Genomic DNA, 56,332 nt, shown 5'->3' with positions numbered 1-56,332 from the left:
CCGCATGGAGCGCATGTTCTATGCCGATCGGGTCGCTTCGGCGCTGCGCGTCGCCGGTCTCGCCGGCGCCCAGCAATTGGCCGATGCCTGGGCGGCAGTCACCAAAGGCGACAAGAACGCGGCCAAGCTGCTGAAGGCGGTGCCGGCAGCGCAGCGGGCGGCCGGCTATCTCTTTGCCGAAGCCGAATATCTGCGCAAGCAACAGAAATTTTCAGATGCCGCCGCGCTGGTGCTGAAGGCGCCGGGCGACCGCGACGCTCTGGTCGATCCGGACGCCTGGTGGGTCGAACGCCGGGTGCTGTCGCGCGAGCTGGTCGACCAGGGCGACATGAAGACCGCCTACAGAATAGTCGCCGCGCATGCCGCCGAAAGTCCCGCCAATGGTGCCGAGGCGGAATTCCATGCGGGCTGGTACGCGCTGCGCGGCCTCAACGACCCGAGCACCGCCGCCAAGCATTTTGCGCAAATCGCGGAGCTCGCCCAAGGGCCGATGTCGCTGTCGCGCGCCTATTACTGGCTCGGCCGTGCCGCCGAAGTCGGCGGGCCCGGCAGTGCCAAGGATTATTTCAGCCGCGCCGCCAGCTACGGCACGACCTTTTACGGCCAGCTCGCCGGCGAGCGCGTCGGCCGGCAGATCCTCAACATCGTCTACCCGCAGCCAAGTGCCGCCGACCGCCGGAATTTTGCCACCCGCGAGGCGGTCAGCGCCATCAAGCGGCTGCAGGAAGCCGGCTATGACCGCTATGCCGAGACGCTCTACCGCGACCTTGCCGGGCAGCTGAACAGCCCCGGCGAAGTTGCGCTGCTTGCGGCGCTGGCGGAAAGACAAGGCAACCATTTCATGGCGCTGAAGGTCGGCAAGATCGCCGGCGCACGTGGCATCGATGTCGGCGCGCTGTTGCATCCGCTCGGCGTCATTCCCGACACCGCCAACATTTCCGGCTCGGGCAAGGCGCTGGCCTATGCGATTGCCCGCCAGGAAAGCGAGTTCAACATCGGCGCCGTCTCCAGCGCCGGCGCGCGCGGGCTGCTGCAACTGATGCCGGGCACGGCCAAGCAATTGGCGAAGAAGGCCGGCATGACTTTCTCGCAGGCGCGGCTGACCACTGATGCCGGCTACAATGCGACGCTGGGCGCCGCCTTTCTCGGCGAGCAGCTCGGCCGCTTCGACGGCTCCTACGTGCTGACCTTCGCCGGCTATAATGCCGGCCCCACCCGCGCCGCCCAGTGGGTGGCGAAATACGGCGACCCGCGCGGCAAGGACGTCGATGCAGTCGTCGACTGGATCGAGCGGATTCCCTATACGGAAACAAGAAGTTACGTTCAGCGCGTGATGGAGAATTACGAGGTCTACAAGATGCGTATCTCCGGCAAGTACGATATTGTCGGAGATCTGGTGAACGGCCGGGGTTAGCCTTTCCTTCTCTCCTTGTGGGAGAAGGTGGCGGAGCGAAGCTCGGTCGGATGAGGGGTGCTCCAGCTTGGTTCCGACAGCGCTCCGTCCAACACCCCCAACCGTCTCGGCGCTAACGCGCCGATCCACCTTTTCCCACAAGGAGAGAAGGAAGAGCCCCCGATTTGACCGCCCCTGCCCTCGCCTGTAGCAGTCGCAAACGATCTGGCAGCAGCACGGAATCGAGTGTACATGCCAAACGACGAAGGCTTCTCCGATTTCTTCTACGCCGCGCCGGACGGGCTGTCCCTGCACGCCCGCATCTACGGCGAAGCGAATTCCGGCCACTGGCCAGTCGTTTGCCTGCCCGGCCTGACCCGCAATTGCCGTGACTTTCACGAATTGGCGCTTTATCTGTCGACGCAGGCGAAGCGCAGGGTTGTCGCCTTCGATTATCGCGGGCGCGGGCAGTCCGCCTACGATGCCGATATCGCCCATTACAATAACGGCAGCGAGGCGGGCGATATCCTTGCCGGGCTGGCGGCGCTGAACATCGAGAAGGCAGCCTTCATTGGGACGTCGCGCGGCGGACTGATCATCCATGTGCTCGGGGCGATGCGGCCGGCCGTGCTGAAGGCCATCGTCTTCAACGACATCGGCCCGGTGATCGAGGCGCAAGGTCTCGCCCATATCCGCTCCTATCTCGACCTCGCGCCCAGGCCGAAGACGTACGCAGAGGTGGTCCGCGGCCTGCGCAGCACCCATGGCGCGGATTTTGCGGCGCTGACCGATGCGGATTGGGAGCGGATGGCATCAGCCCTCTACCGCGAGACCGAGGAGGGATTTCTGCCCGATTTCGATCCGAAACTGGTCGAGACGCTCGCGGGGCTCGATCCCAGCCGGCCGCTGCCCGATCTTTGGCCACAGTTCGACGCGCTGGCGGCCATCCCGATGCTCGTCATACGCGGCGCCAATTCGAAGCTGCTGTCCGCCGAAACGCTCGAGCAGATGCGGACGCGCCATACCGATATCGAGACGATCACCGCCGACGGCCAGGGCCATGCACCGTTTTTGGAGTCCGGGATCCTGCCGGGCAGGATCGCTGGTTTTTTCGATCGGGCGGAGCGGCGGGGTGGCAGGAAGTAAAGCTCGACCGAGCGAAGTAATTCACGCGCAGGTTTTGCGTCGGTCAAAGCATTCCGACGGCCGTTGACAGTTCCGTTGGAATTAGCGGTGAAATACTTTTTATCGATGTCGGCGCTGCCCCTCATCCGCCTGCCGGCACCTTCTCCCCGTATAGCGACGGGGAGAAGGGAGGTGTCTGCAACGCTGGGGATTAGCGACTCTTTCGCAAGGACGCCTTTCTCCCCGTCGCTATACGGGGAGAAATGCCCGGCAGGGCAATGAGGGGCAGCGCAACCCTGAGCGGGCTGATGTCTCACGTCAGATCCGTCAGGACTTGGCGTTTCTCTTTGCGGGCTTTGGGGCCTTGCTTCCGGCCGGCTCGCTTTTTGGCTCTCGCCTCGCCGGAGGTGGAGAAGACAAAGCGCTTGCACCGCCTCTGTCCGCGCCACTGCACCGCGGCGTTTCCAGCACGGTGACGCAGCCATCGAGATCGTTGGTGGCCAGATGGGCGTAGCGCATGGTCATCGACAGCGTCTGGTGACCGAGCCACATCTGCACACGCCTGATGTCGATGCCGCCCTGGACGAGACGCGAGGCGCAAGTATGGCGCAATATATGCGGCACGACCTGATCGTCGGCGCCAAGCCCGACTTCGGCCTTGGCATCGTTCCAGATGGCGCGAAACTGCGCCTGGCTGAGCTTGGTGAACGGGCCTTTGGGCCGGCGGCCCTCGGTGGCCGGCAGCTTGATCACCTCTTTTACCCGCTCGGTCATCGGAATGGTGCGGCTGCGGCCGGATTTGGTGATCCAGAAACTGACGCGGTGCTCCTGGATATCGTTCCAGATCAAACCCAGCGCTTCGCCGAGGCGGCAACCGGTGTCGACGAGAAAGACGGAAAGCCGATAAGCGTCCTCGCTGCGGCTCTTGATGGCAGCGAACAGCCGGGCCTCCTCGTCCCTTTCGAGGAAACGAATCCGTCCCGCCCGCTCCTTCTGGCGGCGGAACTCGGGCAGGCTGTGGATATCTCCCATCTTGTGAGCCTTGCGCAGCAGTTTGCTGAGGGCAGCCATCTTCCGATTGATGGTTGCGTTGCTGTTGCCGCGCTGGCGCAAGGTGCCGATAAGATTGTCGAGGGTGCTTTGGTCAAAGGCGCTGAAACGCTCCCCAAGGAGGATCTCGTCTATTTCGCCGATGAAGGAGCTGACATTGTATTTATGCCGCCCGTCATCCCAAAGTATGTCCCGGTATGCTGAAAAAAGTTCTCCGATCCTGTGCGACTTTACTTCTCGTATCTTGTTGTAACTGTATTTTATTTTTCCAGTTTGAGAAGAAAACATCGAAAAATGATCAGAGGTTCCTCCCTCTTGAATCGCATCGTTCGTCATTATTCGCCACACCCCCGAGTGGATAGGCCTAGACCTACCTGCTTGGCGGTGCCCTTTCAAGAGTTTTAAGCGTTGTGGCCGATTTCATCCACCAGTGGCGGATCCCAACGACATCGTTCCACAACCCTGTTCAGCTACCGAACCCCCTTTTCCTTCTGTTTGCGACCAGTCGCGAAAACAAAAACAGCCCGGGCGTTAAGGCGCCCGGGCTGGATTTCACTTGCCTTAAGTCCAGCCCTTAGAACGAGCGCTGGAAGCGGAGGAAGCCGCCAACGGCGTTTTTCTTGTCGCCCGGGATGCCGGTCCAGTTGTATTCATAACCGGGCAGCGAGTCGCTATCGATGTGGTGGCTGTTATGAGCCCAGTCCACTTCGGCCGTGATCGTCATGCCGGGAACGATATCGTAGGCGATATTGGCCGCGACGCCAGCTTCCTTGGCTTCGTCATACGACGCCTGCAGGTTGAACGAGGTCTTCTCGTTGATGGTGTAGGTGCCACCACCCCAGACTGCCCAGTTACCGCCCCACTGCTTGTAGAAGTTGCGCGGGAGATTGTCGTCAGAGCCGTAGCCGGCCATCAGGAACAGCGACAGGTTCTGCATCGGCGTCACGTCGAGGCGAACCTTTCCGGCCCATTCTTCCAGGCTGCTGTCATAGGCAACAACACCGCTGATGGAACCCCAGCCCTGCGTGTACTTCACGCCGCCAACGAGATACGGAACATAGCTGTCGACCGAGTCGTGACCGAGAGTGATGGCAGTATTGGCGCTGTTAAGGATAAAGCCTTCACCGGTTTCCAACGACGCCACGGCCGAGAAGCCGTTGCCGGCATCGAAGTAGTACTGGACGACATTGGTGTCGAAGCCGCCGTAGGGAACGATCGTATCCTGGATGACGTTGCCGGCGTAGCCGGTGAACGTGTTGAAGGCTGTTTCGTCCTTACCGACGCGAAGACCACCGAGCTGGATCCAGGCGAAATTCAGCGAAACGCCTCTGCTACCAAACCTGGAAAAGTGCTCGTCGAACCCAGGCACGTCTTGATAACCGGTTCCCCAGTTGAAGCGGGTCTCGGTGTAGGTCTTCAAGGTGCCCATCTCGGTTTCCTGGCCGGTGTAGGTCCTCAACGTGAAGCGAGCCTGCTTGTAATAGCCGTCGTTGACGTTGTCTTCACCATCCAAGGCATCCGACAGGTCCTGGTACCTGGCGCCGTCGAACGAGCCAGCCTGGCCCACGGAGATGTCATAGCGGACATAGCCGCCGATGCGCAGGCAGATTTCGGTGCCGGGGATGTAGTAGTAGCCAGCGCCGTAGACGTCGCAGATCTTGACGTATTCAGCGGGTTCCGGCTCGGCGACGACGACGGCGTCGGCGGCGCGCGCACCGGAAACTGCGATCAGTGCCGCAGCGGAGCCGAGAAGAAGGCTCTTGATGTTCATTTTCTGACCTCCAGTCAGAATCGGGACGGTGGCCGGCGAAAAGCAGCTCGTTGGGTCCGTTTTTATTTATATTTCAAATAGATAGTCCTAAGGCCGTCAGTGAGGCCCTGTCGGCCAAAAACGTTTACTCGCAAAGGCCTTGGCCCGAACCGGTCTTGAAATATCGCTCGAGTTGCCGCGCGTTGGCCTCGGTTTCAACCCCGATGTAGGCCTTCAAGATTACAGGCAGATAAGCCTTAGTCGAAGTCACATAGCCTGATCGGTGCGAATCAAAACGGCGTCGAAGATCGTTGGTCGATCCGACATCGCCGTTACGGAGTTGCAGAAATTAGACGTACCACATGGTCCCCCTACGCTACTTCGTAGCTTCGGGCGACACCCTACGCCCAAAATGCGGTTTCGGGTGGCCTGCCACCCAAAGCCCGCAGGGCGTAGGGTGGCGGAGAGGATGGGATTCGAACCCACGAGAAGCTTTTGACCTCTACTCCCTTAGCAGGGGAGCGCCTTCGACCACTCGGCCACCTCTCCGTTGCGCCGGTGGATAAAGAAAAGCGCCGGCACAATCAACAAGCTGACGCTATTATCCTTGAAAAATCGACCCTTCGCCAAAGCGCCGCGCGGCGATATGGCGATTCTGCGGCAATTCCCCGGTTCGCGACTCGGGCCATGGTCACATTTCGGGCCGACCATCGCCGGAATCCGCCGTTTGCAACGGCTTGCGAAGGGCTGTTGGTTAACGGGAGCTTTCGGAGTGAGGCCAAATCGTGTCATTTGTGCAACAACGCTGGGGTATAGCGCCAACACAAACCTTTTGCCGGTACGATCGTGGTTGAACGCCGCCGTCTCATGGGTAATGTCGGGTTTGAAGGAGCGGCGCGGTGCGCATCTTTTTCGGTAGTGGGGATGGGGCAGGGAACGCTGTCCTTCAGCAAAGAATACCCAGACCCGTTTTTTAACTTTTGACTGGAGGTCAGAAAATGAACATCAAGAGCCTTCTTCTCGGCTCCGCTGCGGCACTGATCGCAGTTTCCGGTGCGCGCGCCGCCGACGCCGTCGTTGTCGCCGAGCCGGAACCCGCTGAATACGTCAAGATTTGCGACGTCTACGGCGCTGGCTACTTCTACATCCCCGGCACCGAAACCTGCCTGCGCATCGGCGGTTATGTCCGCTATGACATCGGCATCGGTGACGTCGGCTCATTCGACGGTGCAAAGACCACCGATCAGCAGGACGGCGACTCGCAGGATACCTACTACAAGCACGCCCGCTTCACGCTGAAGACCTGGACCGGCCAGGAAACCGAGCTCGGCACCCTGAAGACCTACACCGAGACCCGCTTCAACTGGGGTAACCACAACGATTACCTTGATGACAACTTTAACGGCGGTACGAGCGTTTCGCTGAACTTTGCCTGGGTCCAGCTTGGTGGTCTGCGCGTCGGCAAGGACGAATCGGCCTTTGATACCTTCATCGGCTACGCCGGCAACGTCATTCAGGATACGCTGGTCCCCTACGGCGGCTTCGACACCAACGTCGTCCAGTATTACTTCGATGCCGGAAACGGCTTCTCGGCCGTGGCATCGTTGGAAACCGGTTCGGGCAGTGCCGCTGCGGATCCTGGCATTTTCCAAGACAGCAACAGCGGCAATGATTCCATCGACAGCTATGTCCCGTATGTCGTCGGCGGTATCAAATACACGCAGGGCTGGGGCTCGATCACCGGTGTCGCCGCCTATGACAGCACCTGGGAGGAGTGGGCCGGCAAGGTTCGCGTCGACGTTACGCCGATACAGAACCTGACACTGTTCCTCATGGCCGGTTACGGTTCGGACGACAACATCGACCGCAACTTCTACAAGCAATGGGGCGGCAACTGGGCAGTCTGGGGTGGTGGCACTTACACCATAAACGAGAAGACCTCGTTCAACCTCCAGGCGTCGGCTGACGATGACAAAAACTACGGCGTCGCCGCGAACATTGCCTACGATATCGTTCCCGGTCTCACGATCACTGCCGAAGTCGATTGGGCCCGCGACGGCCAGTTTGACAAAGCCTACGATCGCAACTGGACCAATGCCGACGACAAGGACAGCGTCGGCGGCATGCTCCGCTTCCAGCGCTCATTCTAACAGTCCGAGCTAGATTGAGATTGAACCCGGCGGGCAACCGCCGGGTTTTTCGTATCGGCGCGACGCAGCTGTCAACTCTCGATGCATAATGCAGGCTGCTGCTGAGCAGCCGATCGCAGGGCTGGTCGAATGCAATGCTCGCTCCGCACGCTTGTTCGTGCAAAAGAAAAACTTGGGCCGATCTGAAGAGCTGGCCTACCGGATCAATGTATCTCGACAGCAAGTCACGATCGACCTCGGCCGATCGGGCGCATCCTACTTGTTCAAATTTCAGCCAGATCGCCCAAGGCGTCAATCAGCGGCTGAATTGCGCTCTCATACTTTTTCCAGCGTTTGACGGATGAACTATAGATCGGCTGCCGGACCTGCCAGCGGCTGGGGGTATTGACCGATCCGCTCCTCTCGAAAAAGCGCAGGCAGGAATCGTCCCAAAGCAAGCCGAGATGATCGATGAGACGGCGCGATTGCGTCTCCTGATCCGCAACCAGCGTCTCATAGCGGCTTTCGAAAATACGTCCGGGAAAGACCTTGTCCCAGTGCCGCATCAAGCGATCATATTCGCGGTAGTACAACCCGAGTGTCTCAAGGTCGGCGTTGTAGCCGTGGTCCTTGGTGAAATGCAAGACGAAGCAGGAGACGCAATTGTCGATGGCATCGCGCCGGCAATGAATGATGCGTGCGTTGGGAAAGAGAATTCCAATGACGCCGATAAACTCGAAGTTGTGCGGCATCTTGTCGACGATGCGGGGCGCGGCAGGCGCGTGCTGGCGCAGATAAGACAGGTATTCTTCGGCCAGCGCCCTCGACTGATCCCTCGTCATCGACATAATCGAATTGCGCAGGTCTTCATCCGACAGTGTTCTAAAGCCCATCGAGTTCGCGATTCGCCGCAGCTTCGTAAGCTCCCCGGCGCCATGGACATCCGGATGGCTCGCGCAGATCTGCTCCGTCAGCGTCGTCCCCGACCGGGGCATGCCCAGCACAAACACAGGCACTTCAGACGGACTGCCGTGGCCAGCCTTGGCTTCCAATAGTGATGGGCTGAATATCTCGATCATGGAATCGACGCTTCGGCGGTAGTACTCCAGGTCGAAATCGTGACCAGCGGCCTTTTTCGCCCTCTTGAAGTGGTCTATCGCCTCTTCATAGCGCTGAAGATCGTTCAGCACTTTGCCTGCCGCGTGGTGGAGCTGCGATGCAGCAACGGGTTCGAGCCTGGGATTGGAGAGTTCGCGCAGGATAGAGTCGAGCTCGGCAGGTTTTTCGGTGAACTTTTGCGTGTCGACCAGGTAATTGTAGGCTGCCCCAACATCGACGCGACGTTCTATTGCCTGATCGAGATAGGCTCTGGCTTCGTCCATGCGGCCGAGGCTGGTGAGCGCACCAGCCAGACCAATCCGGACCATGGGATGGTCGCCGTTGATCTTTAGCGCCTTCTCGTAAAGGGGCAAAGCCATCTCGGCCTTGTCGAAGTTGACGTAGGCACGCGCCAGTCCGCAAAGCGCTTCCACCAGATCGGGTTTCAATTCGCAGGCGCGCTGCAGGTGCCTGATCGCAAGCAAGCTGTCGCCAAGCTTCAGACCGGCCTCTCCCAGGCTAAGGTGGAAATATGGATTCTGAGGCGTCTGGCTTACTGCCCGCGCAAAATATTTGAGAGCCAACTCGTCGTCGATACCGAGCCCCAACGTGCCGAGGATGTAGAGCGAAAGCGGGTGGTTGGGCGTGCGGGCGAGAACGCGATGGCATAATTCCTCCGCCTCCGGGAGCCGCTTGGCTTGCTGAAGTTCGAGCGCCTGTCGCAGCAGCATGTCGTCAGCTTGCGCGCGCGAGGGCGATTTCACTTTCGACGGCTGCACTTTCGGCGCCGAGCGGGACTTTATGTGTTTGGACCAAGCGGGCGGCAGTCGGTTGCTCATCATGTCTCGCTAGCAAAATGGTCCGGGAGAATCCAGCCTGGCCTGAAGGGCTGGCCTATCCTGTCGGGCGCCCTCCTTGTTCAAAGTTCGGCTAGGTCGCCCAAGGCGTCGATCAGCGGCTGGATCTTGCCCTCATAGTTTTTCCAGCGCTTGACAGATGACCTGTAGATCGGCTGCCGGACTTGCCAGCGACTGGCCGTGTTGACCGATCCCTCCTTGTCGAAGAAGCGCAGGCAGGCATCGTCCCAGGGCAATCCAAGATAATCGATAAGACGGCGCGATTGTGCCTCCTGATCCGCAACCAGCGTCTCGTAGCGATTTTCGAAGATGCGTCCTGGAAAAACCTTGTCCCAATGCCGCATCAGGCGATCGTATTCACGGTAGTACAGCCCGAGCGTCTGCAGGTCGGCGATGTAGCTGTGTCCCTTGGAGAAATTCAGGAAAAAACATGAGAGGCAATTGTCGATGGCGTCGCGGCGACAGTGAATAATCCGCGCGTTGGGAAAGAGAAGGCCTATGAGACCGATCAGTTCGAAATTCTGGGGCATTTTGTCGACGACGCGAAGTGCGGTCGGCGCACGCTCACGAAGGTAGGACAGGTGCTCCTCGGCCAGGATTTTGGACAGGTCAGGGGTGATCGGCACTATCGATTGGCCCAAAGCCCGTGCCGAAAGCCTGGTGAGGCCGGTAGCATTTGCGGCTCGCCTTAGCTTGCTCAGTTCTCCTGCGCCGTGAACATCCGGGTGGCTCGCGCAAATCTGCTCGGTCAGGGTGGTCCCCGACCGGGGCATTCCCAACACAAACACGGGCACTTCCGATGGGCTTCCATGACCCGCCTTGGCAGCCACCATGTCCGGGTTGAAGAGTTCGATCGTAGAGTCGACCCAGCGGCGATAGGCTTCCAGGTCAAACTTATAGCCTGCGGCCCGCTTGCCTTTCTTGAAATGATCTATCGCGTCTTTGTAGCGCCCAAGGTCGTTCAGCACCTTGCCGGCTGCGTGATGAAGTCTCATCGCACTTTCGGGGTCAAGTTTTGGGTAGCCCAGTTCGCGCAGAATGGACTTAAGTTCGGCCGGCTCTTCGGTGAATTTGCGCGCATGCACAAGCTCGTTATAGGCAGCGGGCATCGCGATGCGACGTTCGATCGCTTCTTTCAGATAGACTTCGGCTTCGTCCACGCGACCGAGACCGGTGAGTGCGCTGGCCAGTCCTGTCCGAACGCGAGGATGATCACGGTTGATCTTGAGCGCTTTCTCGTAAACCGGGACAGCCATGTCAGCCTTGTCGAATTCGACGTAAGCGCGTCCCAATGCGCAAAGCGCCTCCAGCAAATCGGGCTTCAACTTCAATGCTTGCTGAATATGCCTGATTGCGGGCGAATATTCGCTGACTTTTAGATAAACTTCACCCAGACTAAGGTGATAAAAGGGGTTTTGAGGCTCCTCGCCGACGGCTCGGGCCAAATATCGCAGCGCCATTTCATCGTCGAGCCCGACGAATAGCGTGCCCATGATGTACGAAGCCAAGGGATGGTTGGGCGTGCGCTCCAGCACGCGACGGCACAGTTCCTCAGCCTCGGCCAACCGCTTGGCCTGCTGCAAGCCATACGCCTGTCGCAGCAGCGCATCGTCGGCCTGCGCGCGCGACGGCGGTTTCGCTTTCGGCGGTTGCACGTTCGGCGCCGGGCGGGACTTTATGTGCTTGGACCAAGCGGGCGGCAGTCGGTTGCTCATGATGTCTCGCTAGCAAAATGATCCGGGAGAATCCAGCCTGACGTTCCCGCCTGCCGCGGAACTTGCGCAGGCCAAGCCGGCAGGCTAGCAAGAAGGCCCCTTTTCGAATGAGCCTTTGCCATGCGCCCTCCCCTTACGCCGCTCATCGCCGCGCTTCCCTCCACGGTGCCGTTTGTCGGCCCTGAGGCGCAGGAGCGCGACCGCGGCCGCGCCTTTCGCGCCCGTATCGGCGCCAACGAGAGCAGCTTTGGCCCTTCGCCGCGCGTCGTTGCCCGTATGGCCGAGATTGCCGGCGACATGTGGATGTACTGCGACCCTGACAATCACGATTTGAAGGTAGCCGTAGCTAGGCATCTCGGTGTCGGCGCCGAAAACGTCGTCGTCGGCGAAGGGATAGACGGGCTGCTCAGCCTGGTTGCGCGCATGTATGTGGCGCCGGGCGATGCGGTGGTGACCTCGCTAGGCGCCTATCCGACCTTCAACTTTCATGTTGCCGGCGTCGGCGGCCGGCTGGTCGCAGTGCCCTACGAGAACGATCGGGAAAACCTCGACGGCCTGCTGGCGGCAGTGGCCAGGGAAAAGGCGCCACTGGTGTACCTGTCCAATCCGGACAATCCGATGGGCAGCTGGTGGGAAGCCGCCGAGCTCAGCCGCTTCATCGAAGCCTTGCCGGAGACCACAATGCTGGTGCTCGACGAAGCCTATGGCGAATTAGGGCCAGCCTCAGCGCTGCCGCCGATCGATGTCGCGCGGCCGAACGTCATCCGCATGCGCACCTTCTCCAAGGCCTATGGGCTGGCCGGCGTACGCTGCGGCTATGCGGTGGCCGAGGCCCAGGTGATTCGGGACTTTGAGAAGATCCGCAACCACTATGGCGTCAGCCGCATGGCGCAGATCGCCGGTGTCGAGGCGCTTGCCGATCAGGCCTGGCTGGATAGCGTGGTGGCGCGGGTCGCCGCCGGCCGCGGGCGTATCGCCGCAATAGCCGAAGCGAACGGGCTGAAGCCGCTGGCTTCGGCGACCAATTTCGTCACCATCGACTGCGGCCGCGACGGCGCCTTCGCACTGAAAGTGCTGCAGGCGCTGTTGTCACGCGACGTCTTCATCCGCAAGCCGATGGTGCCGGTTCTCGACCGCTGCATCCGGGTCACTGTCGGCCTCGACCACGAGCTCGACATCTTTGCCGAGGAACTGCCTGGCGCACTGGCGGCAGCGCGGGGGAACTGAAGAGCGCAACGCCGGGATTCCAGTGCTGCCCGCTATTTCTCCCCGAGCAGGCGCATGACGCGCTTCAAGGTGTCCGATAATTCGGCAGCCGCGTCATCGGCGAGGCCGGCCGTCAGCCGGGCGAGGTCGCGATCCGCCGCAGCCTGAAGCCTGGCGAGCTCAGCACTTCCGCGAGCGGTCAGCGACAGGATACGTCTGCGCCGATCGGCTGGGTCAGAGCGTGTCTCGGTCAGGCCAGCGGCGGCGAACCTCCTCAGGACGCGTGTGACATAGGCCGGATCGAGCCGGAGTTCGGCAGCGATTTCGGAGGCCGCCGGCCGGAGATCGAGGTGGAACGCCCGTGCAAGAAACCCTGCCTCACCGCCGCTATTGGCGATAGCGCGGGATCGGCCGCCCAATTCGAACAGCAGCCGCGCCTCGCCCAGCGTATAGGCGCTGTGCGTGAAGGTCAGGTTGAGCAGCCCGATCAGGCGCGTGTAGAAGCGATTGAAGCCACGTATCTCCGCGACAAGGGCATTCCGATCGGCCGGCATGTCGACCTCCTTCTGACGGACCGCTCCGTCAGGGCCATGATCGCCTATTATTTGACTTAGTCAATCATTAATGGAGACGCCGCCTATCTCGCACGTGAAGCTGGCCGATAGCGACCGGAGAGAGACCTTCGATGCACGTTGCGCGGTTGAATTTGCACGGCGATGCGCCAGGTTCGACTCAGAGGATGGAGAGCGCGATGACCGATCGTACGGTGCAGGTACGCATATACGGCAAGGTGCAAGGCGTCAGCTACCGGGTCTGGGCGCGGCGCGAGGCGTCGGCGCTTGGCCTTGCCGGGTGGGTGCGCAACGAAGTTGACGGCTCGGTGACAGCCTTGATCGCAGGGACCGGTGCGGCGGTCTCGACAATGATCGAACGGCTTTGGCAAGGGCCGCCGGGGGCAGCGGTTTCGAAGGTCGACGTCGAGGAGATCGAGGTTCGCGATATGTCCGCGGGTTTCAGGATTGTTGCCTAGCAAGGCATGATCCTGCTCATTCGCTTCCATCGCACAAAATTCTCCAGGGCGCAGATAGAGCAAATCTGAAGCCACCCTGCCCGGACATGCCTCGGTCCTTGAATTAATTGAACGTTTGTTTTATTGTCCGCGAAAAGGCGGCTTGTCATGGCGCGTACGACCGGTTCCGACGGAGAGAAGACCGAAGCTGCGGTCCGCGAGGCGGCGGTCAGCCTGATTGCGCGTCTCGGCTACGAGGCGATGTCGATGCGCCAGCTGGCGGCCGAGGTCGGCGTCCAGGCAGCGGCGCTGTACCGCTACTTCCCGACCAAGCAGGATCTTCTGTTCGTGCTGATGCATGAGCATATGGAAGGCTTGATCGAGGCGTGGCGCGCAACACGCCCTGTCGGTGCCGATCCGGCAGCGCGGCTTGCCGCTTATGTGGAAAACCACATCGCTTTCCATATCGAACGCCGCCACTCCACCCATGTCTCGAACATGGAGCTGCGCAGCCTGTCGCATGAAAAACTCACGCAGATCCTGCGCATGCGCACGGCCTACGAGAAGGAGCTGCGCGCCATCCTGCGCGACGGCGTCGAAGCGGGGTTATTCAGCATCGAAGACACCGGGCTCACCGCCATGGCGCTGATCCAGATGATGACCGGCGTCATCGTCTGGTTCCGGCCGGGCGAACGGCTGTCGATCGCCGAAGTCACCGCTACATATCTAGCAATGACAATGCGCCTTGTTGGAGCAAAGAGCGATGGCGCGAGGACGAGCCACGGCGCCGTGCGTCCATTCGAGCGCGCAACGGACGCTGCAGCACTTTGATTTCGCGCATGATCCCGATTTTCGCGGTCGTGCGCCGGGAGGAACGGCATGTACACGCATACGCTCAACTTCGGGCTTGACGAAGACATCGAGGCGCTGCGCGACCTGGTGCGGCGCTTCGCCCAGGAAAAGATCGCACCGATCGCCGCCGAGATCGACCGCTCGAACGAATTCCCGGCACATCTGTGGGCGGAGCTCGGCGGGCTCGGCCTGCTCGGCATCACCGCCGATCCCGATTTCGGCGGCAGCGGCATGGGCTACCTCGCCCATGTCGTGGCGATGGAGGAGATTTCGCGCGCCTCGGCCTCGGTCGGCCTCTCCTACGGCGCCCATTCCAACCTCTGCGTCAACCAGATCAACCGCTGGGCAACGCAGGCGCAGAAGGAAAAGTATCTGCCTTCGCTCTGCAGCGGCGAAAAAGTCGGCGCACTGGCGATGTCGGAATCGGGTGCCGGCTCCGATGTGGTGTCGCTGCGCCTGCGCGCCGAAAAGCGCAACGATCGCTATGTGCTGAACGGCACCAAAATGTGGATCACCAACGGGCCGGACGCCGAGACGCTGGTCGTCTACGCCAAGACCGATCCGGAACTCAATTCGCGCGGCATCACCGCTTTCATCGTCGAAAAGGCTTTTGCCGGTTTTTCCGTGGCGCAAAAGCTCGACAAGCTTGGCATGCGCGGCTCGAACACCGGCGAGCTGGTGTTCGAGGATGTCGAAGTGCCGTTCGACAATGTGCTGCACGAGGAAGGGCGCGGCGTCGAGGTGCTGATGTCGGGCCTCGACTACGAACGCGCCGTGCTGGCCGGCGGCCCGATCGGGCTGATGGCTGCGTGCCTCGACGTGGCGATCCCTTACGTGCACGAACGCAGGCAGTTCGGCCAGCCGATCGGCGAGTTCCAGCTGGTGCAAGGCAAGCTAGCCGACATGTATGCGACGATGAACGCGGCGCGCGCCTACGTCTATGCCGTGGCCGCCGCTTGCGATCGCGGTGAGACGGCCCGCAAGGATGCTGCCGGCTGTATTCTCTTCGCCGCCGAAAAGGCAACGCTGATGGCGCTCGACGCCATCCAGCTTTTGGGCGGCAACGGCTACATCAACGACTACCCGACCGGCCGGCTTTTGCGCGACGCCAAGCTCTACGAGATCGGCGCCGGCACCAGCGAAATCCGTCGCTGGCTGATCGGGCGGGAAATCATGGTGGAGGGCGCCTGATGGCGTCTTTTTGAGATTTTGCCAGAAGCCGCACGATGTGGCACACTTCGGAATATGTGCCACAACACGGGCGAGACGGACCATGGCTGGCAAAACGGGAAAGTCCGGATTTGACGAAGATCCGCAGGCACGGTTCGATGCCGGCGCTCGCCAACCACAGCTTCGTGCTCCGGCGAAACGCGAGCGTGTCAAGCTTGGCGAGGGCGGGCGCTTCGTCATTCCTGCCGCGATGCGCGAGGAGATGGGCGTGAAGCCTGGCGAGGACATGATCCTTCATGTCGAAAACGGCGAGCTGCGGGTAAGATCGTGGCTGCAGAATCTGCGACGCGTCCAGGCCGAATTGTCAGCGTTGAAACAGCCCGGTGAAAGCGTCGTCGACGAATTTCTGAAAGAGCGACGGGAAGAGCAGCGTCGAAGCGACAAGCGTCTCGACCGGCTTCACGCCGAAGGGACAACGGGAAAGCGGACGAAATGAAGCCCTACGTCATGGACAGTTCGGCGGCGCTCGCAATCCTGCTCAACGAGCAAGGCACCGACAATGCTTTGGGGTTCGCGCCGGACGCACAATGCAGTTCAGTCAATGCGGCCGAAATCATCGCCAAGCTGATCGACAAGGGACGCAGCATGGAACAGGCCGCGGACGACCTCGCCAGTCTCGGCATGCCGATCGCCGTTTTCGACGACGCGATGGGCATCGCCGCCGGGCAGCTTCGCCAATTGACGCGGCATCGCGGCTTGTCGCTGGGCGATCGGGCTTGCCTGGCGCTGGCAATTCGCGAGAATGCCATTGCCGTCACCGCTGATCGCGATTGGGGCGACCTCGATGTCGGCTGCAAGATCGAGCTGATCCGGTAGCGCCATGGCCCCCCTCACCTCTCAGATGTCGTCCGCCTCCGATTTCTTCCGCACCAATGCCGAGCGCATGCGGGCGCTGGTCGCCGATATTGCTGAAAAAGCCGCCGCCATCGAGCGCGGTGGCTCGGAAGAGGCGCATGAGCGGCACGTCTCCCGCGGCAAGCTCCTGCCGCGGCAACGCCTAGCCCAATTGCTCGATACAGGCTCGCCCTTCCTCGAAATCGGCCAGTTCGCGGCATGGTCGATGTATGGCGAGGACATCCCTTCGGCCGGCCTCATCGCCGGCATCGGCCGCGTCGAAGGCACCGAAGTGATGGTCGTCGTCAATGACGCCACGGTGAAGGGCGGCACCTATTATCCACTGACGGTGAAGAAGCATCTGCGTGCACAGGAGATCGCATTGCAGAACAATCTGCCTTGCGTCTATCTGGTCGACAGCGGCGGCGCCAATCTGCCCAACCAGGACGAGGTGTTTCCCGACCGCGATCATTTCGGCCGCATCTTCTACAACCAGGCCAACATGTCGGCCGCCGGCATTCCGCAGATCGCCTGCGTCATGGGTTCGTGCACGGCCGGCGGCGCCTATGTGCCTGCGATGTCGGACGAGACAATCATGGTGCGCAACCAGGCGACCATCTTTCTCGGCGGGCCGCCGCTGGTGAAGGCGGCCACCGGCGAGGACGTCACCGCCGAGGACCTCGGTGGCGCCGACGTGCACACAAGGCTTTCCGGCGTTGCCGACCACTATGCGCTCGACGACGAGCATGCGCTGGCCATATGCCGGCGTATCGTCAAAAACCTGAATCGGAACAAGACTGTAAGCCTTGCCTTACAGAAATCGATTCCGCCGCTTCACGATCCACATGAACTCTACGGCATCGTGCCGACGGATCTGCGCCAGCCCTACGACGTGCGCGAGGTAATCGCCCGCACCGTCGACGGTTCCGAGTTCGATGAGTTCAAGCAGAATTATGGCACCACGCTGGTCACCGGTTTCGCCCATCTCAGCGGCATGCCGGTCGGCATCGTCGCCAACAATGGCGTGCTGTTTTCGGAAAGCGCGCTGAAGGGCGCGCACTTCATCGAGCTGTGCTGCCAGCGCAAGATCCCGCTGATTTTCCTGCAGAACATCACCGGCTTCATGGTCGGGCGAAAATACGAGGCCGGCGGCATCGCCAAGGACGGCGCCAAGCTGGTCATGGCGGTCGCAACGGCCAAGGTGCCGAAGGTGACCGTGATCATCGGCGGCTCGTTCGGTGCCGGCAATTACGGCATGTGCGGACGCGCCTATTCGCCACGCTTCCTGTGGATGTGGCCGAATGCCCGCATTTCGGTGATGGGCGGCGAGCAGGCGGCAACGGTGCTTGCCGTGGTCAAGCGCGAAGGCATCGAGCGCAAGGGCGGGGAATGGAGCGCCGAGGAGGAAGCGAAATTCAAGAAGCCGATCCTGATGAAGTACGAGCACGAGGGACACCCGCTCTATTCGTCGGCAAGGCTCTGGGACGACGGCATCATCGACCCGGCCAAGACCCGCGAGGTGCTGGCGCTCAGCCTTTCGGCCGCGCTCAACGCCGAGATCGAGGAGACAAAATTCGGCGTGTTCAGGATGTGAGATGAGCGAAATCGGCCAGAGGATTCGCATTCAAACCGGCGACATCACGAAGCTGGCGGTCGATGCCATCGTCAACGCCGCCAACACCTCTCTTCTCGGAGGCGGCGGCGTCGACGGCGCTATCCACCGCGCGGCCGGCCCCGAGCTTGTGGCAGAATGCCGGACCTTGCATGGCTGCAAGGTCGGAGACGCAAAAATCACCAAGGGCTACAGGCTGCCCGCGCGCTACGTCATTCATACGGTCGGGCCGGTCTGGCAAGGTGGCAGCAAAGGAGAAGCCGAACTGCTCGCCTCCTGCTATCGCCGGTCGCTCGAAATCGCCGCCGCAAAGGACTGCCGGACGGTGGCGTTTCCTGCGATCTCGACCGGGGCCTACCGCTATCCGAAGGATCAGGCGACGCAAATTGCTGTCGGGACCGTGAGCGCCTTCATCGGCCAGAACATCGTTCCGGAAACCGTCATTTTCTGCTGCTTCGACGAGCCGACGACCGAACTGTATCAGCGGGTAGTTGCTGCACTCGGCAGGGTGTGACCCTGCGCGGGCGACAACCCACCACATCTCCAGACTATTTTTTGCTTCTCGATCTGGCCAGACGAAAGAATAACGGCTATTGATCATCGCAAATACCAATGGGGATTGGGCGAAGATGAGGCGGCGGGTTTTTCAGAGAACAACTGGGCATATACTTGCGGCGTTGCTTATATTAGCGACGCCTGGCATCAGTGCGGCGGAGTCGCTGGCGGGAAGCAAGGGCGAGACACGTTTCTATCCCTATTTGCCGCAGAGCCCGAAGGATCCGTGTACCAGGGCCTACAAGGCCTATGTAGCGGCCGGCGGCCATTCAGCCTATGCAACCACTCCGTATTCCCGGGTGCGTTTTCTGTACATCATCTGCGGCTCGCGCTTGAATGCACCGTCACAGCAAGCTGCCGAAGAATTGGCGTTGAAATCCTGTCAGGCCGCCCGCAGCAGTTACAGAGTTACAACAGGCGGCGGCTGCGAAATCGCTGCCTCCAAGTAGGCGAATATATTTCAGTGTTTGGGGTTTAAATGGGTTTGGCAATGAAATCTTTATCAATCAAGCGAGCAACCATGTCGGTGCTTGCACTGCTTGTGGCTTCTGCACCGAATGTCGGCGCCGCCGAATCGCTGGCTGGAAGCAAGGGCGACAGCCGCTTTCCGGTCTATTTTGCGCCGGGTACAATCGGAGGCTGCGGCCAGAATTACAAGGACTATGTGGCGGCTGGCGGTCACTCGGCCTATGCGATGACGCCATTCAACTGGGCAACCGAATTCACTATTTGCGGTGCTTATCTGAATGCAACATCCCAGAAGGCTGCGGAGGCGCTGGCGTTGAAATCCTGCCAGTCCGCGCGCAGCAAGTACAAGGTCACGACTGCAGGGGCCTGCGCCATAGCTGCCTCCAAATAGACCGACACTCGTCGGCCTTCGACGTATTCAATGGGTGGGAAAGATGAAATCTATAAGCGTCAAACAAGCAGTCTTCTCGCTGATAACCGGGTTGCTTCTAATCTCGAGCCCCAATGTCGGCGCGGCGGAATCGCTGGCTGGAAGCAAGGGCGACGTCCGCTTCTACCCGTATTTTCCGGCGACCGCGGATCGGCCATGCACCAAGGCATATAAGGCCTATGTGGCGGCCAGCGGCCATTCAGCTTATGCGACCACTCCGTATTCCCGGGTGCGTTCGTTGTACATCCTGTGCGGCTCGCGCTTGAATGCGCCCTCGCAAAAGGCTGCCGAGGATATGGCGATGAAATCCTGCCAGGTCACCCGCGACCGTTACAGGGTCACGACCGGGGGAGCTTGCGAAATCGCGGCCTCAAAGTAGGCAGGCCTCGCTTGCCTACCCTTTGACCGCCAGACTACAAAGCAGGGCATTGCCGCAGTTCGCGTGACGAGAATTCGCGCCGTTGGCGGCAGCTCTGCCTGTGGAGGCCCGATGTTCGCCAAGATCCTGATCGCCAACCGTGGCGAGATCGCCTGCCGGGTGATCCGCACGGCACGCAGGATGGGTGTGCGCAGCGTCGCCGTCTATTCCGACGCCGACGATCGCGCCTTGCATGTCGAAATGGCCGACGAAGCGGTGCATATCGGCGCCTCTCCCGCCAACGAAAGCTATCTGCGCGGCGACAAGATCATCGCGGCGGCCTTGGCCACAGGTGCCGAGGCCATCCATCCGGGCTACGGCTTTCTTTCGGAAAACCCCGAATTCGTCGACCAGGTCGCGGCGGCTGGGCTGATCTTCATTGGGCCGTCGGCGGCCTCGATCCGTGCCATGGGACTGAAGGACGCCGCCAAGCGGCTGATGGAAAAGGCCGGCGTGCCTGTCGTTCCGGGCTACCATGGCGAAGCGCAGGAGATCGTGTTGCTCGCCTCCAAGGCGCGCGAGATAGGCTACCCCGTCCTGATCAAGGCGCGCGCCGGCGGCGGCGGCAAGGGCATGCGGCGTGTCGAGCATCCCGATGATTTTTCTGAAGCACTGTCGGGCGCGCGGCGCGAGGCGAAAGCCGCGTTCGGTGATGACCGCGTCTTGGTTGAAAAATATGTCGACAAGCCGCGCCACATCGAAGTGCAGGTGTTTGGTGACAATTTCGGCAACGCCGTGCATCTTCACGAACGCGACTGCTCGGCGCAGCGCCGCCATCAGAAGGTGATCGAGGAAGCCCCTGCCCCCGGCATGACGCCGGCACTGCGCAAGGCGATGACGGAGGCGGCGGTGAAAGCCGCCAAGGCAATCCACTATTCCGGCGCCGGTACCATCGAGTTCATCGTCGATGCCTCGCAAGGTCTGAAGGCCGACCGTTTCTGGTTCATGGAAATGAACACCCGTCTGCAGGTCGAGCACCCCGTCACCGAAATGGTTACCGGCATCGACCTGGTCGAGTGGCAGTTGCGGGTAGCCGCCGGCGAAAAACTGCCGAAGACGCAGAGCGAGATCGCGCTCTCCGGCCACGCCTTCGAGGCGCGCATCTATGCCGAGGACGCGGCAAGAGGGTTTTTGCCGGCGACCGGCACCTTGCACCATTTGAAATTTCCGCAGCCGGCACCGGAGGGTGCGACCATGCGCGTCGAAACCGGTGTACGCGCTGGCGATGCGATTTCGCCGTTCTACGATCCGATGATCGCCAAGCTGATCGTTCATGGCAAGGACAGACGGACGGCGCTCACAGCGCTTGGCGCGGCACTGTCGCAGACCGAAATCGCCGGCTCGACGGTCAACACTGGCTTTCTTGCCGCGCTGGCCGCTGATGCGGATTTTGCGGCGGGCGATGTCGATACCGGCCTGATCGCCAGGCACCAGCAGGCGTTGACGGCGGTTCCGCCGCCGAGCGGTGAGACGATTGCCGCCGCGGCACTTGCCGCGTCCGGTGCGCGCGACTTGCCGTCCTCGGACGATCCCTGGTCGTCACTGGCCGGCTATGCGCATTTCCACGCTGTAGCGCGGAGCACCCTGCTGAAGTTTGGCGAGCAGGAGATCGGCGCGCGCGTGTCGGTGCGGCCGGACGGGCGGTTCGAGGTGGCGCTGGATGCGCCCTATGACAGCGTCAATTCGCGGGATCTCCGCGCGGCGCCTCGCCTCGCCCGCTGGCCGGGCCACGTCACGGTCTTCGATGGTGCAATCGGCTACGGTTTTGCCGTGCCGGATCCGCTGGCCCGAGCCGACGAAGCCGCCGCCGCTTCCGTCAGCCTGCGCGCTCCAATGCCCGGCCTGGTCAAATTGGTGCGTGCAGCCAAAGGCGAGTCCGTGATCAAGGGCCAGCCGCTGCTGATCCTGGAGGCGATGAAGATGGAGCACACCATTGCCGCGGCCCATGACGGGGTTATCGCCGAGATTGCTGCCGAAGGCGCGCAGGTAACCGACGGCACCGTGCTGGTTCGCTTTGCCGAGGAATCTCAGTTGACTGCTGTTTCCCTATCCACGAAGTGATCTCGAACGCGTGACAAAGGCGTCGCCAAAAACAATATGGCCGGGTTTGACCCCGGCCATGTTCGATTACAGCAGCGCGTCTTACGGCGCCGCGGCCATCACGGCTGGATCGGCGCGTATTTGCCGTCATGCCACTGGTTGATGTCGTAGCTCGCGTTCTTGAGGTCGCCCTTCTCGTCGAAGGTGACCGAGCCGACAACCGTGCTGATCGGCTGACCGTTCTTTAACGCTTCGGCGACTCTTGCCGGATCGTCGCTGCCGGCGCGTTTGATGCCTTCGGCGAAGGCCTGGATCACCGCATAGGAAAACAGCGTGAAGCCCTCCGGCACGAAGCCGCCGGCCTTGATCTTGGCGATGGCTTCCTTGGCTTCGGGCTTCGCCTGCGGGTCCGACGGGAAGACGAACATGGTGCCTTCGCCGGCCGGACCGGCAACCTGCCAGAATTCCGGCGAAGCGATCGAGTCCGGCATGATCAACTGGAACTTGAGGTTCTGCTCCGCCGACTGGCGCAGGATCAGGCCGGCTTCGGGGTGATAGCCGCCGAAATAGACGACGTCGGCTTTCAGCTCCTTGAGCTTGGTAACAAGAGCGGAATAGTCCTTCTCGCCGGCGTTGATGCCCTCGTAGAGGATCTCTTTGAGACCGTTCTGGTTCATCGTTGCCTTGACGGCATCGGCCACACCCTGCCCATAGGCGCTCTTGTCGTGCATGATGACGACGTTCTTGCCGGCATATTTCTTGGCGATCCATGGACCGATGAAAGCGCCCTGCGCATCGTCGCGCGTATAGAGGCGCATGATCGTCGGCCAGCCGGCCTTCGCCGCTGCGTCGGTTAGTACCGGGTTCGAGGAAGCCGGACTCATCATAAGCGCACCGGCTTCGGCGTAGACGGCGGAGGCCGGGATGCTGGAGCCCGAGCAGGCGTGGCCATCGATGAACTTGACACCATTGGCGATGATGCGGTTGGCGACCGAAACCGCCTGCTTCGGATCGCACTGGTCGTCCTCGATGTCGAGCTTGATCTGGCGGCCGTCGACGCCGCCCGCCGCGTTGATCGCGTCGGCGGCGGCTTGCGCGCCCTGCTTGAACTGATCGCCGATGGTGGCAAGCTGACCGGTCATCGGTCCGACCACCGAAAAGGTGATGTCGTCGGCGAAGGCGACCGGCGCGGTCATCATCAGGCCAAATATGGCTGCGCTCAAAATACTGAATTTCTTCATGGTGACACAACTCCTCCATTCTCGCGCGACCATCCCGGCCGCGCCTCTTCCAGAGTGGCGGGAGAATTTCATCCTTCACCGGGGCTGTCTAGACGCATCGTCGGCACTCGATTGGGCCTGCAATACGCAGTCCCAAAGACAAAGCCGCGCCAGCCTTGTTCCGGCCGGTCGCGGCTTTTGCCATGAGCTTCCCAACGCATCGGCGCCAGGACCCGCTCGCCTTCCCTGTCTATTGCACAGCTTGCCGCCGTGTTCTTGATCTTGTTGGCTCAGCCGTCTTGCGCCGCCTTGATTTTTCGAGCCCGGCCCTCTGCGCGGCCTTGACCCGAAGCGTCCCTGTTGTGAGGTCAGTACCCTTGTGAAGTCGATGCCGGCGAATTCAGTGCATCGTCATCCATTCGCGAGCTTCGCGCAGCGCCTTGGCGATCTCGACCTTCGACATGGCGGCAGACAATTCGGAGCGCAGTTCCGCGGCGCGGGCCGAACCCTTGATCGCGGCGATGTTGAACCATTTGTGGGCGGCGACGACATCGGTCTCGCAATCGCGGCCAGTCGCATACATCATGCCCAACTCGAAAAGAATATCGGCCTGGGCAGTTGCCCCCATGGCGCCGAAGCCGGCTTCAAGCATTTCAAAACGTGCCATTTCAAATCCCCTGTTCTGGCTCCCGAGAGCTGTCTCCGTCTGTCCCTCGGTGTCCTTGATTACCGTCGGGGGCGGCCGCTCTTTCGATGCTTTCGAGAATGCCCCGGAGGCTTGAATCCGTCGTTAAATGGCGTGCTTAATTTGAGGAAAACAAAGCTAAAACAAGAGGTAAACGCGAAAATTCGTTAAGGATACAAAGCCAGCAATCGCGCCGGTTTGCACAAGATTTGAAGAAAACTTGCGAGGCGCGGATCAAGACTCCGCTAACCACAGAAGACAAAGACGTGTGCGGCCCGTTTCATTTTTCGCCGGCGCGGCCGTTCGGGAGCGGGCAAAAACCCGCAACCCTTCCGTCGCGGCACCGCTTTTGTTTTTCCAGGAGCTGGACTAGCTTACGTTTGCGTAAGGGGCAGACACCCGGGACGGAGCCCGATTGGACTTACCTGAGGGAGGAAAGACATGTTTCGACAAGTGAGCCTGGCCCTCGCGGCCGCAATAATGATGACCGGCGCGGCATGGGCCGATCCGATCGAAGGCAATTGGAAAACGCAAGCCGGATCGACTGCCGCCATTTCGGGTGGCGGCGGGGCATTTTCGATTACGCTCAAATCCGGCAAATTTGCCGGCAAGAACATCGGTTCACTGAAGGTTGCCGGCGACAACAAATATGCCGGCACCATAACCGACCCGGAAACCGACAAGACCTATTCGGGCAAGGCTTCGCTTTCCGGCAGTTCGCTCAAGATGAGCGGCTGCGTGCTCGGCGGGCTGATCTGCAAGAGCCAGACCTGGCACAAGCTCTGATCGTGCCCTTCCTGCCGGGGTGAGCGGGGCCAGTCGGCCCCGTTTTCATGTTATCGGTCTCGCAGCCATGGCGTCGCCATGGGTCGCTGCACTCAAAGCGGACCCTCTCAGAGATCATCAGCCATTTTTGAACCGCAGATGAACGCCGGGATCAGAGCCGGTTCAGCCGGGGCAAGGCATTGTCATGCGTGTTGAAGGAGACACCGCGCAATGCTTGCCCGCCGCTTCACCATCGTCTGCCTGCTGATGAGCCTGTTCGGCATGTTGTTCGCCGTCCTTGTCGCCGAAGCCGGCCGGCCGTCCCGCTCCTGGGACGTCGCCAGTTCCTGCCGACTCGGTTGCTTGAACCATCTTCACCACTGAAACGACAAAGAGCTGAACCTTTAGAGAAAAGCAAAACGCCAATGAACCGCCTCGCCGCCAACACCCTCAAGACGCTTCGGCTGCTGCCGCGCGCGGCGCTCATCGTGACTGTTCTTTCGGTACCGGTACTGGCCGTGCCGACGATGCGCACCAATGCCGGCTCGACGATCGAGGCGCCTGCGTTGAGGAAGTCAGGCCTCGGCTTTGTGCTGCTGGTTAGCCTGCAGCGCGGTTAGCAGACCGAAAAACGCCGACAGCGCGTATTGAGGCCGCCTTACCCCCTCCCAACCGCGCGTCCAACTCTCTATATTGGGTCATGGAAAAGCGAATCTATCCCCAAGCCATTGAATCGGTGGTCACGCCGGAGCCGTTTGGCCGGCAGAGCTTCAACGACGCCAAGAAGGCCGTCGCGGCCCTACAGGTGCTTTACGACCGCAACACCAAGTTCCTGCGCGATTCATTTGCCGCGCTCGCCGCGGGCGGCGACAACAACAAACGCTACCGGGCTTTCTATCCGGAGATCGGCGTCACCACGAGTTCCTTCACGCAAATCGACTCGCGGCAGGCCTATGGCCACATGCCGACGCCGGGGCATTTCTCAACCACCGTCACCCAGCCTGCTCTTTTCGAAAGCTACCTCACCGAACAGCTTCGGCTGATCATGCGCAACCACGGCGTTCCCGTCACGGTTTCGGAATCGACCACTCCCATCCCGCTGCATTTCGCCTTCCTCGAAGGCACGCATGTCGACGGCACTGCTGCCGAGCGCATCAAACGGCCGATCCGTGACCTGTTCGACGTGCCGGATCTCGACGGCACCGACGACCAGATCGCCAACGGCACGTTCGAAGTGGCATTGGGCGAGGCACGGCCGCTGGCGCCGTTCACCGCGCAACGGATCGACTATTCGCTGCACCGGATGTCGCATTATACGGCGACCAGTCCCCAGCATTTCCAGAACTTCGTGCTGTTCACCAACTACCAGTTCTACATCGACGAATTCGTCGCCCGTGCACGCGAATTGATGGCCAATGGCGGTGACGGATATGTCGAGTTCGTCGAGCCGGGCAACATCGTGACCAAAGCAGGGGACGGTGCGCCCGGTGAGGGTGCTGCGCCCCCTCGCCTGCCGCAGATGCCGGCCTATCATCTGAAGAAGCCGAATCATGGCGGCATCACCATGGTCAATATCGGCGTTGGGCCTTCCAACGCCAAGACGATCACTGACCATATTGCGGTGCTCCGGCCGCATGCCTGGGTGATGCTCGGCCATTGCGCCGGCCTGCGCAACACGCAGGCGCTCGGGGATTATGTGCTGGCCCATGCCTATGTACGAGAAGACCATGTCCTCGACGACGATCTTCCGGTCTGGGTGCCGATCCCGCCGCTAGCCGAAATCCAGGTGGCTCTGCAGGAAGCGGTCGCCGAGGTCACCGGGCTTTCCGGATATGATCTCAAGCGCATCATGCGCACTGGCACCGTCGCCACTATCGACAACCGCAATTGGGAGCTGCGCGACCAGCGCGGGCCGGTCCAGCGGCTGTCGCAGTCGCGGGCGATCGCGCTCGACATGGAATCGGCGACGATCGCCGCCAACGGCTTCCGCTTCCGGGTGCCCTATGGCACGCTGCTTTGCGTATCCGACAAGCCGCTGCATGGCGAATTGAAGTTGCCGGGCATGGCGACCGAGTTCTACAAGCGGCAAGTAGCGCAGCACCTGACCATCGGCATCAGGGCGATGGAGAAGCTGGCTGAAATGCCGATGGACCGACTGCATTCGCGCAAACTCAGGAGCTTTTCGGAAACTGCCTTCCAGTAAATGCCGAATCGCATGTGTCTGTCCAGGTCAGGACATTTCGTCATCTTGATTGAGCCGCACTTCTGCCGATAGACAAAGCGATGGCACGTGTTCGGGACATGACGGTTGCGCTGGCATTCGTCGCAATGCTTGCACTCTCGGCCGCTCTGGTGGCCGGGTCCTTCGGATCGCTGCATCCGGCCCTCGATTCCTTTGCTCATTTCCGCGTCCATTTTTCGGTGCTGATGGCGCTTTGCGCGCTGCCGCTGCTCGCCACCTCGTTTCGCCTGCAGGCCGCGGCCGCATTGCTGTTTGCGATAGCCTCCTTTGCCACCACGTCGAATGCCTTGCCGCTTTCGCGGCTATGGCAGGTGCAGGCCGCCTACGAAGCCAAACCCGGTGACGAGCCAGTCTACCGCCTGCTGCAGATGAACCTCAGGTTCAACAATCCAACGCCTGAGAAGGTGCTGTCGCTGATCGGCCGGACCCAGCCTGATGTGATCACCCTCGACGAGGTGTCCGAGATGTGGAAGGCAAAGCTTGGGCCGCTATCCGGCGCCTATCCCCACCGGATCCTCTGCCCATATCCCAATGGCGTGTTCGGCGTTGCGCTGCTGTCCAGACGACCGTTTGCCATAGGCACGGAGCCGCACTGCGACAGCCGCGGCGCGATGGCGATCGCCACGGTCGATTTCGGCGGAACCGACGTCGATGTCGCCGCCATCCACCTCACCTGGCCATGGCCGCACAACCAATCACGGCAGATTGGAGGGTTGTCTGACGAAATCGCCTCGCTTGGCGAGACGTCGATCCTGGCAGGCGACTGCAACGCAGCGCCATGGAGCGCCGCCGTCCGACGCGTCGCATCGCTTGGCAAGCTGACTGTAATGCCATCGGTCGGGCCGACCTGGCTCTACAGAAGGCTGCCGGATTTCCTGCGCTTCGCCGGACTGCCGATCGACCAGGTTTTCAGCAAGGGTGCCATCGTTATCCGTTCGGCGTCGACCCTTGAGGACACCGGCTCAGACCATCTGCCGGTGCTGGTGGAGTTTTCGCTACGGTCGGATGAACAAAAGCCGCTCGACGAGCACCAGACGGCGACCGCGCTTGCGGCGCTGCCTGGCGGGACGCGAAGCTGAAAATCGGCAGTCCAATCTCGACCTGGCTTATTACTGGCCCACAAAAGCGCGGATGAGGTGCTCGACAGGGCCGCCGTCGCGATGCTCGTGCGCATCGAAGGCGATCTGCTTTGCCTCGTATTCGGCATAGATGGCATTGATCCGGCGCTTTGCCTCGCGACGTGCCTCGAAACAGTGCGGGTCATCACCGACTGTCAGCCCTCGAACCGACTTTTCGGTGGCCCGCATCATCTGTCTGGCGATGCGGCCATGGCTCTCTTCATGGGCGCGGACGCCAGCGAAGAACCGCTTCCAGCGCTTCTGCAGCGCAGGCGACGTGGCTGAGACTAGTTTGGGATAGGTATAGAAGAGATTGAGCGTCCCGTTGGCCTGGCGCAGGCGGCAGACGCCGTTTTCCCGATGGGCGTCGAAGGTCCAATCATCGACGCTGTAGCCGGTCTGCGCGATGGCGTGGGTCATGAAGCCGTGCTTCGGCCCACTGCGATCCATGGCCTCGATCAGGGCCGCGCCGGTGGTTCCGGCAATGCTGTAAGTTCGTGTCTTGACCAGCACCTTAGTGCCGGCCAAGGCTGCAGGGGCGCACAATGCCCCGATCGCCACAACGCTCGTCAGAACTGCCAGGCGCATTTTTCCTTCCTCCCTGTCGCCGCAGAAAGGAAACACAGGCAGGCGGTTTATTCAACAATCCTACGGTTGCGCTGCTCCTCATCTTGTTTAGTCCGGAGCAAACCTTGTGACTTACATGTTCTGGTAGACCGGGCCCTCGCCGCCCTGTGGCGGCACCCAGTTTATGTTCTGGTTCGGGTCCTTGATGTCGCAGGTCTTGCAGTGCACGCAGTTCTGCGCGTTGATGACGAAGCGCACATCCTTGGCTGCGGGATCGGCGGCGGCATTGCCGTCCTTGTCGACCCATTCGTAGACTGCGGCTGGGCAATAGCGGGTCGAGGGCCCGGCAAAGACATCATGCTCGGAGCGCTTCTGCAGGTCCATGTCGGCGACGAGCAGGTGCACCGGCTCGTTTTCCTCGTGATTGGTGTTGGACAGGAACACCGAGGACAGCCGGTCGAAGGTCAGCACCCCGTCCGGCTTCGGGTAGGCGATCTTCTGGTGCGCGGCGGCCGGTTCCAGCGTCGCGTAGTCGGCCCTGCCGTGCTTCATCGTGCCGAAGGGCGAGAAGCCGAACAGCGTGTTCAGCCACATGTCGAGGCCGCCAAGGCCGACGCCGACAATGGTGCCGAAGCGCGACCATAGCGGCTTGACGTTGCGCACTTTCTTCAGGTCCTTGCCGATATCGGTGGCGCGCCAGGTGGCCTCGTAGGAGGCCAGCTCGTCATTGGTGCGGCCGGCGGCTATCGCATCACAGACATGCTCGGCCGCCAGCATTCCGGAGAGCACGGCATTGTGCGAGCCCTTGATGCGCGGCACGTTGACGAAGCCGGCCGCGCAGCCGATCAGCGCACCGCCGGGGAAGGACAGTTTCGGCACCGACTGCCAGCCGCCTTCGGTGATGGCGCGGGCACCATAGCCCAGCCGCTTGGCATCCTCGAACGTGCCGCGGATCGCCGGATGGGTCTTGAAGCGCTGGAACTCGTCAAAGGGCGACAGATAAGGGTTCTTGTAGTTCAGGTGAACGACGAAGCCGACTGCCACCTGGTTGTCCTCGAGATGGTAGAGGAAGGAGCCGCCGCCGGTCTTCATATCGAGCGGCCAGCCGAAGGAATGCTGGACAAGGCCCGGCCGATGGTTTTCCGGTTTGACCTGCCAGAGTTCCTTGAGGCCGATGCCGTATTTTCCGGGCTCACGACCGTCGGAAAGGTGGTATTTGGCGATCAGTTGCTTGGCCAGCGAGCCGCGCGCGCCCTCGCCGATCAAGACATATTTGCCCATCAGCGCCATGCCCGGCGCAAAGCCCGGACCGTGCGTGCCGTCCTTCTCGACGCCCATGTCGCCGGTGACGACGCCGGTGACCGCACCGACCTCGTTGTAGAGCAGGCCGACCGCGGCAAAGCCCGGATAGATCTCGACGCCCAGCGCCTCGGCCTTGGTCGCCAGCCAGCGGCAGACATTGCCGAGCGAGACGATATAGTTGCCGTGATTGTTCATCAGCGGCGGCATCAGGATATTGGGCAGACGGAACGAACCGGCGGGGCCGAGAACCAGGAAATGGTCGTCGGTGACCGGTGTCCTGAAGGGATGACCCTCCTCTTCGCGCCAGCCGGGCAGCAGCCGGTCGATGCCGATCGGATCGACGACGGCGCCGGACAGGATGTGCGCGCCGACTTCGCCGCCCTTTTCCAGCACGACGACGGAAAGCTCGGGATTGACCTGCTTGAGACGGATCGCGGCGGCGAGGCCGGCCGGGCCGGCGCCGACGATGACCACGTCGAATTCCATGCTTTCGCGTTCGATATCGCTCATCGATCCCTCACTGGCTCGCTATTCCCGGCATCCTGCTGGCTCACGCGCTGCATAGCGCATCAAATAGCGACGGGAAACCGGCGCGGACGTGACAATACCGATTTCGTCAAAAAGTCGCGTCCTGCCGCACAGATTCGCGGTGACGAGCATCAATCTTCAATCCTATTCCGTTTGCACAGATATGTCGCACTGATGTTTTTAATTGTTCGACGGCTTGCTTATCGGCCATACTTCCCGCCATGCGCATATTCGGGCCGGCTGGCTTTTCATCGACGCGCTTTTTTTTCACGCCCGGCCGGTTTTGCCGTGCGGCGCTCTTGGCGCTTCTGCCACTGATGGCCCTCGATGCCCGTGCCGAGCAGCAACTGGTCTGGGCGACCGGCGCCTATTCCTTTTCCGACGAGCGCGGCGGTTTCCGCATCACCGGGGCTTCCGGCATCGGCACGAAGGAGGATCCGCTGGTCATCACCGAAGAGCTGAATTCAGCGACGCCGGTAACGCTGGCCATTCGCACGACAAGGCCGATCCAGCCGTTCGGCAAGGCGGGAGACTTCGCCAATGGTCTGATGTATATGCGCATCGACGTGCTCAACAATAGCGGCCAAGCCTGGGTCGAGTTCCAGTTCGAACTCCAGGAGATCCTCGACCAGCCGAGCGTGTTCGGCGACGGCCTGTCGTTCGACCAGCGCAACAAAACGCCCGAAAATATCTGGTCGAGCAGCTACGCCGATTTCGACCGCAATTTCGAACCGTACGACCGCCTGCTGTTCAAGAACGGCAAGATCGACCCGCTGAAGACCGCCAGCTTCTATTTCCTGATCACCGACTACACGCCGCGCTGGACGTTCTATCTGGTGCAGGATCCGCGCATACCGTCGAGCTGAACTTGCAAATTCAAGCTCCGCGGCCGAATGTGAAACCATGACTGCCGCCCCCCACACTAGCCGAGCCGATCTCGCCGAGCTGCTGGCCTTCTACGCCAGCGCCGGCGTCGACGAGGCACTTGAAGAACAGCCGGTAAACAGGTTTGCAGAAGCCAGGCCGCCGGAGCGGGTGCCTGCGGCGGCCGCTCTGCCGGCCGGTGAAAATGCATCGCCTCATCGCTCGACGAGCGTGTCGCGCGCCGAAATGGGCGAGAGACCGAATACGGCACCGGCAGTGCGAACGTCCCCGGCCATGTCAACGGTGCCCGACGAGGCGCAGGCGGCATTGGCGCGGCAACTGGCGAGATCGGCGGCAAGCCTCGACGAGCTTCGCCAGCACATGGCGGCATTCGACGGCTGCAATCTTAAATTCACCGCCAAGAACCTGGTGTTCGCCGACGGCAATCCGACTGCCGCGGTGATGCTGGTCGGCGAAGCACCGGGCCGCGACGAGGACATAGAGGGCTTGCCGTTCGTCGGCCGCTCGGGCCGGCTGCTCGACCGCATGCTGGCCGCGATCGGTCTTGACCGGACATCTGCCTACATCGCCAACGTGATTCCCTGGCGGCCACCGGGCAACCGCACGCCGACGCCGCACGAGACCGAGATCTGCCGGCCGTTCATCGAGCGGCAGATCGAACTGGTCAATCCGAAGGTGCTGGTCAATCTCGGCGGCCCGTCGGCAAAGACCCTGCTCAACACCTCCGAAGGCATATTGCGGCTGCGCGGCAACTGGCGCGTCCACACGACCCCGTCTGGCGTCGCCATTCCCGCCATGCCGACCCTGCATCCGGCCTATTTGTTGAGAACGCCGGCGCACAAGAAGCTGGCGTGGCGGGATTTCCTCGAAGTGAAGGCGAAGTTGCGGGCACTTGGGTAACGGTGCAGAACGCGTCTTCCGTCCTCTCCTTGCGAGGAAGGAAGGGCGGCATCATGACCTAGCAGGTAATTGAAATGCGCCCACTTCCGGCCTAGTCATCTCGTCATGACAGCAGCCCAGATTTCCGCCGGCAGTCTCATTCGCGAATGGCGTACACGCCGGCGCATGAGCCAACTCGACCTTGCTATGGAGGCCGAGATCTCGCAGCGGCATCTGAGTTTCGTGGAAAGCGGCCGCGCCGCACCCTCGCGTGATATGGTGTTGCATCTGGCAGAGCAGCTCTCGATCCCGCTCAGGCAGCGCAACCAGCTGCTGCTGGCCGCCGGCTTTGCCCCGAGCTTCAGCGAACGACCACTTGACGATGCCTCGATGGCACCGGCGATGGCGGCGGTCGAGACCGTGCTCAAGGCGCACGAGCCGTTCCCGGCGCTTGCCGTGGACCGGCATTGGGACCTGGTGTCGGCGAACGCCGCCATCGGCCCGTTCCTCGCCAATGTCGCCGACGCCTCCCTGCTGAAGCCGCCGGTCAACGTGTTGCGCCTCAGCCTGCATCCCGGCGGCATCGCGCCGCGCATCGTCAACCTTGCGGAATGGCGGACGCATCTTCTGGAGCGGCTGAAGCGGCAGAACGACGCTGCCGCCGATCCGGTTCTGGTCGAGCTCGAGCGCGAGCTTCGGGCCTATCCGTCCGGCCTTAAAAGCAGCCGGCCGGCGCCGGTCGAACCGAACGCGATTGTCCATCCGCTCAAGCTTGCCCATGGCGACGCGGTGCTGTCGTTCATCAGCACCATCACCGTGTTCGGCACGCCGCTCGACGTGACGCTGTCGGAGCTGGCGATCGAATCTTTTTTCCCCGCCGACGAGCAGACGCGGGCGGTGCTGATGCGGCTGGCGAAAGGGCGGACCGACGCAGCGGGCTGATCACCCTTCCGGCGCGACGGCCTTGCGGGCGCGGGTGCGTTCGAGACCCAGCTGGCGCTCGCGCCAGATGATGAAAATCCCCGCCGCAACCACGATCACGCCGCCGACCAGCATGTTGATCCTGGCGACGTCGCCAAAGACCAGATAGCCGACGACGACGCCGAGGATCATCGAAGTGTATTCGAAAGGTGCTACGACGGAAGCCTCGGCATGGCGATAGGCCGAGGTCATCAGGATCTGGCCAAGCCCGCCGCAAAAACCCGCGGCAATCAGAAGCACCGCCTGTGCTGGCGTCAGCGCCTGCCAGCCGAATGGCAACGAAAGCAGCGCCATGACGCTCGCGGTTACCGAAAACCACAGCACGATGGTCGCCGTCCGCTCGCTCTGGACGAGGTTGCGAACCAGGAGCATGGCGATGGCCGAGATCGCCGCGGCTATGAGGGCGGCGATGACGCCAAGCACCTCCTGATCGCCAAGGGCAGCGCCCGAACTGAGCAGCGTCAGTTCCGGCCACGAGATGATCAGCACCCCGACCAGGCCGACGGCAACCGCACTCCAGCGATAGATGCGGATGGCTTCGCCGAGGAAGATCGAACTGAACACCACGACCAGCAGCGGCTGCGCGTAGTTCAGTGTGATCGCCTCCGGCAGCGGCAGCCGCGTCAGCGCGAAGAAGCCGAGCCCCATGGCACAGACACCGACGACGCCGCGCGCAATGTGGTTGAGCGGGCGCTTTGTCGAAAAGGCGGTTCCGAGTTTTCCCTGGAAGGCGAGGAAGGCGATGATCGGAAAAATGGCAAAGAAGGAGCGGAAGAAGACGATCTGGCCCGCCGGCACGGTGCCTGCCGCCTTGATGCAGGACGACATGCCGACGAAGACCGCCACCGATACGATCTTGAGCAAGATCCCGGTCAGCGTGCTGTGCTCGCCTGCAAGGTCGCCAGCTGCAAGCACTGGCAAATCCGGTCTGGCTGTCACGCCCCTTTTGCTTCCTCGATCGCCGCCCAGATGCACGCCGGCGTTGCCGGCATGTCGATATGCCTGATGCAGTAGGTGCGGTAGTGCGCGTCGGTCACCGCATTGAGCGCGGCAGGCGTCGACCCGATCGTACCCGCCTCCCGCGCGCCCTTGATGAAGGCCACATCCTCGCGACGCAACACAGAGGCGCTCGTTCCGAATTTCGGCGTGACGACGGTCATGGAAGCCTCGCGATAATGCTTGGGAAATGATCGCCTGAAATAGACGTCGCTGCAGTTTTGTCGAGGGAACGTTTCGTGTAAAGAGCGCAGACTTCAAATTATTTGGACCAGCGGACCGCCCGCCGCTCCCGGATCGACAGGAAAAATCAAGGAATGCGCACAGATACCGGCCAGGTCTTCAAGCTCGAAGACTATCGCCCCAGTGATTATCTCATTCCGGAAACCAGCCTGACTTTCCGCCTTTCGCCTGAAGCAACGCATGTGACCGCCGTGCTGACGGTCGAACGCCGCGACGGGATTGCGGCGTCGGTGCCACTGGTGCTGGATGGCGACGGGCTGACGCTCCGCAGCATCGCCATCGACGGCCAGGAACCGAGCCCTGCGGATTTTCTCGCCACGCCCGATCAACTGACAATCATCAGCCCCCCTGCGACAAGGTGCTTCCAGCTGAGAATTGAAACCGTGTTGGCGCCGGCGCAGAACGAAGCGCTAATGGGCCTCTATCGCTCGAGCGACGTCTATTGCACACAATGCGAGGCCGAAGGCTTTCGCCGCATCACTTATTTCCTCGACCGTCCCGACATCCTGTCGGTCTACACGGTCCGCATCGAAGCTCAGCGCCGTGAGGCGCCGCTGCTTTTGTCCAACGGCAACCCGGCCGATGGCGGCGAGCTTGCCGGCGGCTGGCACTATGCGGTCTGGAACGACCCCTTCCCCAAGCCGTCCTATTTGTTTGCGCTGGTGGCGGGCGACCTCGGCAAGATCTCGGACAGTTTTGTCACCCTGTCTGGCCGCAAGGTCGAGCTCGGAATCTATGTCGAACCGGGCAAGGAGAGGCTCGCCGGCTACGCCATGGACGCTTTGAAACGGTCAATGAAATGGGACGAGGAGGCATTCGGCCGCGAATACGACCTCGATGTCTTCAACATCGTCGCCGTGTCCGACTTCAATATGGGCGCAATGGAGAACAAGGGCCTCAACATCTTCAACGACAAGTACGTTCTTGCCGACCAGGAAACTGCGACCGACGCCGATTTCGCCAATATCGAAGCCATCATCGCGCATGAGTATTTCCACAATTGGACAGGTAACAGAATCACTTGCCGCGACTGGTTCCAGCTTTGCCTGAAGGAAGGGCTGACGGTTTTCCGCGACCACGAATTCTCGGCCGATCAGCGCTCGCGCGCCGTCAAGCGCATCGCCGAGGTGCGTACGCTGCGCGCCCATCAGTTTCCCGAGGACCAAGGGCCGCTGGCGCATCCGGTCCGGCCTCGCCGCTACCGCGAGATCAACAATTTCTACACGGCGACGGTCTACGAAAAAGGCTCGGAAGTCGTGCGCATGATCCATACCATCCTCGGCGCCGAGACGTTTCGCGCCGGCATGGACCTCTACTTCGAACGTCACGACGGCCAGGCGGCGACGATCGAAGACTTCATCAAAGTGTTCGAAGACGTCTCAGGTCGCGACCTGTCGCAGTTTTCGCTGTGGTATCATCAGGCCGGTACGCCGAACCTGACCGTCAGTTCGGCGTATAATCCGGCGGCGCGGGAATTCACGCTCGAAATCGAGCAGTCGGTGCCGCCAACACCGTCAGAAAGCCGCAAGCGGCTGATGCACATTCCGCTTGCCTTCGGCCTGGTTGGCGCCGGTGGCGAGGCAATAGCCCACAGCGGCGCCGAAGGGGCGAATGTCGAGGACGGTGTCATCCATATCCGCAAACGCCGCCATGTCGTCAGGTTTTCCGGGATTGCCGAGCGTCCAGCCATGTCGCTCAACCGCGGCTTTTCGGCGCCGGTGACGCTTTCGGTCGAGCAGCGGCCCGACGACCAGTTTTTTCTGGCTGGCCACGACAGCGACGCCTTCTCGCGCTGGCAGTCGTTCAACACTCTTTTGACCGATGCGCTGATTGCAGCCTTCCGCCAGATCCTGGACCACAGGCAACCCGAGTTCAGCGCCCGGCTGACCGGGCTTGCCGGCAAGACAGCCGGCGACGAAGCGCTCGAACCCGCCTATCGGGCGCTGGCGCTGGCGCTGCCCGGCGAGGCCGATATCGCCCGCGACATCGGCAAGAACATCGACCCCGACGCCATTTTCGCGGGGCGCGAGGCGCTGGCGGTTGCGATCGCCGAGGCCAACCGCGAGATATTCTCCAACCTTTACGATCGGCTCGCCGACAATGGCCCGTTCAGCCCGGACGCGGCCAGTGCCGGGCGGCGGGCTCTGCGCAATGTCCTGCTGGACTATCTCTCCTTGCTGCCGGGAGGTGCGGGACTCGCTGCCGGGCACTTCCAATCGGCGACCAACATGACGGATCGTGCCGCGGCGTTGACCGTTCTTGCGCACCGTCACCATGGCTCACCTGAGGCGACCAAGGCACTGGCCGATTTCGAGGCGAAATATGCAACCGATCCGCTGGTCATGGACAAATGGTTCCAGACCCAGGCCAGCGTGCCCGGCCCGCAAACCGTGGACGCGGTGCGCGCCTTGACCAGCCACCCGGCGTTCTCGATGGCCAACCCGAACCGGGTACGGGCACTCATCGGTACGTTTTCCAGCGCCAACCAGACCGGCTTCCATCGCGCCGACGGCCAAGGCTACCGGCTTTTCGTCGAAACGGTGCTGCAGGTCGAAAAACGCAACCCGCAGGTGGCCGCCAGGCTGGCGACGGCGCTCAGGTCGTGGCGCTCGCTCGAACCGGTGCGGCAGGCCAAGGCAAGGGAGGCGTTGCTTTCGATCGCCAATACCGAGAAGCTGTCGGCCGATTTGCGAGACATCGTCGAGCGCACCCTGGCGTAAGCGACCTCCCGTTCTCCCCTTGTGGGAAAAAGGGAAGACCACCCGAAAACCCCATTATTTTAGTCGATTTTTAATCTTTTTTCGCCGCGCCTCTGGACAAGGCGAATCACCTTTGATTCTTTAGTGACGATTCGGAAGTGCGGCGTTGCCGGATCGTCAAGCGGGACAGAAAATCGGGGAGTGCCATTTATGGCGAAGGCGGACGCGTGGGGCGCGCCCGGTGGGACGGCGTTTGAGCGTCGCGAGGCGCGAAGCGACGGTCTCGCGGGCAATACGCGGCTCATTGCCGAACCTGCCTACCGACGGCTGCTGGCAGCCGAGCCGCTGTTGCGGCGATCGATCCCGGCCCTCATCATCATGTTTCTGTTGATCATCGCAGTACTGCGCTTTCTGTCGCTGATGAACGAGCGCGACGAGATCGAGCGCGACGCCAAGGCGATCCTTGCGCTGGCCGCCGGCCACCTGGCCAGTTCGATCGCCGACGCGACCATGATTTCCGCGCCCGGCGCGATCCAGGACCTGCTGGAGAGCACCGGTCGTCAGGGCGCGATGGGCCGAAGCCACGTACTGGCGATCACCGATAGCGCCTTCAAGATCATTGCCGTATCGCCGCAGTCGATGCACTGGGAGGGGCGATCGCTCGATGGCGTCGTGCAGGGCGGGCAGCCGCTGTTCATGTTCGGCGACCGCGCCGGGGTAATGGAGGTCAACATCGGCGGACAGGACTGGTACGCGGCAGTGAGCCTGGCGAATGGCCGAAGGGGTGCCGCGGCAGCGTTCGTGCCGCAGGAGGCAGTTTTTGACGCCTGGCGCAAGACGGTCTCACTCAACGTCACGCTGTTCGTGCTGACGGCCGGCGTGCTGATCATCATCCTCTACGCCTATTTCGGCCAGGCGGCGCGCGCCCAGGCCGCCGATCGCATCTATCTCGAAGCCCACCAGCGCATCGACATGGCGCTGGTGCGCGGCCGCTGCGGCCTGTGGGATTGGGACATGGTGCGCGGCAAGATGTACTGGTCGCGCTCGATGTACGACATGCTGGGCTACGAGCCTTGTGACACGATGCTGTCGTTCGGCGAAGTCGATGAAATCATTCATCCCGAGGACGGCGATTTGTTCGAACTCGCCAACAGGATCGTCGCACGCGAGATCGACCATATCGACCAGGTGTTCCGGATGCGCCATGCCGACGGGCAATGGGTTTGGATGCGCGCAAGAGCACACGTTATCGACCCGGAAGCGCCGGAGATCCAGCTGATCGGCATCGCCGTCGACGTCACCGAGCAGCGGCATCTGGCGCTGCGCTCCGAAGCGGCGGACCTGCGCCTGAGGACGGCCATCGAAAACATCAACGAATCTTTCGTGCTGTGGGATTCGTCCGAGCGCCTGATCATGTGCAATTCCAAATACCAGCAGGACAACGGCCTGTTGGATCGCGACGTGATGCCGGGCGCTCCGCGCGCCGTTCTGGAGGAACGCATGCTGGCCTTCGCCTCGGAGCGGCGGCTTGCCAACACCAACGGACCGCAGGGAGGCGTGACCTTCGAGCGCCAGCTTGCCGACGGCCGCTGGCTGCAGGTGAACGAGTTGCGGACAAGGGACGGCGGTACCGTCTCCGTCGGCTCCGACATCACCCAGATCAAGCTGCACCAGGAGAAGCTGGTCGACAGCGAGCGCCGGCTGATGGCGACAATCCATGACCTCAGCCTTGCCCGCCGCGCGGAAGAAGAACGGGCTCGTGAGCTCGTCGAACTCAATCGCAAATACATGAAGGAAACCGAGCGCGCCGAAGCGGCGAACCGGGCCAAATCCGAATTCCTGGCCAACATGTCGCACGAGTTGCGCACCCCGCTCAACGCGATCATCGGCTTCTCGGAACTGATGGAACGGGGGCTGTTCGGGCCGCTGGGTTCGCCGCGCTACGAAGAGTATGCCACCGACATCAACGGCAGCGGCAAATATCTTCTCGGTGTGATCAATGACATCCTCGACATGTCGAAGATCGAGGCCGGCCAGTTCGCCCTGGATCAGGAAGAAATCGATCTCTGCCCGCTCATCAGGGAGACGGTTCGCGTCGTTTCTCTGCAGGCGGCGGAAAAGTCGATCACCGTCGAAACCCGCATCGCCGATTCGCTGACGCTGTTCGCCGACCGCAGGGCGATCAAGCAGATCCTCATCAACCTTCTGTCCAATGCGGTGAAGTTCACCGGGCAAGGCGGCCACATCTCGGTCAGAGCCCGCAGCATTTCCAGCGCGCTGATCCTGACGATCGAGGACAATGGCTGCGGTATCCCGAAGGCGGCGCTGAGCAAGCTCGGGCGGCCATTCGAACAGGTGCAAAACCAGTTCTCCAAGAGCCATGCCGGCTCCGGGCTCGGCCTCGCCATCTCGCGCTCGCTGGCCGAGCTTCAGGGTGGCGCGTTGAAGATCCGCTCGACCGAAAGCGTCGGCACGATCGTCTCGGTACGCATCCCGATCAAGAAAGCCGCGCAGGCGGTCAGGGCGGCTGCCTGAATGACAAAATAAGTCTCCGGCGGCTCGCACCGCCGGAGCGTTATCAATTCTCACTGCATGCCGTCAGTGCCATCATTGCCCTCGCCGTCCCATTGGCGGTGACCGCCGGGACCCTTCGGCAGTTCGTTCTTCTCGATTTTCCCGTCATTGTCACGGTCGAGCATGGCGAAGACCTTCTTCTGGCGGCTTGTGATGTCGTCGGCGGTCAGCGTGCCGTCGCCCTTGGTGTCGTAACGGGCGATGATGCGCCTGGCCATCTGCTCGAAGCGTGCTTTCTCCAGCGCGTCGGCGAGCTGTGCCACGGTCAGCTTGCCGCCATTGTCGGCGACCATCTTCTTCAGCCGCGCGTTCATGGCGTCGGAGAACTGGTCGAAGGTGATGATGCCGTCATTGTCGTTCATGACCTTGCCGAGGCGCATCATCATGCCGTCGCGCGGCCCGGCCCCGGAGTGCTCGTCTGCATAGGCAGCGGTGCCGACGGCGCCGGCCAGGGCTGCGAAAACGAGTGCAAGTCTGGTTGTCTTTCTCATGGTCTTCTCCTGTTGCATCGTCACCCCCGATGCTAGAGCGGCGGACCTTCAATCCCCCGCTCTATCTCTTTGATTGAACATCGGAACCTCCCAAAGCAGGTCGCAATTTTGGGTCCGATGCTCTCGCCCGTACGGCTGGTTGCCGTCACGGTTGTTTCGCACGAAGCAGAAGGTCGAAATCCTTTCTGACCTTCTGCGACGTCTCCTTGAGGTGCGCTTCAAGCACCCCGAAATCCGGCAGGTCGGTGACGGCCAGAAGCAGATCCGAAAGCCCTGGCGGAACGTCGTCGCGTTCGAACGCGCCGGTGAGGCAAAGCCGTATCATCTGGGTCAGCGCCAGATAGAGCGAATAGGCATCCACCAGTTCCTGCCTGACCTGGGCGCTGGCGAAATCCGGCGCCAGGCGCGACAGGACCTCAGCCGTGCCGGTGGCCCTGCGGCCTGCCTCGATCTTTCCGGTGATCAGCGCAACCTGGGCAATGAATTCGAGATCGATGAGGCCGCCCGGGATCAGCTTGATGTCCCAGGGATCGCGCGGCGGCTTCTCCTTGTCGACCATGGCGCGCATCTCGGATGCCTCGGCCATCACCTTGGCTGGATCGCGCGGCAGAGCGAGCACTGCGGCAACCTCTCCCTCGACCTCGCGGCAGAGCTCGGCATCGCCGCCGATCGTGCGGGCGCGCGCCAGCGCCATGTGCTCCCATGTCCAGGCGTCCTGGCGCTGATACTTCTTGAAGGCGTCGACATGGGTGGCCACCGGCCCCTTGTTGCCGGACGGCCGCAGGCGAAGGTCGAGCTCGTAGAGCACGCCCTCGGCGGTCGGCGCGGAAACGGCGGCGATCAGCCGCTGTGTCAGCCGGCTGTAGTAATGCGATGGGGCAAGCGGCTTGTCGCCGTCGGACTCCTCCGCATCGGCGTCGTGATCGTAGAGCAGGATGAGGTCGACGTCGGAGCCCGCCGACAGTTCGCGGCTGCCGAGCTTGCCCATGCCGAGCAGCGCGACCCGGCCGCAGGCAATATAGCCATGACGCAAAGCGAATTCCGCCATCACCGCCTGCGATGCCGCCTCGATGGTCAGGTCGGCGAGATCGGAAAAAGCGCGGCCGGCGCGCGGCGGGTCGATCGACCCGGCAAGCAGCCTGACACCGATCAGGAATTTTTGCTCCGAAGCAAAGATGCGCAGCCGGTCGAGCACGTCTTCATAGGCTCTGTCGCCTTCGAGGAAGGCGGCAAGGCGCGCCGACAGATAGGCGCGGTTTGGCAGTTCGCTCAGCAGCGCCGGATCGAGCAGCCCATCGAAGACATGCGGCCGGCGCGTGATGATGGCGGCCAGCCGCGGTGCCGCGCCCATGATAGTCGCCATCAGCTTCAGCAAAGCCGGATTCGACTGCAGCAGCGAAAACAGCTGGATGCCGGCAGGCAGGCCGGCAAGGAATTCGTCGAAGCGGATCACTGCCTCGTCCGCCCGCCGCGTCTGGCCGAACGCTTGCAGCAGCGCCGGCGTCAGTTCGGTCAGCCGCTCGCGCGCTTCCGCCGACCTGGTGACGCGGTAGCGGCCGAAGTGCCAGCCGCGGATAACCCGGCAGATGTCGCTCGGCCGCTGGAAGCCGAGCCGCTGCAAGGTCTGCAAGGTATCGGGATCGTCGACGTCGCCGGTAAAGACCAGATTGCCGATGCCGGCCGAAAGCTCCGGCGCGGTCTCGAACAGCGCTGCATAGTGGCGCTCGACCTGGTGCAGCGCCGCGCGGAACGTTTCGGCAAAGCCTGCCGCATCGGCAAAGCCCAGCATGCGGGCGACGCGCTCCAGCCCCTCTTCGTCCTCCGGCAGGATATGCGTCTGCTGGTCGGCAACCATCTGGATGGCATGTTCGACGCGGCGCAGGAACCAGTATTGCCTGGTGAGCGCATCGCGCGCGTCGGCGGTGATCCAGCCGCGCGCGGCGAGCTCGCCGAGCATCGGCACGGTCTCGCGGCCGCGCAGTTCGGGAAAGCGGCCGCCGGCGATGAGTTGCTGGGTCTGGACGAAGAACTCGATCTCGCGGATGCCGCCGCGGCCGAGCTTGACGTTGTGGCCTTTGACCGCGACCTCGCCATGGCCCTTGTGGGCGTGGATCTGGCGCTTGATCGAATGGACGTCGGCAATCGCCGCGTAGTCCATGTATTTGCGCCAGATATAGGGCTGCAGTTCCTTCAGGAACGCGGCGCCGGCGGCAACATCGCCGGCCACCGGGCGCGCCTTGATCATGGCGGCGCGCTCCCAGTTCTGGCCGCGCGCCTCATAGTAGCGCAGCGCCGCCTCGACCGGGATCGCCAGCGGCGTCGAGCCGGGGTCGGGACGAAGCCTGAGATCGGTGCGGAAGACGTAACCGTGCTCGGTGCGGTCCTGCAGAATGCGGACCAGCCGGCGTGTCAGCCGCGAAAACAGCTCGGTTGCATCGAGCGGATCGACGACAGCAGGCGCATCGGGGTCGAAGAAGGCGATGAGGTCGATGTCGGAGGAGAAGTTCAGCTCATGCGCGCCGAGCTTGCCCATGCCGAGCAGAATCCAGCCCGAGCGTCGCGCCGGATTTTTGGCATCCGGCAATCGGAGCTTGCCCTGCTCATGCGCGTCGCGGAGCAGGAAATCGACGGCCGCACGCGTGCAGGCGTCGGCAAGGTCGCTCAGTCGCTGCACCGTCAGCGAGGTCTCGGCTTCGCCGGCGAGATCGGCCAAGGCGATCAGGAAATGCGCCTCCGCCTTACATTGGCGCAGCTCCATCATCAGGCTGCTTTCGGAGACGGCCTCTGCGCGTGATGCCTTGTCGACCACGGCGCCGATCGATGACAGCCGCGCCTCGATGGTCTCGTTGAAAAGCGCATCGAGTATCCGCGGCCGGCGGCGCGCGGTATCGCGCAGGAACGGCGACAGGTCGAACACGGCGGCGAGGAAATCCTGGACGACCCCCTTGCCGGCGAGAAATTTCGCCAGTCGCGGCAGTTCCTTTTGCCGCGCGGCGTCGGCGATCTCCGACAATTCCTGCCTGGCGCGGCTTGCATCCAGCGGAACGAGCTCTACCGCCGGCTTCAACAGCCAGTCCGTTTCGAGGCGTCGCACTGCCATCCTCGCTACCATCAGCGATCCTCCCGCCCGGGAAAACTCATGACGACCGACAATCCGGGATTGCCGGGCAGAAGCTCAAGCCGTCCATTGTGGAATGTCATGATGGCCTTGGCGAGACTCAAGCCAAGGCCGGATCCCGGCTGCGAGCGGCTCTTTTCCAGCCGCACGAAACGTTCGGTCACCCTGGCACGGTCGACATCGTCGGGAATGCCCTGGCCGTTGTCGGAGACGGCGAGTCTGATCTCGCTACCGACACGCTCCAGCGTCACGCGAACCATAGGCCTGGAGGTCGAGTCGGTCGAATATTTGATCGCGTTGTCGACGATGTTGGACAGCGCCTGGCCAATCAGCTCGCGATTGCCGTTGACGGCGAAGGAACCTTGCACCGAAGTTTCGAGCGTCACGCCCGCCTCCTCCGCTACCGGCTCGTAGAGTTCGACGACGTCGTGCACGGCAGCGGCCAAATCAACCCTGGTGGTGCTTTCCGAGGAATAGCCGGCTTCCAGTCGCGAGATCATCAGGATGGCGTTGAAGGTCTTTATCAGCTGATCGGATTCGGCGATCGTTCCTTCCAGCGCCTGCCGGTAGTCGCTGGTGTTGTGCTTGCCGGAAAGCGTCGCCTCGGCGCGATTGCGCAGCCTGGTCAGCGGCGTCTTCAGGTCGTGGGCGATGTTGTCGGAGACCTGCTTCAGGCCCTCGTTCAGCGTGGCGATCCTGGCCAGCATGGAATTGAGGTTTTCCGACAGCCGGTCGAACTCGTCGCCGGCGCCGGTGACCGGCAGCCGGCCGGAAAGATCGCCGCCCATGATACGGCGGCTCGCCTCGGACACGCTGTCGATGCGCTTCAGCGCCGCGCGCCCGACGAAGAACCAGATCAGCAGCCCACCGACGCCCATCATGCCGAGCGCCAGCATCAAGGCGCGGCGAATGACGGCGCGGAAGCGCTCCGGCTCGCCGAGGTCGCGGCCGACCAGCATGATCATCTGGTTGGGCAGGCGCAGCACCAGGGCAATGGCGTTGTGGCCTTTCTCGCCTTCGGCCTGGACTTCGCTCTGGGCGGGCTCGTTCGGGTCGGAGATCGGGTTGCGCTGCCGCTCGAGCTCGCCCTCGCCGAAGCGGCGGTAGGAGAACGGTTCGGTGATCCAGCCCTCGGCCTCGATCACGCCCGGCTCCAGGCTCTGCACGTTGCCGGTCAGGATCTGGCCGTTGGCATCGGCGATCAGATAGAGATTGGCGCCGGGCTGGCGGGAGCGCTGCTCGACGACACGGACCAGCAGCGGCAAGCCGCCGCGCTGATAGGCGCGGGCGAGGCCGAGCACCTCGTCGTTGATCGTGTCCTGGGTCTGGCCGGTCAGCATGCGCGCCGACAGCGAGGTCATGTAGAACACGAGCAGCACCGCGCAGATGGCGAACAGCAGGAGGTAGAGCGCCGAAAGCCGCGCTGCCGTCGTCTTCATGATGGCCGGCACGGAAAGAGTCATGGGGTTCTAGCCGCTTTTCAGCATGTAGCCGGCGCCGCGAACCGTGTGCAGGATCGGCTTGTCGAAGCCCTTCTCGATCTTGCCCCGCAGCCGCGAGATATGAACGTCGATGACGTTGGTCTGCGGATCGAAATGGTAGTCCCAGACATTCTCGAGCAGCATGGTGCGCGTCACCACCTGGCCGGCATGGCGCATCAGATATTCGAGCAGGCGGAACTCGCGCGGCTGCAGCGTTATCTCGCGCCCGGCGCGGCGCACCGAGTGCGACAGCCGGTCGAGTTCGAGATCACCGACCCGGTAGACGGTTTCGGCTTCCCTGGCGCTGGCGCGGCGGTTCAGCACCTCGACGCGGGCGAGCAGTTCGGAAAAGGCGTAGGGTTTGGTCAGATAGTCGTCGCCGCCGGCGCGCAGACCGGTGACCCGGTCGTCGACTTCGCCGAGCGCCGACAGGATCAGCACGGGCGTCGTATTGCCCCGGGACCTGAGCCCGGCAATGACGGACAGGCCATCGCGGCGCGGCATCATGCGATCAACGACCATGACGTCATAGTCGCCGGAATCAGCGAGTGCGAAGCCGGTTTCGCCGTCGCCGGCGACATGGGCGGTATGGCCGGCCTCGGCGAACGCCTTCTGCAGGTAGTCGGCCGCCTCGCGATCGTCTTCTATGACGAGAATCTTCATAGAACCGTTATACGCGATTTCGCTGGAAGATTGAGTGGCCGGCATATGCATCGTGGCCTTCTCCATGGCATGTCGCGAACAAAGTGATTCAGGGATACGCGGTAAGTCTTTGTTTTAGCATGTCGTTGGCCTAAAACCGCTTCACGCCTTGAGCGGCATGTTCGAGCGGCAGCGGCGATGGGAAGCCCGCTGCCGCTGGGGCGGAACACGATGACTGACTAACGTATTCAGGCCCCGTGCTTTCCCGTGCGGCGGCTCGGGGGTGTTGAAAACCGCCGCACCGGAAAAGTCGACCACTAGAGCGCCGCGCGTCCTCTTGGACGCGCAAAGGACGCTCTAGCACCTTGAATCGGCGCATGAGCCTTTCCGAAAACGGAATACGTGTTCGGGGTCATGCGCTCAGCCCTTGGCGACAGGCAGTGCGACGAAGCGGTTGCTGTCGTCGCGGGTGATCTGCATCAGCACCGCCTTGCGGCCGGACTTCACCGCGTCGGCCATCGCCTTGTCGACGTCGCCGGTGCCGGTCACTTCCGCCGAATTGACGGAGGTGATGACGTCGCCGGGCTGGATGCCGCGATCGGCGGCATCGCTGTCGGGGTCGACATCGGTCACCACAAGGCCCTTGCCATTGTCAGACTTGGTGACGGTCAGGCCGAGATCGGCGAGCGTGTCGGTCTTCGGCGCGGGGGCAGGCTGCTGGTCGGCCGAGGCCTGCTTGTCGCTCGACGGCAGCTTGCCGAGATCGACCTTAACCGCCTCGCTCTTGCCGTTGCGCCACACCGTGACGTCGACAGATTTGCCGGGCGGGTAAGCGCCAATCAGGCGGGCGAGTTCCTTGGGCGAAGCAACGTCCTTGCCGTCCACCTGGGTGATCACGTCACCGGCGGTGATGCCGGCCTTCTTGCCGGGACCGTTGTCCTGCGCGCTGGCAACGAGCGCGCCCTTGCCGGACCCAAGGCCAAGCGACTCGGCGATTTCGGGGGTGACCGGCTGGATCTCGACACCGAGCCAGCCGCGCTGCACGGTGCCGTTCTTCATCAGATCCTGCACGACCTGCTTGGCGGTCGAAGCGGGAATGTCGAAGGCAATGCCGACGCTGCCGCCCGAGGGCGAGAAGATCGCGGTGTTGATGCCGACAACCTGGCCGTTGAGGTTAAAGGTCGGGCCGCCCGAATTGCCGCGGTTCACCGAGGCGTCGATCTGGATGAAGTCGTCATAGGGACCGGCGCCGATATCGCGGCCGCGGGCCGAAACGATGCCTGCGGTAACCGTGCCGCCGAGGCCGAACGGATTGCCGACAGCCACCACCCAGTCGCCGACGCGAACCTTGGAATCGTCGGCGAAGTCGACATAGGTGAACTTGCTGCCGTCATCGACCTTGAGCACGGCAAGATCGGTGCGCGGGTCCGTGCCGATCAGCTTGGCGTCGAGTTCCTTGCCGTCATTGGTCACCACGGTGAAGGCGGTGCCCTCCTCGACGACATGGTTGTTGGTGACGAGATAGCCGTCATCGGAGATGAAGAAACCGGATCCCTGCGCCACCGGCCGCGGCTGGTCGTTGTTGCGGTCACGGTGTCCAAAACGGCGCATTCCGTTCGGGCCTTGATCGCCGCCTTGATCGCCAAAGCCGCGGAATTCGCGGAAGAACCGGCGCAGCTGCGGGTTGTCGGGAAGATTGCCTAAGCCGTCCTCGTCGTCCATCTGGCCGGAACCGTCATCGGCCGTCGACTGGATCTTGGCCTTGACGCGCACGCTGACGACCGCCGGCGAAACGCGATCGACCACATCGGCGAAGCTCGGGACCTGCGGTGCCTCGACACGCACGGCGTCGGCCAGCACCGGGGCTGTCCCGGTGGCAACAGCACCAAAGCCGATCGCGCCGGCAATGGCCAGGGATGCGGCTGCGGCCAGAAGGCGTTTGCGGGTGCGTAGATATGAATTGGGGGCAACATTCATGGTTCTCGTATCCTCTTTTCAAGGGACGCCCCTTGATTGGCATCCTCGACAAAGGAAATAGAGGGCCGCACATTACGGCGCCATTTCCGGTACATGAAACTTTCGTAATGTATCGATCAATCGCGGCGGAGCATCTTGTCCAGCGCCGCCTGTTCCTCGGCAGTTAATGCAGCGGTCACCGTCGAACGGCGCGAACGGGCGGCCAGCAGGATGAATGTCCCGCCAACGAGCAGCAGAAGAACTGGCGTCCCCCAGAGCAAAACATTGCGCAGATTGAAGCGTGGCTTCAGCAGCACGAATTCGCCGTAGCGCGAAACGACATAGTCCATCACCTGCCGGTCGGTATCGCCGGCGACCAGGCGCTGGCGCACAAGGATGCGCAGGTCGCGGGCGAGGTCGGCATCGGACTCGTCGATCGACTGGTTCTGGCAGACCATGCAGCGCAGGCCTTCCGACAAAGCGCGCGCCCTCGCCTCGAGTGCCGGGTCGGCGAGCACCTCGTCGGGCTTGACCGCCTGCGCGGCGCCGGCGAACAACAGCGCCAGCAGCAGGACCAGCGAGGCCAGCGTGACCCTTTTCATTGCGGGCTCGCCGATGGCACGCCGGCCGCAGCCTTGCGGCGCGACGGTGCGCCGACGCGCAGGCGGCGGTCGAGCAGCGACATCGCCGCGCCCGCCATCATCACCAGTCCGCCGCCCCAGATCAGCGTCACCAGCGGCTTCCACCACAGACGAACGACCACAGAGCCATCGCTGCCCTCGTCGCCAAGCGAAAGATAGAGCTGGCTGAAGCCGATCGTCCTGATGCCGGATTCGGTTGTGGTCATCTGGCGCACCGGATATGAGCGCTTGGCCGAGGTGATCTCGCCTGCGACGCTGCCGTCGGCGCCTAGCAGGGCGAAGCGGCCGCGATCCTCACTGTAGTTAGGCCCCTGGGCCGGATAGAGCCCCTCGAAGCGCAGCTTGTGGCCGGACAGTTCGACGGTCTCGCCGGCATGCATCGCCAAGATTTTTTCGGTGCCGAAGCAAAGCGTGCCGACAATGCCGAGCGTTGTCAGCCCGAGGCCGAGATGCGCAAGCGCTGTGCCGAAGACCGAGCGCGGCAGGCCGGCGAAGCGCCTGAGCATGGTGGCGGGCACGACGGTGCCGAAGCCGGATTTGACGGCGAGATCGGTGAGCGCGCCGCAGATCAGCCAGAAGGCAAGGCCGACACCGAGTGCCGCCAACACCGAAGCGCCATCGATGAACAGGGCCGTCACCAGCACGGCGAGCAGCGCCGCCGCGAAAGCCGCCATCAGGCGCTGGGCGACGGCGAAAATGTCGCCGCGCTTCCAGGCGAGGAGCGGCCCGAACGGCACGACGACCAGCAACGGCACCATCAGCGGGCCGAATGTCAGGTTGAAGAACGGCGCGCCGACCGAAATCTTGTCGGCAGACAGGGCTTCGACGACGAGCGGGTAGAGCGTGCCGACCAGCACGGTGGCGGTGGCGGTGGTCAGGAACAGATTGTTCAGGACCAGCGCGCCTTCGCGCGAGATCGGGTGAAACAGGCCGCCGGCCGTCAGCCGGGAGGCGCGCAAGGCAAATAGCGCCAGCGAACCGCCGATGAACAGCGTCAGGATGCAGAGGATGAACACGCCACGCGTCGGATCGGTGGCGAATGCGTGCACCGAGGTCAGCACGCCGGAACGCACCAGGAAGGTGCCGAGCAGCGACAGTGAGAAGGTCAGGATCGCCAGAAGCAGCGTCCAGATCTTCAGCGCCGAGCGCTTTTCCATGACGATCGCCGAATGCAGCAGCGCCGTGCCCGCCAGCCACGGCATGAAGGATGCGTTCTCGACCGGATCCCAGAACCAGAAGCCGCCCCAGCCGAGCTCGTAATAAGCCCAGTAGGAGCCCATGGCGATGCCGCCGGTGAGGAACATCCAGGCAACCAATGTCCACGGCCTTACCCAGCGCGCCCACGAAGCGTCAATGCGGCCCTCGATGAGGGCAGCGACAGAGAAGGAAAAGCAGATCGAGAAACCGACATAGCCGAGATAAAGCAGCGGCGGATGGATGGCGAGGCCGAGGTCCTGCAGGATCGGGTTGAGATCGCGGCCCTCGATAGGCGCCGGATTGAGCCTGACGAACGGGTTCGACGTCGTCAGGATGAACAGGAAGAAAGTGGCGCCGATCGCTCCCTGCACGGCAAGCACATTGGCCCGGAGCGTCGCCGGAAGATTGCCGCCGAAGACGGCGACGAGCGCGCCGAAGAAGGTCAGGATCAGCACCCAGAGCAGCATCGAACCTTCGTGATTGCCCCAGGTTCCGGTGATCTTGTAGATCAGCGGCTGCAGCGAATGCGAGTTCTCCCAGACGCTCTCAACCGAGAAGTCGGAGCCGGCGTAGGCGGTTGTCAGCGCCACGAAAGACAGCGCCGTCAAGGCAAAGCCGGTCAGCGCGGCCGGTGCGCCGACGGCCATCATCTTGTGGTTGCCGGTGCGCGCACCGAACAGCGGCACCATCGTCTGCACCAGGGCCAGCGCAAACGCCAGGATCAGGGCGAAATGTCCGGTTTCAACCATTGTCACCGCACCCGCTAGTCACTCTTGCTCTCCTGCCATACGCCCTTGGCCTTGAGGCCGTCGGCCACTTCCTTGGGCATATAGGTCTCGTCATGCTTGGCCAGCACGCTGTCGGCGACAAAGATTCCGTCAGGGCCAAACGAGCCTTCGGTGATCACGCCCTGTCCTTCCCGGAAGAGGTCGGGAAGAATGCCGGTATAGGTGACCTTGACGTCCTTCTGGTTGTCGGTCACCGAAAAGGCGACGGTGGCGCCTTGGCTACGCTCGACCGTGCCTTTTTCGACGAGACCGCCGAGCCTGATGCGCTGGCCCGGCTGAAGGCTGGCGGTGGCCAGATCGGCCGGCATGTAGAAATAGGAGGCCTTCTGGCCAAGCGCATAGAAGGTCAGCCCCGTGGCAACACCGAGAAACCCCAGCCCCGCTGCGATCACCGACAGTCGTTTCTGCTTGCGCGTCATCGTCTACTCCGTCGCCGTCACGCCAAGCGAGGCGGCAAAGGCGGTGAATTTCCTGGCCTGGTCGCTGTCCGCGCCAAAGACGGCGATACCGCGATTGAGCGCATCACGCGCCTGATCTGTCTTGCCCAGCACGGCATAGGAACGAACGAGCTGCATCCACCCTTCCTCGTCGCGCGGATTTTGCCGAAGCCTTTCGTCGAGGCCGGCAACCATGGTGCTGATCATGGCTTGCCGGTCCTGCGGCGACATCGAGGAGGCAGCATCGATATCCTCGGCGGTCGGCCCTTTCGCGGGCGCCTCCGAAGCGACGCTGCGGGCGGCGGATTCGGCCAGCGCCTGCTCGACGGCGCCGCGCCACGGCGAGCCCTGCGGCAAGGCGGCAAGCATCTTTTGCCAGGCCGCCGTGGCTTCAGCTATGCGGCCTTCCTGTGCCATGCCCATGGCGAGATAGAACGAGGCCTTCGGATTGGCCGGATCGAGCTTCAACGCCGCCTCGAAAGCCGCCTGCGCTTCGGCGGAGACAATGCCGCCGGCCGCATTGGCGATCGCCTCGCCAAGACCCGCCTGGCGGGCGGCGCTGTCGCCGTCGAGGCGGATGGCGTTGCGATAGGCGGTCACCGCATCGGCGTATCGCTGCATGCGCAGATAGACCGGCGCCAGCACGTCCCAGCCGCGGCCATCGGATGGGTTGGCCGCCAGGTGCGCCTCGGCGCGGGCTATCAGCTCGTCGACCGAGCTGTCGGCGGGGTTCTTGGCCAGGCGTTCGCTGAGCGGCTGCGACGGCAGGTCGGGTGAGCCGAGCTGGCCATAGAGGCCCCAGCTGACCAGCGGAACCAGCAGCACGGCCGCTGTCGCCACCAGCCTTGTCGACCGCGACGGCGGCGTCGCCGTGTCGTCGGCGTGGCCGGCATTGCTCAGGCGAAGGATGCGGCGGGCGATTTCGGCGCGTGCCTCTTCGGCCTCCATTGGCTGGATCAGGCCACGCGCCATATCGCGGTCAAGCTCGGCCAGCTGGTCGCGATAGACTTCAAGGTCGTGATCGCCAGCAGCGGACGCGTTCTTCGATCCGCCGGCCAACGGCAGCAGCACCGCCAGGCTTGCGCCCAGCGTCAGGATTGCGGCTATGACCCAGAACAGCATGGCTCTTCCAATAGAACGAGACCCTTGCCCTGCCAACACAAGCGTGCTGCGACGCTTTGGCGGGGCCGCTCCGATCGATAATGCATGTCGCGCAAAAGTGTGCAGCGGTTTTGCGACAACGACCATGCATCAAAACAAGAACCTAAAGCGCGTCGCATGAGGCCGGTCGAACGCGACGCGCTTTGGTGCCGGACCGGAATCGGCGGATCGACGACCGGCCAGCTACGTCAGAGGCGTCCAGCTGCCGTCGGCATTGCGGCAGGCGGTTCCGCGCGCGGTGGCGCCGGCGGTGCCGGTAAACACCGTATGGGTGTATTGCCGGCAGTCCTGCGAGCCGACGCGATAGGGCTGGGCGGCGACCACTTCGCCGCGATGGGCCGAACCGTCGCTCTTCCAAGCCACTTTCTGGCCGCTCGCCGTGTATTCAAGCGCCTTGTATTCCGCCTCGAGCGCGCTGCGCTTCTCGGTCTCGCTCAGGCCGGCGCCGATAGAGCCGCCGACGAGGCCGCCGCCCATGGCGGAGATGATCGTCGTCGCCACCTTGGCGCCGCTGGGGGGCGTCGCGGCCGGCGTCACCGTAACGGCCGGGCCCTTGCCGAGCGTTGTGCAGCCGGAGACGGCGAGCAGGGCGGAAACGAGCGCGACGCGAATCTTCATGCCAATACCGGCTTTCTTGAGCTGGACCGCCGCGCTGTCAGCAGCTGGCGCGGCCATAATGTCGATGTTTGTCGGAAATTTGGCCGCAGCCGGCCACCTGGAAAAGCAATCTGGAAAAGCATTACTGAAGGCTCCGCAATCGAACCATCGCCTTCAATCCACCCATGACGGATCGTTCCAGCGCCAGAGAGCCTCCATACTCGTTGACAAGGTCGGCGACAATGGCAAGTCCGAGCCCGCTGCCCGGTTTTGTCTCGTCGAGACGCCGGCCGCGCTGCAACACCTCGCGCGCCTTGTCGTCGGGAATGCCGGGGCCGTCATCCTCGATGCTGATCTCGAACAGGCTGGCTGCGCCTTCCGTGCCAGCGCCACCCTTGCTGGAGATTGGCTTGACCGAAACGGCGACCGCGCTCCTTGCCCATTTCATCGCATTGTCGAGCAGATTGCCGAGCAGCTCCTCCAGGTCCTCGCGTTCGCCGGCAAAGACGATGTCGGTGGCCGGCAGTGAGAGCGACAGCGCCGTCTGCGGGTTGAGCTTCTGCAGCACCCGAACCATGCGCTGGACCAGCGGCGCCACCGGCGTACGGTAGACGAGGCTGTCGCGCTGCGCGGCGACGCGGGCACGTTGCAGATAATGGTCCACTTGCTTTTGCATGGAAGCGGCCTGCTCGGCGATCAGCTGGCCCTTGGCGCCACCCAGCGCCCGTCCCTCGTTGAGCAGCACGGCAAGCGGCGTCTTCAGCGAGTGAGCCAGGTTGCCGACCTGCGTGCGCGACCGCTCGACGATACGCCTGTTGTTCTCGATCAGCGCATTGGTCTCGTTGGCGAGCGGCTCGATCTCGGCCGGGAAACGGCCGTCTAGGCGCTGCGCGGTTCCTTCGCGCACCATGGCAAGCGCATTCCTGACCCGGCGCAGCGGCTGCAGGCCGAGCAGGATGGCAATCGCATTGATGGCGATCATGCCGACGCCGAACAGCGACAGATAGGTCAAAAGGCGCCGCTGGAAGGTGGCGATTTCCTGCTCGAGCTCGGTCTGGTTGCCCATGACGCGGAAGCGCGCGGCGCGGTTTTTCGCATCGAGCACGAACTCGCTCTCGAACACCTCCAACTGCTCGCCTTCGATGCCGTCCGCTGAATAGCTGCGCTGGAAGCTGGCATTGAAGGGCACCTCGGCAACGCTTGGCGACGGGATCGCCTTGGTCATCGACGACGAATGGAGATCGCCGTGCACGCCTTCCGAGGCAGGCTCGACCGACCAGTACCAGCCGGAATTCGGTTCCGAGAACCTCAAATCACCAAGGTCGGGGGCGCCGGTCAATTGGCCGCTTTCAGAAACGCCGACCGAGCCGATCAGGTTGAACAGATGCGCCGAAAGCAGGCTGTCGAAACCGCGCTCGCTGGCCTGGCGATAGAGCGTGGTGATCAAGGTGAAGATGACGACCAGAGTGAGGATCGCCCAGACCGTGGAAAAGGCGATGACGCGAAACGCCACCGAACGCGGCCATGACCGCAGCGACGGCGTGTTCGAGACGGCGGGTTTTGTAGGCAGCGGTTCCGCGTTACGCCTCCGGCTTACGCATGCGGTAGCCCATGCCGCGAACGGTTTCGATCATGTCGATGCCCATCTTCTTGCGAAGCCGTCCGACAAAGACCTCGATCGTGTTGGAATCGCGGTCGAAATCCTGGTCGTAGAGATGCTCGACCAGCTCGGTCCGGGACACCACCTCGCCCATGTGGTGCATCAAATAGGCAAGCAAGCGGAATTCGTGCGAGGTCAGCTTCAGCGGCACGCCGTCGACGTCGGCCTTGGAGGCCTTGGTGTCGAGGCGGAGCGGCCCGCAGGTCAGTTCGGACGAAGCGTGCCCGGCAGCACGCCGGATCAAGGCCCGCACCCTGGCCAGGATTTCCTCGATGTGGAAGGGTTTGGTGACGTAGTCGTCGGCGCCGGCGTCGATGCCGGCAACCTTGTCGCTCCAGCGGTCGCGTGCCGTCAGGATCAGCACCGGCATCTTGCGGCCGCCGCGCCGCCAGCGCTCGACCACGCTGATGCCGTCCATCTGCGGCAGGCCGATGTCGAGCACCACGGCATCGTAGGGCTCGGTGTCGCCGAGAAAGTGCCCTTCCTCGCCGTCGAAAGCGCGGTCGACGACATAGCCGGCATCGACCAGCGCGTCGCCGATCTGCCGGTTGAGATCCTTGTCATCTTCGACGACGAGTACGCGCATGCGGAAGGCCTGTTGAAGCTGTTCAGATATAGGCCGATTCCGGCAGACTGGGAAACGGCACGGTTCAGTTCAGCGGAACGACGATCTCCGAGCGACGGGGACGCTGCCCGTCCTTGCCCGGAACGAGCACGACGATGACGCAGACCGGCTGGCCGCCGCGTGTCGACTGCGAGGCCTTGGCCAGGGTGCCGCCATTCTGCTCGGCCACCTGCTGGCCGATCGCGTAGCAGTCGGACGCGGCGAGGACGACCGGCTGAGTCCACTCGGGCACGACAGCGGGGATCGCCATCGCCTGCGACGCAAGCAGACCGGCGGCTGACAGCGCCAGTGCCGCGGTCCGGAAGTGGGAGCGAAGGGTTTTCATGGTCAGCGTTCTAACGCGCCGGTGCTGAACGTGATATGAACGGTGAACGCTCGAATGCATGCCCGCCACACCCCTGAAGCGCGAGATTACCGGATTGCCATTTCGCCGCCCGGCTCCGCGAAATCGCCAATGTTTAACCTAGCCCTCCAATCCTTCGCCGACAACCGGGCATCGTTTGGCGGTGAAAGGCAATCGCTTCAGGTTTGCCCCGACTTCGACAATCGATCCGGCAACCGAAGGCAGGTTCAGGCGAACCGACCGGAAATAAAAACCCGCCTCTGCGGCGGGTCGCTGGCGCCATCAGCACCATAGGGAATTAATAGCATAGCTGCCGGCACAAAGCAAGAACAAAATTGCCCGATTTGCAAAAAGTGCCCGGTGGTCAGCCCTCTTCCTTGATCACGGCACGGAAGCGCAGCAGCCCGTGATGGGCCGAAAGGTCCTCGTCGTAGCGGGCTTCGGCGAATTCGAGCTTGAGGTAGGCGCGGCGATGTTCGCCGAGCGAGAGAGCCGTATCGCGCAGGCGGGTGCTAACAAGGTCCATGATGTCATTGGTTTCCTTGCTGGCCTCTGATTTCGACCAGACATGCAACGTCAGCAACTGTTCTGCGTCGTTCTCCATCCCCGTTGCCCAATCGTAGACGCTGGTGCGGCCGAAGGTCATGTGGGGGAACGCAACATTTTCCGGCGCACGGTCGAACAATCTTGCGTCGCCCAATGCCGCCGATAAATCGGGATCGCCATTCACAGCATCGAATATGGCCTTCTGCAATTCGACGGCCGGCGCGGTCATCGCCTTTCCCCTCGCCCGTCGCGTCGACCTCCCGGCTGCGTAGCTGCGTTGCATGAAGACATCCCGGCAAAGCGCGAATCAGCGCGTCTCATGCGGATTATGAACCTTCATGATCTCGGCAATAAGCCCTGCTCCTGGGATGCGCGACACCGCGGCAGACGAAGCGGATGCGTTTGCTTCCTAGCTGCGGCTAGGGTTGGGAAGTGTCAGGCTCATGATTTCGCCTGCGTCGATGCGGAGACGGCCTGCTTGAGTGCCCGCGACGCCCGCTTCTTCTTCGGGGCGACCGGATTCAGAGCTGCCGCCGCGCGGTCCGCCTCTTCCTTGGCCAGTCGCAATTCCCTCAGCCTTGCCGTCTTGATGGTCCTGGCCTTCGCCTCCGAGAGATATTCGGCAGTTGCTTTGTTCCGCTCCGCCGTCTTCTTTTGATTTTCCATGAAGCGAGCCTCAGATTTTCCCATGATGTTCTGATTGCCTTGGGCCATCCGTAAAATCTCCTTGCAGCTAAAGTCGAAAACGTGAATTTCACTGTAAGATAGGTGTTTCACAGCGGAAATTCAATTCTCAGGCATTTGGCATGACCCAACTGTGGTGAGAGACCTGGCGGAAATAATACCTGTTAATATTATCACGCAAGATTCTCTGGCGCTCCCGCAAATCGAGTATCCAGCGAGTCTTCCGAGAGAACCAACGCCGGACGATACGGTGCGACCCGCAAAGAGCGGGACAAGCGTCCCGTGTGACGACTGCCAATCCTCGGCACCTCGCGCAAGCGGCTGCACCATGCCCCTACTGCGTCTCGCCGCTGATCACCTCGGCATGGTCCTTGATGATGGTAGAAACGAAGCGGATGACGGCGCGCACCGGCGCCTCCGCCCCGATTTCACGGCGATAGACGAGCGACACCGGATGACTGCCGAGAATGTCGGGGGCAAGGCGCACCATCCGCGGTTCAGCTTCGGCCA

The 56,332-nt window shown here is 62.5% G+C and carries 54 protein-coding genes and 1 tRNA gene (2 of these 55 only partly in view); 25 read left to right on the top strand and 30 right to left on the bottom strand.

Annotated elements, in window-relative coordinates; genetic code table 11:
• Both NKI97_RS03905 and NKI97_RS03900 read left to right on the top strand, forming a co-directional pair.
• Positions 1–1,414: the 3' portion of a lytic transglycosylase domain-containing protein gene (locus tag NKI97_RS03905; protein ID WP_352832816.1), read on the top strand. It extends 626 nt beyond the left edge of the window; the window shows 1,414 of its 2,040 coding nt (coding positions 627–2,040); its start codon lies off the left edge, out of view; the stop codon is at positions 1,412–1,414.
• A 231-nt stretch (positions 1,415–1,645) separates the two neighbouring features.
• Positions 1,646–2,539: an alpha/beta fold hydrolase gene (locus NKI97_RS03900; RefSeq protein WP_352449010.1), complete on the top strand. Its 894-nt coding sequence runs from the start codon at positions 1,646–1,648 to the stop codon at positions 2,537–2,539.
• 306 nt (positions 2,540–2,845) lie between these two features.
• On the opposite strand, the gene NKI97_RS03895 is transcribed toward NKI97_RS03900, so the two are convergent.
• The 4 genes from NKI97_RS03895 to NKI97_RS03880 form a co-directional block, all read right to left on the bottom strand.
• On the bottom strand, positions 2,846–3,904 hold the full coding sequence (locus NKI97_RS03895; protein WP_502904463.1) for a tyrosine-type recombinase/integrase: 1,059 nt from the start codon (positions 3,902–3,904) through the stop codon (positions 2,846–2,848).
• 238 nt (positions 3,905–4,142) lie between these two features.
• Complete coding sequence (locus tag NKI97_RS03890; protein ID WP_352449011.1) at positions 4,143–5,339, bottom strand: porin; 1,197 nt, start codon at positions 5,337–5,339, stop codon at positions 4,143–4,145.
• 124 nt (positions 5,340–5,463) lie between these two features.
• Entirely contained in the window at positions 5,464–5,589 is a 126-nt protein-coding gene (locus NKI97_RS03885; protein ID WP_352449012.1) for a hypothetical protein, read from the bottom strand.
• A gap of 187 nt (positions 5,590–5,776) precedes the next feature.
• Positions 5,777–5,867, bottom strand: a tRNA-Ser gene (locus NKI97_RS03880).
• Between the two features lie 449 nt (positions 5,868–6,316).
• Here NKI97_RS03880 and NKI97_RS03875 point away from each other — a divergent pair.
• Positions 6,317–7,468 carry a porin gene (locus NKI97_RS03875; protein ID WP_352449013.1) on the top strand — a complete coding sequence of 384 codons (1,152 nt, stop codon included), beginning with the start codon at positions 6,317–6,319 and terminating at the stop codon, positions 7,466–7,468.
• Between the two features lie 263 nt (positions 7,469–7,731).
• Here the strand turns inward: NKI97_RS03875 and NKI97_RS03870 are convergent, their stop codons facing one another.
• Together NKI97_RS03870 and NKI97_RS03865 are read right to left on the bottom strand one after the other, a co-directional pair.
• Positions 7,732–9,384 carry a tetratricopeptide repeat-containing sulfotransferase family protein gene (locus NKI97_RS03870; RefSeq protein WP_352449014.1) on the bottom strand — a complete coding sequence of 551 codons (1,653 nt, stop codon included), beginning with the start codon at positions 9,382–9,384 and terminating at the stop codon, positions 7,732–7,734.
• An 80-nt stretch (positions 9,385–9,464) separates the two neighbouring features.
• On the bottom strand, positions 9,465–11,117 hold the full coding sequence (locus tag NKI97_RS03865; protein ID WP_352449015.1) for a tetratricopeptide repeat-containing sulfotransferase family protein: 1,653 nt from the start codon (positions 11,115–11,117) through the stop codon (positions 9,465–9,467).
• Positions 11,118–11,237: 120 nt separating this feature from the next.
• Here NKI97_RS03865 and NKI97_RS03860 point away from each other — a divergent pair, with 120 nt between their 5' ends.
• The gene (locus tag NKI97_RS03860; protein WP_352449016.1) at positions 11,238–12,344 is read left to right on the top strand and encodes a pyridoxal phosphate-dependent aminotransferase; all 1,107 of its coding nucleotides are present in this window, start codon (positions 11,238–11,240) and stop codon (positions 12,342–12,344) included.
• A gap of 32 nt (positions 12,345–12,376) precedes the next feature.
• Here NKI97_RS03860 and NKI97_RS03855 read toward each other — a convergent pair whose 3' ends face one another.
• Positions 12,377–12,877: a MarR family winged helix-turn-helix transcriptional regulator gene (locus NKI97_RS03855; RefSeq protein WP_352832774.1), complete on the bottom strand. Its 501-nt coding sequence runs from the start codon at positions 12,875–12,877 to the stop codon at positions 12,377–12,379.
• 197 nt (positions 12,878–13,074) lie between these two features.
• On the opposite strand from NKI97_RS03855, the gene NKI97_RS03850 reads away from it, so the two are divergent.
• From NKI97_RS03850 to NKI97_RS03800, 11 genes are all read left to right on the top strand, one after another.
• On the top strand, positions 13,075–13,353 hold the full coding sequence (locus NKI97_RS03850; RefSeq protein ID WP_352449018.1) for an acylphosphatase: 279 nt from the start codon (positions 13,075–13,077) through the stop codon (positions 13,351–13,353).
• A 147-nt stretch (positions 13,354–13,500) separates the two neighbouring features.
• Positions 13,501–14,163 (top strand): TetR/AcrR family transcriptional regulator, encoded by a 663-nt coding sequence (locus NKI97_RS03845; RefSeq protein ID WP_352449019.1) that lies wholly within the window; start codon positions 13,501–13,503, stop codon positions 14,161–14,163.
• Positions 14,164–14,211: 48 nt separating this feature from the next.
• Positions 14,212–15,375: an isovaleryl-CoA dehydrogenase gene (locus tag NKI97_RS03840; RefSeq protein ID WP_352449020.1), complete on the top strand. Its 1,164-nt coding sequence runs from the start codon at positions 14,212–14,214 to the stop codon at positions 15,373–15,375.
• 82 nt (positions 15,376–15,457) lie between these two features.
• Complete coding sequence (locus NKI97_RS03835; protein ID WP_352449021.1) at positions 15,458–15,850, top strand: AbrB/MazE/SpoVT family DNA-binding domain-containing protein; 393 nt, start codon at positions 15,458–15,460, stop codon at positions 15,848–15,850.
• Positions 15,847–16,230, top strand: a complete 384-nt coding sequence (locus NKI97_RS03830; protein WP_023677795.1) for a type II toxin-antitoxin system VapC family toxin — start codon at positions 15,847–15,849, stop codon at positions 16,228–16,230. The genes NKI97_RS03835 and NKI97_RS03830 overlap by 4 nt, the downstream gene beginning before the upstream one ends.
• Before the next feature lie 4 nt (positions 16,231–16,234).
• Positions 16,235–17,842, top strand: a complete 1,608-nt coding sequence (locus NKI97_RS03825) for a carboxyl transferase domain-containing protein (RefSeq protein ID WP_352745066.1) — start codon at positions 16,235–16,237, stop codon at positions 17,840–17,842.
• Position 17,843: 1 nt separating this feature from the next.
• Positions 17,844–18,374: an O-acetyl-ADP-ribose deacetylase gene (locus tag NKI97_RS03820; RefSeq protein ID WP_352449023.1), complete on the top strand. Its 531-nt coding sequence runs from the start codon at positions 17,844–17,846 to the stop codon at positions 18,372–18,374.
• Positions 18,375–18,489: 115 nt separating this feature from the next.
• The gene (locus NKI97_RS03815; protein WP_352449216.1) at positions 18,490–18,864 is read left to right on the top strand and encodes a hypothetical protein; all 375 of its coding nucleotides are present in this window, start codon (positions 18,490–18,492) and stop codon (positions 18,862–18,864) included.
• 29 nt (positions 18,865–18,893) lie between these two features.
• The gene (locus NKI97_RS03810) at positions 18,894–19,274 is read left to right on the top strand and encodes a hypothetical protein (RefSeq protein WP_352449024.1); all 381 of its coding nucleotides are present in this window, start codon (positions 18,894–18,896) and stop codon (positions 19,272–19,274) included.
• 43 nt (positions 19,275–19,317) lie between these two features.
• Positions 19,318–19,692 (top strand): hypothetical protein, encoded by a 375-nt coding sequence (locus NKI97_RS03805; protein ID WP_023677798.1) that lies wholly within the window; start codon positions 19,318–19,320, stop codon positions 19,690–19,692.
• Between the two features lie 111 nt (positions 19,693–19,803).
• The gene (locus NKI97_RS03800; RefSeq protein ID WP_352832771.1) at positions 19,804–21,792 is read left to right on the top strand and encodes an acetyl/propionyl/methylcrotonyl-CoA carboxylase subunit alpha; all 1,989 of its coding nucleotides are present in this window, start codon (positions 19,804–19,806) and stop codon (positions 21,790–21,792) included.
• Between the two features lie 98 nt (positions 21,793–21,890).
• On the opposite strand, the gene NKI97_RS03795 is transcribed toward NKI97_RS03800, so the two are convergent.
• Together NKI97_RS03795 and NKI97_RS03790 are read right to left on the bottom strand one after the other, a co-directional pair.
• Positions 21,891–23,012: a branched-chain amino acid ABC transporter substrate-binding protein gene (locus NKI97_RS03795; protein ID WP_352449026.1), complete on the bottom strand. Its 1,122-nt coding sequence runs from the start codon at positions 23,010–23,012 to the stop codon at positions 21,891–21,893.
• A gap of 379 nt (positions 23,013–23,391) precedes the next feature.
• On the bottom strand, positions 23,392–23,658 hold the full coding sequence (locus tag NKI97_RS03790) for an SEL1-like repeat protein (protein ID WP_010915070.1): 267 nt from the start codon (positions 23,656–23,658) through the stop codon (positions 23,392–23,394).
• Positions 23,659–24,117: 459 nt separating this feature from the next.
• On the opposite strand from NKI97_RS03790, the gene NKI97_RS03785 reads away from it, so the two are divergent.
• The 5 genes from NKI97_RS03785 to NKI97_RS03765 all read left to right on the top strand — a co-directional run bounded on the left by NKI97_RS03785 (position 24,118) and on the right by NKI97_RS03765 (position 27,762).
• Positions 24,118–24,462, top strand: coding sequence for a DUF2147 domain-containing protein (locus NKI97_RS03785; RefSeq protein WP_023677801.1), 345 nt, complete (start codon positions 24,118–24,120; stop codon positions 24,460–24,462).
• Positions 24,463–24,672: 210 nt separating this feature from the next.
• Positions 24,673–24,825: a hypothetical protein gene (locus NKI97_RS03780; RefSeq protein ID WP_023677802.1), complete on the top strand. Its 153-nt coding sequence runs from the start codon at positions 24,673–24,675 to the stop codon at positions 24,823–24,825.
• Between the two features lie 41 nt (positions 24,826–24,866).
• On the top strand, positions 24,867–25,061 hold the full coding sequence (locus NKI97_RS03775; protein ID WP_352449027.1) for a hypothetical protein: 195 nt from the start codon (positions 24,867–24,869) through the stop codon (positions 25,059–25,061).
• A gap of 80 nt (positions 25,062–25,141) precedes the next feature.
• Positions 25,142–26,644, top strand: a complete 1,503-nt coding sequence (locus NKI97_RS03770) for an AMP nucleosidase (protein ID WP_023677804.1) — start codon at positions 25,142–25,144, stop codon at positions 26,642–26,644.
• 80 nt (positions 26,645–26,724) lie between these two features.
• Entirely contained in the window at positions 26,725–27,762 is a 1,038-nt protein-coding gene (locus NKI97_RS03765) for an endonuclease/exonuclease/phosphatase family protein (RefSeq protein ID WP_352449028.1), read from the top strand.
• Between the two features lie 30 nt (positions 27,763–27,792).
• Here NKI97_RS03765 and NKI97_RS03760 read toward each other — a convergent pair whose 3' ends face one another.
• The 3 genes from NKI97_RS03760 to NKI97_RS03750 form a co-directional block, all read right to left on the bottom strand.
• A complete protein-coding gene (locus NKI97_RS03760; protein WP_352449029.1) occupies positions 27,793–28,389 on the bottom strand; it encodes a DUF922 domain-containing protein in 597 nt (198 codons plus the stop codon).
• Positions 28,390–28,500: 111 nt separating this feature from the next.
• Complete coding sequence (locus NKI97_RS03755; protein ID WP_352449030.1) at positions 28,501–30,180, bottom strand: electron transfer flavoprotein-ubiquinone oxidoreductase; 1,680 nt, start codon at positions 30,178–30,180, stop codon at positions 28,501–28,503.
• Positions 30,181–30,286: 106 nt separating this feature from the next.
• Positions 30,287–30,469, bottom strand: coding sequence for a hypothetical protein (locus NKI97_RS03750; RefSeq protein WP_198023574.1), 183 nt, complete (start codon positions 30,467–30,469; stop codon positions 30,287–30,289).
• On the opposite strand from NKI97_RS03750, the gene NKI97_RS03745 reads away from it, so the two are divergent.
• From NKI97_RS03745 to NKI97_RS03735, 3 genes are all read left to right on the top strand, one after another.
• Positions 30,420–31,064 carry a hypothetical protein gene (locus NKI97_RS03745; protein ID WP_352449031.1) on the top strand — a complete coding sequence of 215 codons (645 nt, stop codon included), beginning with the start codon at positions 30,420–30,422 and terminating at the stop codon, positions 31,062–31,064. The two genes, NKI97_RS03750 and NKI97_RS03745, sit on opposite strands and share 50 nt — an antisense overlap.
• Positions 31,065–31,101: 37 nt before the next feature.
• Complete coding sequence (locus NKI97_RS03740) at positions 31,102–31,983, top strand: uracil-DNA glycosylase (protein ID WP_352449032.1); 882 nt, start codon at positions 31,102–31,104, stop codon at positions 31,981–31,983.
• Between the two features lie 105 nt (positions 31,984–32,088).
• The gene (locus NKI97_RS03735; protein WP_352449033.1) at positions 32,089–32,904 is read left to right on the top strand and encodes a helix-turn-helix domain-containing protein; all 816 of its coding nucleotides are present in this window, start codon (positions 32,089–32,091) and stop codon (positions 32,902–32,904) included.
• Here the strand turns inward: NKI97_RS03735 and NKI97_RS03730 are convergent, their stop codons facing one another.
• On the bottom strand, positions 32,905–33,882 hold the full coding sequence (locus tag NKI97_RS03730) for a DMT family transporter (protein ID WP_502904462.1): 978 nt from the start codon (positions 33,880–33,882) through the stop codon (positions 32,905–32,907).
• Positions 33,879–34,103 (bottom strand): hypothetical protein, encoded by a 225-nt coding sequence (locus NKI97_RS03725; RefSeq protein ID WP_352449229.1) that lies wholly within the window; start codon positions 34,101–34,103, stop codon positions 33,879–33,881. The genes NKI97_RS03730 and NKI97_RS03725 overlap by 4 nt, the downstream gene beginning before the upstream one ends.
• A gap of 153 nt (positions 34,104–34,256) precedes the next feature.
• Between NKI97_RS03725 and pepN the strand changes: the two genes are divergently transcribed.
• Together pepN and NKI97_RS03715 are read left to right on the top strand one after the other, a co-directional pair.
• Entirely contained in the window at positions 34,257–36,902 is a 2,646-nt protein-coding gene (pepN, locus tag NKI97_RS03720) for an aminopeptidase N (protein WP_352449034.1), read from the top strand.
• Positions 36,903–37,091: 189 nt separating this feature from the next.
• Positions 37,092–39,416, top strand: a complete 2,325-nt coding sequence (locus NKI97_RS03715) for a PAS domain-containing sensor histidine kinase (protein ID WP_352449035.1) — start codon at positions 37,092–37,094, stop codon at positions 39,414–39,416.
• Positions 39,417–39,466: 50 nt separating this feature from the next.
• Here NKI97_RS03715 and NKI97_RS03710 read toward each other — a convergent pair whose 3' ends face one another.
• The 16 genes from NKI97_RS03710 to NKI97_RS03635 all read right to left on the bottom strand — a co-directional run.
• Positions 39,467–39,946 (bottom strand): EF-hand domain-containing protein, encoded by a 480-nt coding sequence (locus tag NKI97_RS03710; protein WP_352449036.1) that lies wholly within the window; start codon positions 39,944–39,946, stop codon positions 39,467–39,469.
• Between the two features lie 145 nt (positions 39,947–40,091).
• Complete coding sequence (locus NKI97_RS03705) at positions 40,092–43,058, bottom strand: bifunctional [glutamine synthetase] adenylyltransferase/[glutamine synthetase]-adenylyl-L-tyrosine phosphorylase (RefSeq protein ID WP_352449037.1); 2,967 nt, start codon at positions 43,056–43,058, stop codon at positions 40,092–40,094.
• Positions 43,058–44,527 carry a sensor histidine kinase gene (locus tag NKI97_RS03700; RefSeq protein ID WP_352449038.1) on the bottom strand — a complete coding sequence of 490 codons (1,470 nt, stop codon included), beginning with the start codon at positions 44,525–44,527 and terminating at the stop codon, positions 43,058–43,060. Before NKI97_RS03700 ends, NKI97_RS03705 begins: the two co-directional genes overlap by 1 nt.
• A 6-nt stretch (positions 44,528–44,533) precedes the next feature.
• On the bottom strand, positions 44,534–45,208 hold the full coding sequence (locus tag NKI97_RS03695) for a response regulator transcription factor (RefSeq protein WP_254819962.1): 675 nt from the start codon (positions 45,206–45,208) through the stop codon (positions 44,534–44,536).
• A 399-nt stretch (positions 45,209–45,607) separates the two neighbouring features.
• A complete protein-coding gene (locus tag NKI97_RS03690) occupies positions 45,608–47,164 on the bottom strand; it encodes a Do family serine endopeptidase (RefSeq protein ID WP_352449039.1) in 1,557 nt (518 codons plus the stop codon).
• Positions 47,165–47,280: 116 nt separating this feature from the next.
• Positions 47,281–47,745: a cytochrome c-type biogenesis protein gene (locus tag NKI97_RS03685; protein WP_084641257.1), complete on the bottom strand. Its 465-nt coding sequence runs from the start codon at positions 47,743–47,745 to the stop codon at positions 47,281–47,283.
• A complete protein-coding gene (locus tag NKI97_RS03680) occupies positions 47,742–49,730 on the bottom strand; it encodes a heme lyase CcmF/NrfE family subunit (RefSeq protein WP_352449040.1) in 1,989 nt (662 codons plus the stop codon). The genes NKI97_RS03685 and NKI97_RS03680 overlap by 4 nt, the downstream gene beginning before the upstream one ends.
• 14 nt (positions 49,731–49,744) lie before the next feature.
• Positions 49,745–50,188, bottom strand: coding sequence for a cytochrome c maturation protein CcmE (ccmE, locus tag NKI97_RS03675; RefSeq protein ID WP_023677821.1), 444 nt, complete (start codon positions 50,186–50,188; stop codon positions 49,745–49,747).
• Positions 50,189–50,191: 3 nt separating this feature from the next.
• A complete protein-coding gene (ccmI, locus tag NKI97_RS03670) occupies positions 50,192–51,328 on the bottom strand; it encodes a c-type cytochrome biogenesis protein CcmI (protein WP_352449041.1) in 1,137 nt (378 codons plus the stop codon).
• Between the two features lie 222 nt (positions 51,329–51,550).
• Entirely contained in the window at positions 51,551–51,985 is a 435-nt protein-coding gene (locus tag NKI97_RS03665; RefSeq protein ID WP_352449042.1) for an RT0821/Lpp0805 family surface protein, read from the bottom strand.
• Between the two features lie 121 nt (positions 51,986–52,106).
• The gene (locus NKI97_RS03660) at positions 52,107–53,534 is read right to left on the bottom strand and encodes an ATP-binding protein (protein ID WP_352449218.1); all 1,428 of its coding nucleotides are present in this window, start codon (positions 53,532–53,534) and stop codon (positions 52,107–52,109) included.
• A 10-nt stretch (positions 53,535–53,544) separates the two neighbouring features.
• Positions 53,545–54,210 (bottom strand): response regulator transcription factor, encoded by a 666-nt coding sequence (locus NKI97_RS03655; protein WP_023718390.1) that lies wholly within the window; start codon positions 54,208–54,210, stop codon positions 53,545–53,547.
• Between the two features lie 64 nt (positions 54,211–54,274).
• A complete protein-coding gene (locus NKI97_RS03650; RefSeq protein WP_352449043.1) occupies positions 54,275–54,574 on the bottom strand; it encodes a hypothetical protein in 300 nt (99 codons plus the stop codon).
• A gap of 382 nt (positions 54,575–54,956) precedes the next feature.
• On the bottom strand, positions 54,957–55,367 hold the full coding sequence (locus NKI97_RS03645) for a DUF3168 domain-containing protein (protein ID WP_352449044.1): 411 nt from the start codon (positions 55,365–55,367) through the stop codon (positions 54,957–54,959).
• A 212-nt stretch (positions 55,368–55,579) separates the two neighbouring features.
• Positions 55,580–55,852, bottom strand: coding sequence for a hypothetical protein (locus NKI97_RS03640; protein WP_023677828.1), 273 nt, complete (start codon positions 55,850–55,852; stop codon positions 55,580–55,582).
• A 304-nt stretch (positions 55,853–56,156) separates the two neighbouring features.
• Positions 56,157–56,332 carry the 3' end of a LysR family transcriptional regulator gene (locus NKI97_RS03635; protein ID WP_352449045.1) on the bottom strand. Its footprint extends 721 nt past the window's final position, so only the last 176 of its 897 coding nucleotides appear in the window; its start codon lies beyond the right edge, outside the window — the gene reads right to left on this strand; its stop codon occupies positions 56,157–56,159.

Source organism: Mesorhizobium sp. M0296 (genome assembly GCF_040321675.1).
In the GTDB taxonomy this organism is placed as follows: domain Bacteria; phylum Pseudomonadota; class Alphaproteobacteria; order Rhizobiales; family Rhizobiaceae; genus Mesorhizobium.
This window is presented reverse-complemented; position numbering and strand designations above follow the sequence as displayed.

Excerpts from the sequence above, each read along its gene's own strand:
- NKI97_RS03875 (WP_352449013.1), top strand. The coding sequence starts at position 6,317 with ATGAACATCAAGAGCCTTCTTCTCGGCTCCGCTGCGGCACTGATCGCA.
- NKI97_RS03845 (WP_352449019.1), top strand. The coding sequence starts at position 13,501 with ATGGCGCGTACGACCGGTTCCGACGGAGAGAAGACCGAAGCTGCGGTC.
- NKI97_RS03690 (WP_352449039.1), bottom strand. The coding sequence starts at position 47,164 with ATGAATGTTGCCCCCAATTCATATCTACGCACCCGCAAACGCCTTCTG.
- ccmE (WP_023677821.1), bottom strand. The coding sequence starts at position 50,188 with ATGACGCGCAAGCAGAAACGACTGTCGGTGATCGCAGCGGGGCTGGGG.
- NKI97_RS03665 (WP_352449042.1), bottom strand. The coding sequence starts at position 51,985 with ATGAAGATTCGCGTCGCGCTCGTTTCCGCCCTGCTCGCCGTCTCCGGC.
- NKI97_RS03805 (WP_023677798.1), top strand. The coding sequence starts at position 19,318 with ATGAAATCTATAAGCGTCAAACAAGCAGTCTTCTCGCTGATAACCGGG.
- NKI97_RS03725 (WP_352449229.1), bottom strand. The coding sequence starts at position 34,103 with ATGACCGTCGTCACGCCGAAATTCGGAACGAGCGCCTCTGTGTTGCGT.
- NKI97_RS03855 (WP_352832774.1), bottom strand. The coding sequence starts at position 12,877 with ATGCCGGCCGATCGGAATGCCCTTGTCGCGGAGATACGTGGCTTCAAT.
- NKI97_RS03755 (WP_352449030.1), bottom strand. The coding sequence starts at position 30,180 with ATGAGCGATATCGAACGCGAAAGCATGGAATTCGACGTGGTCATCGTC.
- NKI97_RS03685 (WP_084641257.1), bottom strand. The coding sequence starts at position 47,745 with ATGAAAAGGGTCACGCTGGCCTCGCTGGTCCTGCTGCTGGCGCTGTTG.
- NKI97_RS03705 (WP_352449037.1), bottom strand. The coding sequence starts at position 43,058 with ATGGTAGCGAGGATGGCAGTGCGACGCCTCGAAACGGACTGGCTGTTG.
- NKI97_RS03640 (WP_023677828.1), bottom strand. The coding sequence starts at position 55,852 with ATGGCCCAAGGCAATCAGAACATCATGGGAAAATCTGAGGCTCGCTTC.
- NKI97_RS03810 (WP_352449024.1), top strand. The coding sequence starts at position 18,894 with ATGGGTTTGGCAATGAAATCTTTATCAATCAAGCGAGCAACCATGTCG.
- NKI97_RS03895 (WP_502904463.1), bottom strand. The coding sequence starts at position 3,904 with ATGACGAACGATGCGATTCAAGAGGGAGGAACCTCTGATCATTTTTCG.
- NKI97_RS03820 (WP_352449023.1), top strand. The coding sequence starts at position 17,844 with ATGAGCGAAATCGGCCAGAGGATTCGCATTCAAACCGGCGACATCACG.
- NKI97_RS03860 (WP_352449016.1), top strand. The coding sequence starts at position 11,238 with ATGCGCCCTCCCCTTACGCCGCTCATCGCCGCGCTTCCCTCCACGGTG.
- NKI97_RS03680 (WP_352449040.1), bottom strand. The coding sequence starts at position 49,730 with ATGGTTGAAACCGGACATTTCGCCCTGATCCTGGCGTTTGCGCTGGCC.
- NKI97_RS03760 (WP_352449029.1), bottom strand. The coding sequence starts at position 28,389 with ATGCGCCTGGCAGTTCTGACGAGCGTTGTGGCGATCGGGGCATTGTGC.
- NKI97_RS03745 (WP_352449031.1), top strand. The coding sequence starts at position 30,420 with ATGCGCATATTCGGGCCGGCTGGCTTTTCATCGACGCGCTTTTTTTTC.
- NKI97_RS03650 (WP_352449043.1), bottom strand. The coding sequence starts at position 54,574 with ATGAAAACCCTTCGCTCCCACTTCCGGACCGCGGCACTGGCGCTGTCA.
- NKI97_RS03890 (WP_352449011.1), bottom strand. The coding sequence starts at position 5,339 with ATGAACATCAAGAGCCTTCTTCTCGGCTCCGCTGCGGCACTGATCGCA.
- NKI97_RS03700 (WP_352449038.1), bottom strand. The coding sequence starts at position 44,527 with ATGACTCTTTCCGTGCCGGCCATCATGAAGACGACGGCAGCGCGGCTT.
- NKI97_RS03800 (WP_352832771.1), top strand. The coding sequence starts at position 19,804 with ATGTTCGCCAAGATCCTGATCGCCAACCGTGGCGAGATCGCCTGCCGG.
- NKI97_RS03770 (WP_023677804.1), top strand. The coding sequence starts at position 25,142 with ATGGAAAAGCGAATCTATCCCCAAGCCATTGAATCGGTGGTCACGCCG.
- NKI97_RS03835 (WP_352449021.1), top strand. The coding sequence starts at position 15,458 with ATGGCTGGCAAAACGGGAAAGTCCGGATTTGACGAAGATCCGCAGGCA.
- NKI97_RS03715 (WP_352449035.1), top strand. The coding sequence starts at position 37,092 with ATGGCGAAGGCGGACGCGTGGGGCGCGCCCGGTGGGACGGCGTTTGAG.
- NKI97_RS03790 (WP_010915070.1), bottom strand. The coding sequence starts at position 23,658 with ATGGCACGTTTTGAAATGCTTGAAGCCGGCTTCGGCGCCATGGGGGCA.
- NKI97_RS03645 (WP_352449044.1), bottom strand. The coding sequence starts at position 55,367 with ATGACCGCGCCGGCCGTCGAATTGCAGAAGGCCATATTCGATGCTGTG.
- NKI97_RS03840 (WP_352449020.1), top strand. The coding sequence starts at position 14,212 with ATGTACACGCATACGCTCAACTTCGGGCTTGACGAAGACATCGAGGCG.
- NKI97_RS03815 (WP_352449216.1), top strand. The coding sequence starts at position 18,490 with ATGAGGCGGCGGGTTTTTCAGAGAACAACTGGGCATATACTTGCGGCG.
- NKI97_RS03850 (WP_352449018.1), top strand. The coding sequence starts at position 13,075 with ATGACCGATCGTACGGTGCAGGTACGCATATACGGCAAGGTGCAAGGC.
- NKI97_RS03710 (WP_352449036.1), bottom strand. The coding sequence starts at position 39,946 with ATGAGAAAGACAACCAGACTTGCACTCGTTTTCGCAGCCCTGGCCGGC.
- NKI97_RS03865 (WP_352449015.1), bottom strand. The coding sequence starts at position 11,117 with ATGAGCAACCGACTGCCGCCCGCTTGGTCCAAGCACATAAAGTCCCGC.
- NKI97_RS03780 (WP_023677802.1), top strand. The coding sequence starts at position 24,673 with ATGCTTGCCCGCCGCTTCACCATCGTCTGCCTGCTGATGAGCCTGTTC.
- ccmI (WP_352449041.1), bottom strand. The coding sequence starts at position 51,328 with ATGCTGTTCTGGGTCATAGCCGCAATCCTGACGCTGGGCGCAAGCCTG.
- NKI97_RS03785 (WP_023677801.1), top strand. The coding sequence starts at position 24,118 with ATGTTTCGACAAGTGAGCCTGGCCCTCGCGGCCGCAATAATGATGACC.
- NKI97_RS03870 (WP_352449014.1), bottom strand. The coding sequence starts at position 9,384 with ATGAGCAACCGACTGCCGCCCGCTTGGTCCAAACACATAAAGTCCCGC.
- NKI97_RS03695 (WP_254819962.1), bottom strand. The coding sequence starts at position 45,208 with ATGAAGATTCTCGTCATAGAAGACGATCGCGAGGCGGCCGACTACCTG.
- NKI97_RS03795 (WP_352449026.1), bottom strand. The coding sequence starts at position 23,012 with ATGAAGAAATTCAGTATTTTGAGCGCAGCCATATTTGGCCTGATGATG.
- NKI97_RS03735 (WP_352449033.1), top strand. The coding sequence starts at position 32,089 with ATGACAGCAGCCCAGATTTCCGCCGGCAGTCTCATTCGCGAATGGCGT.
- NKI97_RS03765 (WP_352449028.1), top strand. The coding sequence starts at position 26,725 with ATGGCACGTGTTCGGGACATGACGGTTGCGCTGGCATTCGTCGCAATG.
- pepN (WP_352449034.1), top strand. The coding sequence starts at position 34,257 with ATGCGCACAGATACCGGCCAGGTCTTCAAGCTCGAAGACTATCGCCCC.
- NKI97_RS03825 (WP_352745066.1), top strand. The coding sequence starts at position 16,235 with ATGGCCCCCCTCACCTCTCAGATGTCGTCCGCCTCCGATTTCTTCCGC.
- NKI97_RS03775 (WP_352449027.1), top strand. The coding sequence starts at position 24,867 with ATGAACCGCCTCGCCGCCAACACCCTCAAGACGCTTCGGCTGCTGCCG.
- NKI97_RS03740 (WP_352449032.1), top strand. The coding sequence starts at position 31,102 with ATGACTGCCGCCCCCCACACTAGCCGAGCCGATCTCGCCGAGCTGCTG.
- NKI97_RS03830 (WP_023677795.1), top strand. The coding sequence starts at position 15,847 with ATGAAGCCCTACGTCATGGACAGTTCGGCGGCGCTCGCAATCCTGCTC.
- NKI97_RS03900 (WP_352449010.1), top strand. The coding sequence starts at position 1,646 with ATGCCAAACGACGAAGGCTTCTCCGATTTCTTCTACGCCGCGCCGGAC.
- NKI97_RS03655 (WP_023718390.1), bottom strand. The coding sequence starts at position 54,210 with ATGCGCGTACTCGTCGTCGAAGATGACAAGGATCTCAACCGGCAGATC.